The 55,873-nt window shown below is 36.2% G+C and carries 75 protein-coding genes and 3 other annotated features (2 of these 78 only partly in view); of the genes, 69 read left to right on the top strand and 6 right to left on the bottom strand.

All coding sequences use genetic code 11. The annotated features are described in order from the left end of the window. The 3 genes from FEZ33_RS01540 to rpsD form a co-directional block, all read left to right on the top strand. Positions 1 to 956, top strand: partial view of an ABC transporter permease subunit gene (locus FEZ33_RS01540; RefSeq protein ID WP_138403625.1) — the 3' portion only. 469 nt of this gene lie to the left of the window's left edge; 956 of the gene's 1,425 nt are visible here — the last part of the coding sequence; its start codon lies off the left edge, out of view; its stop codon occupies positions 954 to 956. An 11-nt stretch (positions 957 to 967) separates the two neighbouring features. Beyond that, complete coding sequence (locus tag FEZ33_RS01535) at positions 968 to 1,633, top strand: amino acid ABC transporter ATP-binding protein (protein ID WP_138403624.1); 666 nt, start codon at positions 968 to 970, stop codon at positions 1,631 to 1,633. A 215-nt stretch (positions 1,634 to 1,848) separates the two neighbouring features. Then, entirely contained in the window at positions 1,849 to 2,457 is a 609-nt protein-coding gene (gene rpsD, locus FEZ33_RS01530) for a 30S ribosomal protein S4 (RefSeq protein WP_138403623.1), read from the top strand. Between the two features lie 220 nt (positions 2,458 to 2,677). On the opposite strand, the gene FEZ33_RS01525 is transcribed toward rpsD, so the two are convergent. Then, positions 2,678 to 3,688, bottom strand: a complete 1,011-nt coding sequence (locus FEZ33_RS01525; RefSeq protein ID WP_138403622.1) for a BMP family lipoprotein — start codon at positions 3,686 to 3,688, stop codon at positions 2,678 to 2,680. Positions 3,689 to 4,123: 435 nt separating this feature from the next. Between FEZ33_RS01525 and FEZ33_RS01520 the strand changes: the two genes are divergently transcribed. From FEZ33_RS01520 to rpmA, 22 genes are all read left to right on the top strand, one after another. Beyond that, positions 4,124 to 5,848 carry a septation ring formation regulator EzrA gene (locus FEZ33_RS01520; RefSeq protein ID WP_138403621.1) on the top strand — a complete coding sequence of 575 codons (1,725 nt, stop codon included), beginning with the start codon at positions 4,124 to 4,126 and terminating at the stop codon, positions 5,846 to 5,848. Positions 5,849 to 6,016: 168 nt separating this feature from the next. Beyond that, positions 6,017 to 7,159 carry a cysteine desulfurase family protein gene (locus FEZ33_RS01515; RefSeq protein WP_138403620.1) on the top strand — a complete coding sequence of 381 codons (1,143 nt, stop codon included), beginning with the start codon at positions 6,017 to 6,019 and terminating at the stop codon, positions 7,157 to 7,159. 12 nt (positions 7,160 to 7,171) lie between these two features. Further along, positions 7,172 to 8,389: a tRNA uracil 4-sulfurtransferase ThiI gene (gene thiI / locus FEZ33_RS01510; protein ID WP_138403619.1), complete on the top strand. Its 1,218-nt coding sequence runs from the start codon at positions 7,172 to 7,174 to the stop codon at positions 8,387 to 8,389. A gap of 80 nt (positions 8,390 to 8,469) precedes the next feature. Beyond that, positions 8,470 to 8,964, top strand: coding sequence for a redoxin family protein (locus tag FEZ33_RS01505; protein WP_138403618.1), 495 nt, complete (start codon positions 8,470 to 8,472; stop codon positions 8,962 to 8,964). Between the two features lie 198 nt (positions 8,965 to 9,162). Further along, the gene (locus FEZ33_RS01500) at positions 9,163 to 11,085 is read left to right on the top strand and encodes a fructose-1,6-bisphosphatase (RefSeq protein WP_138403617.1); all 1,923 of its coding nucleotides are present in this window, start codon (positions 9,163 to 9,165) and stop codon (positions 11,083 to 11,085) included. A gap of 165 nt (positions 11,086 to 11,250) precedes the next feature. Next, positions 11,251 to 11,985, top strand: coding sequence for an NAD-dependent protein deacylase (locus FEZ33_RS01495; protein WP_171031239.1), 735 nt, complete (start codon positions 11,251 to 11,253; stop codon positions 11,983 to 11,985). 79 nt (positions 11,986 to 12,064) lie between these two features. Further along, positions 12,065 to 12,268, top strand: a binding site (T-box leader). A gap of 88 nt (positions 12,269 to 12,356) precedes the next feature. Next, complete coding sequence (locus FEZ33_RS01490) at positions 12,357 to 14,993, top strand: valine--tRNA ligase (protein WP_438942998.1); 2,637 nt, start codon at positions 12,357 to 12,359, stop codon at positions 14,991 to 14,993. Between the two features lie 107 nt (positions 14,994 to 15,100). Further along, positions 15,101 to 16,441: a bifunctional folylpolyglutamate synthase/dihydrofolate synthase gene (locus tag FEZ33_RS01485; RefSeq protein ID WP_138403614.1), complete on the top strand. Its 1,341-nt coding sequence runs from the start codon at positions 15,101 to 15,103 to the stop codon at positions 16,439 to 16,441. 56 nt (positions 16,442 to 16,497) lie between these two features. Continuing rightward, on the top strand, positions 16,498 to 17,193 hold the full coding sequence (gene radC, locus FEZ33_RS01480) for a RadC family protein (protein WP_138403613.1): 696 nt from the start codon (positions 16,498 to 16,500) through the stop codon (positions 17,191 to 17,193). Between the two features lie 158 nt (positions 17,194 to 17,351). After that, complete coding sequence (locus tag FEZ33_RS01475) at positions 17,352 to 17,552, top strand: cold-shock protein (protein ID WP_138403612.1); 201 nt, start codon at positions 17,352 to 17,354, stop codon at positions 17,550 to 17,552. A gap of 219 nt (positions 17,553 to 17,771) precedes the next feature. Beyond that, complete coding sequence (locus tag FEZ33_RS01470) at positions 17,772 to 19,175, top strand: aldehyde dehydrogenase family protein (RefSeq protein WP_138403611.1); 1,404 nt, start codon at positions 17,772 to 17,774, stop codon at positions 19,173 to 19,175. A 221-nt stretch (positions 19,176 to 19,396) separates the two neighbouring features. Next, positions 19,397 to 20,416: a rod shape-determining protein gene (locus FEZ33_RS01465; protein WP_138403610.1), complete on the top strand. Its 1,020-nt coding sequence runs from the start codon at positions 19,397 to 19,399 to the stop codon at positions 20,414 to 20,416. Positions 20,417 to 20,443: 27 nt separating this feature from the next. Further along, positions 20,444 to 21,283: a rod shape-determining protein MreC gene (gene mreC, locus FEZ33_RS01460; RefSeq protein WP_138403609.1), complete on the top strand. Its 840-nt coding sequence runs from the start codon at positions 20,444 to 20,446 to the stop codon at positions 21,281 to 21,283. After that, on the top strand, positions 21,284 to 21,826 hold the full coding sequence (mreD, locus tag FEZ33_RS01455; protein ID WP_138403608.1) for a rod shape-determining protein MreD: 543 nt from the start codon (positions 21,284 to 21,286) through the stop codon (positions 21,824 to 21,826). It abuts the gene before it with no gap. A 111-nt stretch (positions 21,827 to 21,937) separates the two neighbouring features. Further along, positions 21,938 to 22,159 (top strand) — a binding site (T-box leader). 104 nt (positions 22,160 to 22,263) lie between these two features. After that, a complete protein-coding gene (locus FEZ33_RS01450; RefSeq protein WP_138403607.1) occupies positions 22,264 to 23,079 on the top strand; it encodes a transporter substrate-binding domain-containing protein in 816 nt (271 codons plus the stop codon). Between the two features lie 43 nt (positions 23,080 to 23,122). After that, positions 23,123 to 23,926, top strand: a complete 804-nt coding sequence (locus FEZ33_RS01445) for a transporter substrate-binding domain-containing protein (RefSeq protein WP_138403606.1) — start codon at positions 23,123 to 23,125, stop codon at positions 23,924 to 23,926. Positions 23,927 to 24,067: 141 nt separating this feature from the next. Next, positions 24,068 to 25,435, top strand: a complete 1,368-nt coding sequence (locus FEZ33_RS01440; protein WP_138403605.1) for a Sapep family Mn(2+)-dependent dipeptidase — start codon at positions 24,068 to 24,070, stop codon at positions 25,433 to 25,435. A 16-nt stretch (positions 25,436 to 25,451) separates the two neighbouring features. Continuing rightward, a complete protein-coding gene (locus FEZ33_RS01435; RefSeq protein WP_138403604.1) occupies positions 25,452 to 26,429 on the top strand; it encodes a dipeptidase in 978 nt (325 codons plus the stop codon). A 9-nt stretch (positions 26,430 to 26,438) separates the two neighbouring features. Further along, positions 26,439 to 27,065, top strand: a complete 627-nt coding sequence (locus FEZ33_RS01430) for a DUF1054 family protein (RefSeq protein WP_171031238.1) — start codon at positions 26,439 to 26,441, stop codon at positions 27,063 to 27,065. 61 nt (positions 27,066 to 27,126) lie between these two features. Beyond that, positions 27,127 to 27,202 (top strand) — a sequence feature (ribosomal protein L21 leader region). Positions 27,203 to 27,244: 42 nt separating this feature from the next. Then, positions 27,245 to 27,553: a 50S ribosomal protein L21 gene (gene rplU / locus FEZ33_RS01425; RefSeq protein WP_138403602.1), complete on the top strand. Its 309-nt coding sequence runs from the start codon at positions 27,245 to 27,247 to the stop codon at positions 27,551 to 27,553. Positions 27,554 to 27,555: 2 nt separating this feature from the next. Beyond that, entirely contained in the window at positions 27,556 to 27,903 is a 348-nt protein-coding gene (locus tag FEZ33_RS01420) for a ribosomal-processing cysteine protease Prp (RefSeq protein WP_138403601.1), read from the top strand. Between the two features lie 13 nt (positions 27,904 to 27,916). Then, positions 27,917 to 28,204: a 50S ribosomal protein L27 gene (gene rpmA, locus FEZ33_RS01415; RefSeq protein ID WP_138403600.1), complete on the top strand. Its 288-nt coding sequence runs from the start codon at positions 27,917 to 27,919 to the stop codon at positions 28,202 to 28,204. A gap of 75 nt (positions 28,205 to 28,279) precedes the next feature. On the opposite strand, the gene FEZ33_RS01410 is transcribed toward rpmA, so the two are convergent. Beyond that, entirely contained in the window at positions 28,280 to 29,401 is a 1,122-nt protein-coding gene (locus FEZ33_RS01410; RefSeq protein WP_138403599.1) for a tyrosine-type recombinase/integrase, read from the bottom strand. Positions 29,402 to 29,573: 172 nt separating this feature from the next. Here FEZ33_RS01410 and FEZ33_RS01405 point away from each other — a divergent pair, with 172 nt between their 5' ends. Beyond that, positions 29,574 to 29,780: a hypothetical protein gene (locus FEZ33_RS01405; protein ID WP_438942997.1), complete on the top strand. Its 207-nt coding sequence runs from the start codon at positions 29,574 to 29,576 to the stop codon at positions 29,778 to 29,780. On the opposite strand, the gene FEZ33_RS01400 is transcribed toward FEZ33_RS01405, so the two are convergent. The 4 genes from FEZ33_RS01400 to FEZ33_RS01385 all read right to left on the bottom strand — a co-directional run bounded on the left by FEZ33_RS01400 (position 29,747) and on the right by FEZ33_RS01385 (position 32,032). After that, a complete protein-coding gene (locus tag FEZ33_RS01400) occupies positions 29,747 to 30,745 on the bottom strand; it encodes a hypothetical protein (protein ID WP_138403597.1) in 999 nt (332 codons plus the stop codon). The two genes, FEZ33_RS01405 and FEZ33_RS01400, sit on opposite strands and share 34 nt — an antisense overlap. Positions 30,746 to 30,818: 73 nt before the next feature. Beyond that, positions 30,819 to 31,118, bottom strand: coding sequence for a hypothetical protein (locus FEZ33_RS01395; protein WP_138403596.1), 300 nt, complete (start codon positions 31,116 to 31,118; stop codon positions 30,819 to 30,821). Positions 31,119 to 31,166: 48 nt separating this feature from the next. Beyond that, entirely contained in the window at positions 31,167 to 31,565 is a 399-nt protein-coding gene (locus FEZ33_RS01390; RefSeq protein ID WP_138403595.1) for an ImmA/IrrE family metallo-endopeptidase, read from the bottom strand. An 8-nt stretch (positions 31,566 to 31,573) separates the two neighbouring features. Continuing rightward, complete coding sequence (locus FEZ33_RS01385) at positions 31,574 to 32,032, bottom strand: helix-turn-helix domain-containing protein (RefSeq protein WP_138403594.1); 459 nt, start codon at positions 32,030 to 32,032, stop codon at positions 31,574 to 31,576. A gap of 223 nt (positions 32,033 to 32,255) precedes the next feature. Between FEZ33_RS01385 and FEZ33_RS01380 the strand changes: the two genes are divergently transcribed. From FEZ33_RS01380 to FEZ33_RS12370, 43 genes are all read left to right on the top strand, one after another. Beyond that, positions 32,256 to 32,447, top strand: a complete 192-nt coding sequence (locus tag FEZ33_RS01380) for an XRE family transcriptional regulator (protein ID WP_138403593.1) — start codon at positions 32,256 to 32,258, stop codon at positions 32,445 to 32,447. A 15-nt stretch (positions 32,448 to 32,462) separates the two neighbouring features. Continuing rightward, the gene (locus FEZ33_RS01375; protein WP_138403592.1) at positions 32,463 to 32,786 is read left to right on the top strand and encodes a hypothetical protein; all 324 of its coding nucleotides are present in this window, start codon (positions 32,463 to 32,465) and stop codon (positions 32,784 to 32,786) included. Beyond that, complete coding sequence (locus FEZ33_RS01370) at positions 32,783 to 32,992, top strand: helix-turn-helix domain-containing protein (protein ID WP_138403591.1); 210 nt, start codon at positions 32,783 to 32,785, stop codon at positions 32,990 to 32,992. Before FEZ33_RS01375 ends, FEZ33_RS01370 begins: the two co-directional genes overlap by 4 nt. Continuing rightward, complete coding sequence (locus FEZ33_RS01365) at positions 32,989 to 33,210, top strand: hypothetical protein (RefSeq protein WP_138403590.1); 222 nt, start codon at positions 32,989 to 32,991, stop codon at positions 33,208 to 33,210. The genes FEZ33_RS01370 and FEZ33_RS01365 overlap by 4 nt, the downstream gene beginning before the upstream one ends. A gap of 59 nt (positions 33,211 to 33,269) precedes the next feature. Beyond that, entirely contained in the window at positions 33,270 to 33,437 is a 168-nt protein-coding gene (locus FEZ33_RS12385; RefSeq protein ID WP_171031237.1) for a hypothetical protein, read from the top strand. 4 nt (positions 33,438 to 33,441) lie between these two features. Continuing rightward, a complete protein-coding gene (locus tag FEZ33_RS01360) occupies positions 33,442 to 33,672 on the top strand; it encodes a hypothetical protein (protein ID WP_138403589.1) in 231 nt (76 codons plus the stop codon). 97 nt (positions 33,673 to 33,769) lie between these two features. Then, entirely contained in the window at positions 33,770 to 34,930 is a 1,161-nt protein-coding gene (locus tag FEZ33_RS01355; protein WP_235888742.1) for an SNF2-related protein, read from the top strand. A 5-nt stretch (positions 34,931 to 34,935) separates the two neighbouring features. Continuing rightward, on the top strand, positions 34,936 to 35,175 hold the full coding sequence (locus FEZ33_RS01350; RefSeq protein ID WP_138403588.1) for a hypothetical protein: 240 nt from the start codon (positions 34,936 to 34,938) through the stop codon (positions 35,173 to 35,175). Between the two features lie 14 nt (positions 35,176 to 35,189). Next, positions 35,190 to 35,441: a hypothetical protein gene (locus tag FEZ33_RS01345; RefSeq protein WP_138403587.1), complete on the top strand. Its 252-nt coding sequence runs from the start codon at positions 35,190 to 35,192 to the stop codon at positions 35,439 to 35,441. Beyond that, positions 35,419 to 35,760 (top strand): hypothetical protein, encoded by a 342-nt coding sequence (locus FEZ33_RS01340; RefSeq protein WP_138403586.1) that lies wholly within the window; start codon positions 35,419 to 35,421, stop codon positions 35,758 to 35,760. The genes FEZ33_RS01345 and FEZ33_RS01340 overlap by 23 nt, the downstream gene beginning before the upstream one ends. Continuing rightward, positions 35,757 to 36,098, top strand: a complete 342-nt coding sequence (locus FEZ33_RS01335) for a VRR-NUC domain-containing protein (protein WP_138403585.1) — start codon at positions 35,757 to 35,759, stop codon at positions 36,096 to 36,098. The genes FEZ33_RS01340 and FEZ33_RS01335 overlap by 4 nt, the downstream gene beginning before the upstream one ends. Then, positions 36,091 to 36,258, top strand: a complete 168-nt coding sequence (locus FEZ33_RS12380; protein WP_171031236.1) for a hypothetical protein — start codon at positions 36,091 to 36,093, stop codon at positions 36,256 to 36,258. The genes FEZ33_RS01335 and FEZ33_RS12380 overlap by 8 nt, the downstream gene beginning before the upstream one ends. After that, on the top strand, positions 36,255 to 38,183 hold the full coding sequence (locus FEZ33_RS01330) for an AAA family ATPase (protein WP_138403584.1): 1,929 nt from the start codon (positions 36,255 to 36,257) through the stop codon (positions 38,181 to 38,183). The genes FEZ33_RS12380 and FEZ33_RS01330 overlap by 4 nt, the downstream gene beginning before the upstream one ends. Beyond that, positions 38,125 to 38,397, top strand: coding sequence for a hypothetical protein (locus FEZ33_RS01325; RefSeq protein ID WP_138403583.1), 273 nt, complete (start codon positions 38,125 to 38,127; stop codon positions 38,395 to 38,397). The genes FEZ33_RS01330 and FEZ33_RS01325 overlap by 59 nt, the downstream gene beginning before the upstream one ends. After that, positions 38,375 to 38,611 carry a hypothetical protein gene (locus FEZ33_RS01320; RefSeq protein WP_138403582.1) on the top strand — a complete coding sequence of 79 codons (237 nt, stop codon included), beginning with the start codon at positions 38,375 to 38,377 and terminating at the stop codon, positions 38,609 to 38,611. Before FEZ33_RS01325 ends, FEZ33_RS01320 begins: the two co-directional genes overlap by 23 nt. 2 nt (positions 38,612 to 38,613) lie before the next feature. Beyond that, the gene (locus FEZ33_RS01315) at positions 38,614 to 39,096 is read left to right on the top strand and encodes a DUF669 domain-containing protein (RefSeq protein WP_171031235.1); all 483 of its coding nucleotides are present in this window, start codon (positions 38,614 to 38,616) and stop codon (positions 39,094 to 39,096) included. Positions 39,097 to 39,158: 62 nt separating this feature from the next. Further along, a complete protein-coding gene (locus FEZ33_RS01310; RefSeq protein ID WP_138403580.1) occupies positions 39,159 to 39,635 on the top strand; it encodes a hypothetical protein in 477 nt (158 codons plus the stop codon). A 2-nt stretch (positions 39,636 to 39,637) separates the two neighbouring features. After that, positions 39,638 to 39,862 (top strand): glutaredoxin-like protein NrdH, encoded by a 225-nt coding sequence (nrdH, locus tag FEZ33_RS01305; protein ID WP_138403579.1) that lies wholly within the window; start codon positions 39,638 to 39,640, stop codon positions 39,860 to 39,862. Between the two features lie 2 nt (positions 39,863 to 39,864). After that, positions 39,865 to 40,392 (top strand): nucleotide modification associated domain-containing protein, encoded by a 528-nt coding sequence (locus FEZ33_RS12675; protein WP_235888741.1) that lies wholly within the window; start codon positions 39,865 to 39,867, stop codon positions 40,390 to 40,392. A gap of 159 nt (positions 40,393 to 40,551) precedes the next feature. Next, positions 40,552 to 40,710 carry a hypothetical protein gene (locus tag FEZ33_RS01295; protein WP_212746650.1) on the top strand — a complete coding sequence of 53 codons (159 nt, stop codon included), beginning with the start codon at positions 40,552 to 40,554 and terminating at the stop codon, positions 40,708 to 40,710. Continuing rightward, entirely contained in the window at positions 40,711 to 41,004 is a 294-nt protein-coding gene (locus FEZ33_RS01290; protein ID WP_138403577.1) for a hypothetical protein, read from the top strand. It begins immediately after the preceding gene. Then, positions 41,001 to 41,138 (top strand): hypothetical protein, encoded by a 138-nt coding sequence (locus FEZ33_RS12375; RefSeq protein ID WP_171031234.1) that lies wholly within the window; start codon positions 41,001 to 41,003, stop codon positions 41,136 to 41,138. The genes FEZ33_RS01290 and FEZ33_RS12375 overlap by 4 nt, the downstream gene beginning before the upstream one ends. Then, positions 41,135 to 41,416, top strand: a complete 282-nt coding sequence (locus FEZ33_RS01285) for a hypothetical protein (protein WP_138403576.1) — start codon at positions 41,135 to 41,137, stop codon at positions 41,414 to 41,416. Before FEZ33_RS12375 ends, FEZ33_RS01285 begins: the two co-directional genes overlap by 4 nt. After that, the gene (locus tag FEZ33_RS01280) at positions 41,404 to 41,703 is read left to right on the top strand and encodes a MazG-like family protein (protein ID WP_138403575.1); all 300 of its coding nucleotides are present in this window, start codon (positions 41,404 to 41,406) and stop codon (positions 41,701 to 41,703) included. The genes FEZ33_RS01285 and FEZ33_RS01280 overlap by 13 nt, the downstream gene beginning before the upstream one ends. Further along, positions 41,703 to 42,083, top strand: a complete 381-nt coding sequence (locus FEZ33_RS01275) for a hypothetical protein (protein ID WP_138403574.1) — start codon at positions 41,703 to 41,705, stop codon at positions 42,081 to 42,083. The genes FEZ33_RS01280 and FEZ33_RS01275 overlap by 1 nt, the downstream gene beginning before the upstream one ends. A 99-nt stretch (positions 42,084 to 42,182) precedes the next feature. Next, the gene (locus FEZ33_RS01270; RefSeq protein WP_138403573.1) at positions 42,183 to 42,452 is read left to right on the top strand and encodes a hypothetical protein; all 270 of its coding nucleotides are present in this window, start codon (positions 42,183 to 42,185) and stop codon (positions 42,450 to 42,452) included. A 6-nt stretch (positions 42,453 to 42,458) separates the two neighbouring features. After that, positions 42,459 to 44,174, top strand: a complete 1,716-nt coding sequence (locus tag FEZ33_RS01265) for a hypothetical protein (protein WP_138403572.1) — start codon at positions 42,459 to 42,461, stop codon at positions 44,172 to 44,174. Positions 44,175 to 44,200: 26 nt separating this feature from the next. Next, entirely contained in the window at positions 44,201 to 46,099 is a 1,899-nt protein-coding gene (locus FEZ33_RS01260; protein WP_212746649.1) for a DNA primase family protein, read from the top strand. Positions 46,100 to 46,623: 524 nt separating this feature from the next. After that, positions 46,624 to 47,058, top strand: coding sequence for a sigma-70 RNA polymerase sigma factor region 4 domain-containing protein (locus FEZ33_RS01255; RefSeq protein ID WP_138403571.1), 435 nt, complete (start codon positions 46,624 to 46,626; stop codon positions 47,056 to 47,058). 188 nt (positions 47,059 to 47,246) lie between these two features. After that, positions 47,247 to 47,564, top strand: coding sequence for an HNH endonuclease (locus tag FEZ33_RS01250; protein WP_138403659.1), 318 nt, complete (start codon positions 47,247 to 47,249; stop codon positions 47,562 to 47,564). 173 nt (positions 47,565 to 47,737) lie between these two features. Further along, positions 47,738 to 48,052 (top strand): hypothetical protein, encoded by a 315-nt coding sequence (locus tag FEZ33_RS01245; protein WP_138403570.1) that lies wholly within the window; start codon positions 47,738 to 47,740, stop codon positions 48,050 to 48,052. 1 nt (position 48,053) lies between these two features. Further along, complete coding sequence (locus FEZ33_RS01240) at positions 48,054 to 49,700, top strand: terminase TerL endonuclease subunit (RefSeq protein WP_138403569.1); 1,647 nt, start codon at positions 48,054 to 48,056, stop codon at positions 49,698 to 49,700. 227 nt (positions 49,701 to 49,927) lie between these two features. After that, positions 49,928 to 51,010: a phage portal protein gene (locus tag FEZ33_RS01235; protein WP_138403568.1), complete on the top strand. Its 1,083-nt coding sequence runs from the start codon at positions 49,928 to 49,930 to the stop codon at positions 51,008 to 51,010. After that, the gene (locus tag FEZ33_RS01230; RefSeq protein ID WP_138403567.1) at positions 50,997 to 51,266 is read left to right on the top strand and encodes a hypothetical protein; all 270 of its coding nucleotides are present in this window, start codon (positions 50,997 to 50,999) and stop codon (positions 51,264 to 51,266) included. Before FEZ33_RS01235 ends, FEZ33_RS01230 begins: the two co-directional genes overlap by 14 nt. A gap of 60 nt (positions 51,267 to 51,326) precedes the next feature. Continuing rightward, positions 51,327 to 52,067, top strand: coding sequence for a head maturation protease, ClpP-related (locus FEZ33_RS01225; RefSeq protein WP_138403658.1), 741 nt, complete (start codon positions 51,327 to 51,329; stop codon positions 52,065 to 52,067). Then, positions 52,067 to 53,245 (top strand): phage major capsid protein, encoded by a 1,179-nt coding sequence (locus tag FEZ33_RS01220; protein WP_138403566.1) that lies wholly within the window; start codon positions 52,067 to 52,069, stop codon positions 53,243 to 53,245. Before FEZ33_RS01225 ends, FEZ33_RS01220 begins: the two co-directional genes overlap by 1 nt. A 144-nt stretch (positions 53,246 to 53,389) precedes the next feature. Continuing rightward, complete coding sequence (locus FEZ33_RS01215; protein WP_138403565.1) at positions 53,390 to 53,695, top strand: hypothetical protein; 306 nt, start codon at positions 53,390 to 53,392, stop codon at positions 53,693 to 53,695. Further along, the gene (locus FEZ33_RS01210) at positions 53,679 to 54,032 is read left to right on the top strand and encodes a phage head closure protein (protein ID WP_171031233.1); all 354 of its coding nucleotides are present in this window, start codon (positions 53,679 to 53,681) and stop codon (positions 54,030 to 54,032) included. Before FEZ33_RS01215 ends, FEZ33_RS01210 begins: the two co-directional genes overlap by 17 nt. After that, positions 54,022 to 54,360 carry a hypothetical protein gene (locus FEZ33_RS01205; RefSeq protein WP_138403563.1) on the top strand — a complete coding sequence of 113 codons (339 nt, stop codon included), beginning with the start codon at positions 54,022 to 54,024 and terminating at the stop codon, positions 54,358 to 54,360. The genes FEZ33_RS01210 and FEZ33_RS01205 overlap by 11 nt, the downstream gene beginning before the upstream one ends. Next, a complete protein-coding gene (locus tag FEZ33_RS01200) occupies positions 54,357 to 54,713 on the top strand; it encodes a hypothetical protein (protein WP_138403562.1) in 357 nt (118 codons plus the stop codon). Before FEZ33_RS01205 ends, FEZ33_RS01200 begins: the two co-directional genes overlap by 4 nt. A gap of 6 nt (positions 54,714 to 54,719) precedes the next feature. Then, positions 54,720 to 55,370 (top strand): hypothetical protein, encoded by a 651-nt coding sequence (locus FEZ33_RS01195; protein ID WP_138403561.1) that lies wholly within the window; start codon positions 54,720 to 54,722, stop codon positions 55,368 to 55,370. Then, positions 55,371 to 55,715, top strand: coding sequence for a hypothetical protein (locus tag FEZ33_RS01190; protein WP_138403560.1), 345 nt, complete (start codon positions 55,371 to 55,373; stop codon positions 55,713 to 55,715). Between the two features lie 41 nt (positions 55,716 to 55,756). Beyond that, positions 55,757 to 55,873, top strand: the 5' portion of a protein-coding gene (locus FEZ33_RS12370) for a hypothetical protein (RefSeq protein ID WP_171031232.1). It continues 24 nt past the right edge of the window; only the first 117 of its 141 coding nucleotides appear in the window; it begins with the start codon at positions 55,757 to 55,759; the stop codon falls past the right edge of the window.

The following is a 55,873-nucleotide window of genomic DNA, read 5'->3' as shown; positions in this document are numbered from 1 at the left end:
GCTTAGAAGAATCATTAGATGGCGGTCGAGTGATTACTTTCTCTTCTTTTAATGAAGTCCTTCAAGAATTAGCTACAGGTCGGGTGGATGCGATTGTGGTTGCAGAATTAGTGACAAGATATTATTTCTCACAAAACGGTCAAGCAGGCGACTACCGCATGTTAGATGAAGACTTTGGAATAACTGAAACAGCCGTAGGTTTCAGACAAAATGAAACAGCCTTTGTTGAAGACTTTAATGTCGCTTTAAATGAGGTATTAATTAGTGAAGCTTATGAAGAAATAGAAAATCGTTGGTTCGCTGAATTAGGAGGCGATGAGTCTGCTGAAGAAGCAAATATGCTTGCACCATTATTGGATGCAGCCAAAACAACTTTACTCGTATTCTTTGTTGTTTTAATTGTCAGTATTCCACTTGGTTTGATTATCGCCTTATTAGAACAACGCGCACCAGCTTGGATAAAAGCAATCATCCAAGTATATGTATACGTCTTTAGAGGGTCGCCATTACTTCTTCAATTAATGGTTGTATATTTCGGCTTACCGTTTTTAGGTATTACACTAGACCGTGTGCCTGCAGCCTTAGCGACCATGATCATAAACTATGCTGCTTATCTAGTGGAGATTTTCCGAGGAGGCTTAAATGCCATTCCTCAAGGTCAGTACGAATCATTAAAAGTATTATCCATTAATAAACTAACGGGATATCGTCGAGTGATTCTTCCACAACTTTGGAAAGTGGTAATGCCTTCCGTAGGTAATGAAGTCATCAGTTTAGTAAAAGACACATCACTTATTTATATTCTTGGTTTAGACGAATTACTAAAAGTTGGGCGTTCATTATCTAATCAGTACGCAAGTATGATGCCGTACTTATATGTCGGTGTGATTTACTTAGCTTTAACAGGAATTGTCACAATTGTATTAAATCAAATTGAGAAGAGAATTGACTATTAGGAGGATTACAAATGAGTTTAATCGTAAAAGACGTTAGTAAACAGTTCGGGAATAATGTCGTAATAAGTAATTATAGTATGGAAGTTGCCCCAGGAGAAATTACAGTCATTCTAGGGGAGTCGGGAAGCGGGAAGACAACATTACTGCGTATGATCAATCACTTGGAAGAAGTTGATAAAGGTTCTATCTCGATTGATGATACTTACTTAGTTAAAGACGGAGAATATCAAGATAATCAATCCATTAAAGATTATCAATACAAGATCGGACTTGTGTTCCAAGATTATCAATTATTCCCAAACTTAAGTGTGACTGAGAATTTATTATTAGCCCCACTTTCGAATAAATTTGCTGACAAAGCTGTTTTAGAAGAAAGAGCGGCTTCATTGTTGGAACAAATGGGTGTCGGAGACAAAGGGGATTCTAAACCGAGCCAGTTATCAGGTGGGCAAAAGCAACGTGTTGCGATTGCGCGAGCGATGATGATGAATCCAAGTTTACTTTGCTTTGATGAACCAACCTCTGCCTTAGATGAGAAAACCGTCGGTAAAATTGCGGAATTAATTACACAATTATCCAATCAAGGAATTATGATTTTGATTATTACTCATGATAATGAATTAGTAAAATTATTAGGGGATGCAAGAGTTATTCGAACGACAGAATTTATCAAATAATGCTTGCTTTTGATACACCTGTTTGGTACACTAGCTCTTGTGTAAAATAATGCAGCGTTAAAACAGAAAGCGCGTCAACATTCTAAAACCTAATGAAATAAGTAGGGCATCGAGTAACCGCGGCTGCTAATGGTGAAAGTGAAAAGCAGAATGCACGCATTCGAGTTTTAAACAGAATTATTTTACTCCAAAAAACTTATTGGAGGAATTAAATTATGTCAAGATATACAGGACCATCATGGAAATTATCACGTCGTTTAGGAATCTCTTTAACTGAAACAGGGAAAGAAATCGCAAAACGTAACTATGCACCAGGACAACACGGGAACAACTCTCGTAGAAAAATCTCTGAGTACGGATCTCAATTACAAGAGAAACAAAAATTACGTTTCATGTACGGATTAAACGAACGTCAATTCGCTACATTATACCTACGTGCAGGTAAAATGGAAGGAAAACACGGTGAAAACTTCATGGTGTTATTAGAAACTCGTTTAGATAACTTAGTATACCGTTTAGGATTCGCTAATACACGTCGTCAAGCACGTCAATTAGTTAACCACGGTCACGTTACTGTAGATGGTAAGCGTGTTGATATTCCATCATACTTAGTATCACCAGACCAAGTTATTGGTTTACGTGAAAAATCTCAAGAATTAGCGTTAATCAAAGAGAACTTAGAAAACGTTGTTTCTCGTTTAGACTTCATCTCTTATGACGAAAACTCTAAAGAAGGTACTTTAACTCGTTTACCAGAACGTAGCGAATTAAATGCTGAAATTGATGAGTCATTAGTTGTTGAGTACTACAACAAATTAGGCTAATCTTTAGTAAAGATTTAATCACACATAGCAATTTACATAACGGGTGTCAGTTTAGAACGTATTCTAAACGGCACTCGTTATTTTCTGTCATAGGGTATAATAATAGGCTTACTTATTGCTTAAAATGAATGGATTATTAAAAAAGACAATCGAATATTAAAAAAGACAAAAAATATCAGGACCACAAAAGTGATCCTGATATTTAAATTATTAGTATATATTATTCTGGAGCATCTGGAACTTCAATGTCTCCGTCTATAATTTGTTGTTTGTAATCTTCGATGACTTCTAATGATTCATCGGTTAATCTTCCTTCTGCGATACCTACACCATCGTTAGCAAGGTTAAACCATTGGATGCCAGGTTCAAAGCCTTCTTCCATCATAGTATTACTGAAAGAGTGAATGGCATTCCCAGTGTTCTTTAAAGTAGAAGTTAAGTTGATATTGCGAGTTTCACCATCAATATCTACTTCACCTTCAGCACTTTGGTCTAAATCAACACCGATGACCCATAAATCTCGGTCAGGTTCAATACTTACTAAGTCTTTAGCTTCTGAGAATACACCGTTACCAGTAGGGCCTGAAGCATGGAAGATGACGTCAATATCATTCGAATACATCGTCGCAGCAATTGTACGACCAATTGATGGATCGGTAAAACTTCCTGCATATTGAATTTCGATATCAATAGAATCGTCGACGGCTTGAACACCCGCAACGAAGCCGGCTTCAAACTTATCAATAACAACGCCCTCAACACCGCCAACGAATCCAACTTTATTCGTTTGAGTCGTAGTCGCTGCAGCTACACCAGCAAGAAAAGCAGCTTCTTCATCGGCGAAGTTTAAAGAAGCAACGTTTGGTAAGTCAACGACTGAATCGACCATACCGAAGTATTGATCAGGATATTGTTCTGCAGTTTCCTGAACAGCTGGCTGTAATTTGTAGCCAATGGCAAAGATAATATCGATATTGTTTTGAGCAGCTAGATTTAGGTTTGTAATGTAATCAGCTTCAGTATCTGATTGGAAATAAGAAAAGCCATTCAAACCTTGTTCTTTGCTGTGTTCTTCACCCCAACGTTGCATGCCTTCCCAGGCACCTTGGTTGAAGGATTTATCATCAATACCTCCAACGTCCGTGACCATCCCGATACTAAAATCATCCTGGGCTTGAACACTTATAGTGGAGAGCATAAGTAAACTTGAGAAAAGTAATAAAGATTTCATTTATTTACCCAACCTTTCGAATATAATAAATATAGTATAGCATGTTTCTATAATAGAATTAGTATTTTTAATATAATAAATCGAATTTCAGTAATTTATTGAATTATTTACATATATAGTGATAATTTATAATCATTTCTGTTATTATAGTAAGTGTATGGGTGTACTATAGAACAATTTGACAGGTTTGGAATGATTTATATATACAAGTAGTATGATGACAAGTAAATATCTTGTCTATATTAGTACAGAAATAAAGTTGATTTAGATAAAAAGATGGAACATCGAGAACATAAACGATGTCATTAACGCTAATGCCTTTATTTATCTAGATAAATACTTTAATTAATGACTTGTAAATGCTATAATCTAGATTGACAATTTATGTAGTAAATTTAAAACACATATATATACTGATTGATGAGGAGCGAGACAATGAATTTAACCTTTACTGATATTTTATTTATCATCGTTATCCTCTTTCTTGTTGCATCGGGGGTTATTTTTTATCTAAGAACGCAGCGTGCGAAAGAGATTCGAGAACTAGAGAATCGTAAAGACGAGATGATGAGCATTTCAATTGCTGATCAGTTGTTTACGTTAAAGAATATGGACTTAGCGGGCCAAACGAAACGTAAATATGAAAGCCTTGTAGCAACTTGGCAAACTCTAACAAACTTCCAATTTACTGAAATTGAAGCGATGTTAGTTGGTGCTGAGCAATACAGCGAACAAATGAACTTAATGAAGGCTAAGACAGCTTTAGACGAAGCACGTGACTTACTTGATGAAACAGAAGTCCAAGTACACGATTTACATGATGAGTTAACGGCTTTACTAAAGATTAGTGAAGATAATCATGAACGTAATGAAGCGCTACTTGAACGATACAACACTGCTCGTAAAAGTATTATGAATCATTCATTTGACTATGGACCAGCCATTGAAACGTTAGAGAAAAACTTACAATATTTAGAGTTAAACTTTACTCGTTACAATGAATTAACAACAGCGGGCGATCATATTGAAGCGGATGATATGTTAGATACAATAGAAGCAGACTTAGGTAGCTTAGAAGACATTCTTGAGAAACTACCTTCAATGTATAACAAGATTAAGAAAGATTACGAAGATGCTTTAGAAGATATTCTTGATGGACACCAAAAAATGCTTGAAAGTCACTTTAACTTCGAAGGCGTGGACGTTCCTGAGAAAGCAGAAGAAATTCAAGAAAAACTGAACGAAGCGAAAAATCACATTAAAAATGCCGACTTAGTTGACGCGCAAACATTAATGGATAAAGCAGACCGTGAAATTAATTCATTATATGACTTTATGGAAGCTGAAATTGAAGCGAAGAATTATGTGAATACACATATTAATCAATTGCGCACGCGTTTCGAAGAAGTAAGAGAAAATAATCGTTATGCAGGGATTGAAGTAGACCGCATCGCGCAAAGTTATATCTTACACGAGAACGAAGTTGATCAAATCGGTGAATTAACTGAACAAATTAACGCAGAGTATGGACGTTTTACTGACACTGCCGGAACGATTGAATCCGATGGTGCAGTCTTTACTCAAGTTGCAGAACAATTAAGTCGTATTGAAAAGAATTTAAATGAATACGATAGCAAGCAACAAAAAATCGTTAAAGATTTAGGACAACTTAATGCACGCGAGCGTGAAGCGAAAACAAACTTAGATTCATATGAACTTGATTTACGTAACATGAAGCGACGCTTAGAGAAGCAACATTTACCAGGTTTAAGTTCTAATTACTATGAGATATTCTACAAAGTGACAGACGAGATTGAATATTTATCTAAACAACTAAATCGTGTTCGCATTGATATGGTTGAAATTGAAGGCTTAGAGAAACAATTAGCTGAAAACTTAAATAAATTAGATGAATTAACTGAGTCTACTGTCGATAGTGCAACACTAACTGAATATATGATTCAACATAGTAACCGATTCCGCTTTGACTATCCTGAGATGGATCAAGCCATTCATGAAGCAGAATACTTATTCTATGATGAATTCCGCTACGACGAAGCTTTAAATGTTATTGAAAAAGCTTTATACCGTGTTGACCGTGAAGGTCCGACTCAAGTTAGACGTATGTATCAACAAGAAAAACAAAATCGCGTATTCTAAACAATACAATAACCTTTGAATTTTGACTTTTAGTCGATTCAAAGGTTTTTTTTTATGTTTAGGAAATATTATATATACACTGACATCTAATCAAAGCTATGTTATAATGTTTGGTGCTGTTTTTAGAATAATTTTATAGATAAGAAAAATTGTAGAAGGAGAAATGCCATGTATTATTTCGATAATAGTGCAACAACAAAGCCGACAACTGAGATTCTGGATATTTATCAGAAAGTGTCATTAAATTACTTTGGGAATCCCTCAAGTGCACATAAACTTGGAGAAGAAGCTAAAGCTTTAATGACATCTGCACGCAGACAAATTGCTACAATATTAGGCTTTGAAAGCAATGAAATTTACTTTGCTTCAAGCGGGACCGAAGTGAATAACTGGGTCATGCAACCGATCTTAAAAGCAATTAAACAAATTCATCCTAATAGAAACAAAGTATTAATTTCTTCGATTGAGCATCCAGCTACAATGAAACAAATTCCACTATTAGAATCATTGGGTTACCAAGTGGAGCTGATAAACGTTGATGGCAACGGACAGATTGACTTGGCTCACTTTGAATCTTTACTAGATAATGAAGTTCTACTAGTGTCAGTCATGGGCGTAAACAATGAAGTTGGAGCGATTCAACCTGTTAAAGAAATCGCAACTTTATTGCAGAAATTCCCACAAGTGATTTGGCATATGGACGGCGTTCAGACCATCACTTCACAGATCGAATTACTGCGTGAACCACGCATTGACATGATTACTTTATCAAGTCATAAATTCCACTCAGTGCGCGGGGTAGGCATACTAGCCCATCGTCAACGTGTTCCTAACATGCCTTTACTTCATGGTGGTGGACAAGAGACAGGTAGACGTAGTAGTACTGAGAATTTAGCGGGAATAGTGGCGACAAGTCGAGCGCTAAGAAAAATGAATGAAATCCAAGTAGATACAAAAGAAAGATTAGCAGACTACCGCAGTAGAATTATTGATACGTTAACAAATCTTGATTGGCAGGTATTTGCTGAGGCAACTGGTAGTGAGCATATTGTCTGTGCAGCCTTAGCACCCGTTCCGGGCGAAGTATTATTACATGCCTTAGAAGAGCATGTTGTTTTTGTATCAACGACAAGTGCATGTGCAAGTCGCTCACACCAAGAACACGCGACGTTAAAAGCCATGAATATACCTGATGAGATTAGTAAATCAGCGATCAGACTGAGTATGGCACATACAACAACAGATAAAGACGTTGATTATTTACTTACAACCTTAGAACAAGTAACCGAACAATTTAAGAATTACGCCTAAAGGGGAGTTATAATGGAAGAAAAACAAATTAAAATTCATTACGGAGAATTATCGACAAAAGGTAAAAACCGTAAAATGTTCCAACAGAAGATGGCGGAACAAATTAGACATAAGACAAAACATATTGAACGTATTAAAATTTATCCAAACCGTGATTTTATGTTTATTAAATGCGAACAAGCAAGTTACGAAGAGCTCATTGAAGTATTAAAAGATATCCCAGGAATTTCACGTTTTGAACCAGTTTATCCTGTCGCAAAAGACATGGATGCAATTAAAAAAAGAGCTTTAGAATTATTTAGTGAATTGAATATTCAAGACGGTGAATCCTTTAAAGTAGTGGCTAAACGATCAGATAAAGAATTTGAACTTGATACGTACGCAATTCAACGTGAAGTCGGAGATGTTATCGGGGAAGCCTATCAAAACTTAGCTGTTAAGATGACACGACCAACCTATAAACTGACAGTGAGTATCCACCTTAAAGATGAAGCTTACTTAAGTTTATTATCCTACCCAGGACTACAAGGGATGCCATACGGTTCAAGTGGGCGCGGTATGTTAATGTTATCGGGTGGCTTTGATTCACCCATTGCAGGGTATTTAATGATGCGCCGTGGGATGGAGATTGAAGCCGTTCACTTCAGTAGTCCACCGTATACAAGTCCACAAGCTTTAGAAAAAGCGAAAAAATTAACCGCTAAATTAGCACACTTTGGAATGCCAATTAAGTTCCACAACGTCCCATTTGCTAAAATCCAAGAAGAAATCAAAGCGCATGTACCGGACAGCGAATCCATGACTGTAATGAGACGCTTTATGTTGCGAATCATGGATCAACTCATTGAACAAAATAATGCGGACGCAATTGTTAACGGGGAATCTTTAGGACAAGTCGCTTCTCAAACAATTAAGAGTATGCGTGTTATCAATGAAGTGACATCAACCCCGATCTTCAGACCATTAATTGCGACAGATAAAAACGAAATCATCGCCTTAGCTGAGAAGATCGATACCTTTGATATTTCAAATGAACCTTATGAAGATTGCTGTACAGTATTTGCACCAACAGCGCCTCATACGAAACCAAAACAAGAAAAAATTGAAGACTATGAACTTGCTCTAGATGTCGAAGCCTTAGTAAAAGATGCCGTTGAGAATACACACATCGAAAAAATCGATGAAGATTATATAAAAAACCAAGAAGCTAATTTTGCAAACTTACTGTAATAGGCAATCAGAATCTTTGAAGTATTCACTTGCAAGCGATATAATAACTATAGTATTAAAATATGAAAGGGAGTTATATCATGCAAGTAACATTTAAAGGCGATCCAATCGAAGTTAAGGGTACTCAACCTTCAGTAGGGGACAAAGCACCTAACGCAACAGTTACTAACAACAAAGGTGACAAAGTAGAATTAGCAGATGTCATTAAAGGCAATGTAACAATTCTAAGTGTTGTACCTGATGTATTAACTCGTACATGTGAATTACAAACTAAGAACTTTGCTGAGAAAACAGCTGACAAAGGTTATAAATACATTACACTAGGTCGTAATACAGTGGATGAATTTAATGAGTGGAATAAAGAAAACGAACTTAATGTTGATACTTATACGGATGCTGATGGAGAATTCGGTAAAGCGTATGGTTTAGATATTGAATTAGGTGGAGACGTTCGTACAACGCGTTCTGTATTTGTTGTAGATAAAGATGGAGTCATCCAATACAAACAAATCGTCGACGAGGTTGCTGACGAACCTGATTATGACTCAGCTTTAGAAGCTGCAGATAAACTATAATATAAGTTATATCCCAAAATACAATGACTAATTAACCGCCCAAATATTATTTTGGGCGGTTATTTTTGCTTTTAGCTATATTTTTGGCATGTAGAAGTAATATTAGACAAACATTTAGAAGGAATAAAATAAAATTATAATAAATATAAAGTCTTTTTGTAGAAAATGTACTATTATATATTAAAGGGGTGATTAGGAATGAATAATAAATACTATGCACTTTTAAAGGAGAAATTTCCGACTAAGGAAAGTGTACTAACAGAAATTATTAATTTAGAAGCAATTATGCAATTACCTAAAGGGACTGAGCACTTTGTGAGTGACTTGCACGGTGAGTATGTCGCTTTTAACCACGTTATGCGTAACGGTTCAGGGAGTATTAAGGAAAAGGTAGCAAGCTGCTTTAAAGACCGTGATAATGTAGATATTGACGATTTAAGCGTATTAATCTATTACCCAACAGGCAAGATAACATTGGAAGAGAATCGTTTAAATAGCGAAGAGATTATTCATTGGTATCGTAAACAAATTCATTTATTAATTGAAGTAACTTTATTCTCAAGTACAAAATATACTCGTTCGAAAGTGAGAAAGACGTTAGACTCACAGTACCGTTATATTATTGATGAATTACTTTCAGAATCGAATCCAGTTTCAAATAAAGAAGATTACTTTGATACAATTATTGATAAAGTCATTGAATTAGGGCAAGCGAAACCATTAATCCGTTCTTTATGTATTGCGATCCAACATTTAGTCGTTGATCATTTACACGTTGTTGGAGACATTTATGATCGAGGACCCGCACCAGATAAGATTATTGACCGTTTAATGGCCGTGCCAAGTATTGATATCCAATGGGGGAACCATGATATTATTTGGATGGCAGCGATGGCAGGTTCACTTGTTTCAATTATGAATGTGATTCGTATCTCATCTCGTTACAATAATTTAGATGTCATTGAAGAGTCATATGGAATTAACATTAGACCATTAATTGAGTATGCAGATAAATACTATGAGCCTATCGATAAATTCAATCCTAGACTGAGCGATATCAATGAAGTTTCTGAATTAGAATATCGAATTTTAAATATTATCCAACAAGCAACAAGTATTCTTCAATTGAAACTAGAGGGACAACTGTATACTAGACGTCCTGATTTTATGATGGAAAATCGTGACATGTTGAGTGCCATTAATCCAGAAAAAGAAACAATTAAGATTGAAGGAAAAGAGTATGCTTTAAGTAACTTCCATGCACCAACAGTAAACTGGGATAATCCTAATGAGCTAACAGAGGAAGAAGAAGCATTACTTGAGAAGCTAAAAGATTCATTCTTAGGAAGTGAAAAACTTAGACGCCACATTAACTTCTTATTGGATAATGGAGGAATGTATTTAGTTTACAATAACAACCTACTTATTCATGGTGGAATTCCAATGCATGAAAATGGCGACTTTAAATCATTACGTATTGATAATATGTCTTATGCTGGAAAAGAGTTACTCGATTTCTTTGAAACTCATGTTTACAAAGCTTTCATTAATAGAGAAGTTTCAGATGATTTCTCAACGGATATTATGTGGTATTTATGGTGTGGAGATTCGTCTTCCCTATTTGGAAAAGGTGCGATGAAGACATTTGAACGTTATTACGTCGAAGATAAGGAAACGCATAAAGAACCTAAGAACCCGTACTACCAATTAAGAAATAATGAGATTAATTGTTTAGATATTTTACATGAATTTGGGCTGGATAAGACAGCACATATTATTAATGGTCATACACCCGTCAAAGCAAAAGACGGCGAGAGCCCAATTAAAGGAAATGGTCGCTTGATTGTAATTGATGGAGGTTTCTCAAAACCATATCATTCACAAACTGGAATTGCCGGCTATACTTTATTATCAAACAGTTGGGGAATGCAGTTAGTAGCTCACCAACCATTTGATTCGATTGATGATGCGGTGATGAATAAGAAAGATATCGTATCAGTTAAACGTTTGGTTGATCGTGTAGAAGACCGAACAAGAGTTAAAGAGACAACCGTTGGCGAAAGACTTCAAAAAGAGATTGCTGATTTAGAGGAACTCTTTAAAAATTACGAGCGTTATTAATTAGAACTCTTTATTTTTCAGCAAAGTCATTTGTATGAAAAATAAAGAGTTTTTTAGTAATATGAATATTAACAATGACATCTTATTTTTCAGCAAAGTCATTTGTATGAAAAATAAAGAGTTTTTTAGTAATATGAATATTAACAATGACATCAGGAGGCTATTATGAATAATATTGAAAAGTTACAACAACAAATAAAAGATTCAAAGCGTATCGTCTTCTTTGGTGGGGCAGGTGTATCGACTGAAAGTGGGATTCCAGATTTTCGTTCGGCAGAAGGAATCTTTGTTCAAGAGACCGGTTACCAATATTCACCCGAAGAAATTATTTCGCACTCATTCTTTCAACAGCATCCTAAAGTTTTCTTTGATTTTTACTTTGATAAATTAATTTATCCTGATGCAAAACCAAATTCAACGCATCAATTTATTGCTGATCTAGAAAAGGTAAATAAAGACGTCACAGTCATTACACAAAACATTGACGGCTTGCATCAAGATGCGGGAAGTACGACAGTCTATGAACTGCATGGAACGGTGAGAGAAAATTATTGTCTAAAATGTCATCGAGAATTTACAATTTCAGAGTTAGAAAGAGATGCTGATGGCATTCCAAGATGCCCGGATGATCAAGGAATCGTTCGACCGAATATTGTCTTGTACCAAGAAGGTTTAGATCAAGATATTCTCAATCATGCGATTAAAGCTATTCAAGAAGCAGACATGCTAATCATTGGAGGAACTTCTTTAGTCGTATATCCTGCTGCTGGTTTAGTAAATTATTTTGGTGGCGAATATTTAGTGGTTATTAATAAAACAATCATTCTAGCGGGTCAACAAGGGGCTTTAACTTTCGAAGACAGTTTATCAAATGTATTTAACCAAATTGAGTTAAACTAAGTTGAATAAACTGTGTAAAATGAGCCGTCGGCTACTTGTAGAATGTAGTAAGATTTGATACACTATGTCTATATTTTAATACATTGCTAAGAAGAGAAGAGTAATCGACAGCACACTACAGAGAGGGAACAATCGGTGAAAGTTCCTAATGTTGATGAAGGTAGCTTGGAGCAATAAAGTGCGAAGATATTTTTGAGTGCTTTACGGAGATGACACTTCGATACGAACAAAGAGAATGAGTAATCATTAAATTAGGTGGTACCACGATAACGTCGTCCTATGTTCAGACATAGGACTTTTTTTGTGAGAAAAATAAAGTGATACGATTTAATAATGCATACTAAAAATAATTATACTTAGAAAGGATTGACATAATGAGTAAAAAAGTATTATCAACTAAGTACCAACCGCAAGAAGTTGAAGCGGGCAAATATGAACAATGGCTAGAAAAGGGTGTTTTTAAACCGAGTGAGAATCCGAATGCAGAACCTTATTCAATCGTTATTCCACCTCCTAACGTGACAGGTAAACTTCATTTAGGACATGCTTGGGACGTTACTTTACAAGATATGATTATCCGTCAAAAACGTATGCAAGGTTACGATACGTTATGGTTACCAGGAATGGACCACGCCGGAATCGCAACTCAAGCAAAAGTTGAAGCAAGATTACGTGAACAAGGTGTTTCAAGACATGACTTAGGTCGTGAGAAATTCTTAGAAAAAACATGGGAATGGAAAGAAGAGTATGCTTCACACATTCGTGAACAATGGGGAAAAATGGGGGTATCTGTTGATTACTCTCGTGAAAGATTCACCCTAGATGATGGCTTAAACAAAGCGGTTAATAAAGTATTTGTTAAATTATACGAGAAAGATTTAATTTATCGCGGTGAATACATCATTAACTGGGATCCAGTAGCACAAACAGCTTTATCTGATATTGAAGTTATCCATAAAGATGTTCAAGGAGCATTCTACCATGTTGAATATCCAGTTGTTGGTTCAGATGAGCGTGTAGAAATTGCGACCACTCGTCCTGAGACGATGTTAGGAGATACTGCAATTGCAGTTCATCCTGAAGATGAACGTTACCAACACTTAATCGGTAAGACTGTTCTATTACCTCTAATGAACCGTGAAATACCAGTTGTAGCCGATGAATACGTGGAACGTGAGTTCGGAACAGGTGTGGTTAAGATTACACCAGCGCATGATCCTAATGACTTTGAAGTAGGAAATCGTCATGACTTAGAACGTCTAAATGTGATGCATAAAGATGGATCAATTAATGCTAACGGTGGAAAATACGAAGGCATGGACCGTTTCCAAGCACGTAAAGAAGTAGTTAAAGACTTAAAAGAACAAGGTTACTTAATTAAAGTTGAAGAACACCTACACTCTGTAGGACACTCTGAAAGAAGTGGGGCTGTTGTAGAACCATATCTTTCAACTCAATGGTTCGTAAGAATGGAACCTTTAGCTAAACAAGCGATCGATAATCAAAAGACTGATGATGCGGTAGAATTCTTCCCACCAAGATTTAATGATACATTTATTACTTGGATGGAGAATGTTCATGACTGGGTTATCTCACGTCAATTATGGTGGGGACATCAAATTCCAGCTTGGTACCATAAAGAAACAAATGAAGTATATGTTGGTGAAGAAGCACCATCAGATATCGAAAACTGGGAACGTGATGAAGACGTATTAGATACTTGGTTCTCATCTGCATTATGGCCATTTTCAACGATGGGTTGGCCAGAAGAAACTGACGATCTTAAACGTTACTTCCCAACAAATACGCTAGTAACTGGATATGATATCATCTTCTTCTGGGTAAGTCGTATGATCTTCCAATCATTAGAATTTACTGGTGAAAGACCGTTTAAGAATGTTTTAATGCATGGTTTAATTCGTGACCCTGAAGGACGTAAGATGAGTAAATCTTTAGGTAACGGAATTGATCCAATGGACGTAATTGAAGAGTATGGTGTGGATGCATTACGTTGGTTCTTAGCGAATGGTTCAGCGCCAGGGCAAGATGTTCGTTATATTCCAGAAAAACTATCATCAGCATGGAACTTTATTAATAAGATATGGAACGCAAGTCGTTATGTATTAATGAATGTGGATGATATGACGCTTGATGAAGTTCAGATTGGTGATGATATGACCTTAGCGGATCGTTGGATCTTATCACGTTTACAAACCGTAACAGAAAATGTTACTCGCTTATTCGATAAGTTTGAGTTTGGTGAAGCGGGTCGTGTGTTATACCACTTTATTTGGGATGATTACTGCGATTGGTATATCGAAATGACAAAAGAAAACTTACAAGATGATAGTACAGACAATACAACAACGAAAAGTATTTTAGTATATGTTCTAGACCAATTCTTACGTCTATTACATCCAATTATGCCATTCGTGACTGAAGAAATTTGGCAACAAATTGCTCCCGCAGACGAGTCAATTGTTGTATCAAACTATCCAACTGTACAAGATAAGTTCATTGACAAAGATAGTGAAGAAGCAATGACGAAATTAATTGATATTATTCGCTCAGTTCGTCAAATTCGTAATGAGATGAATACACCACTTTCAAAAGCGGTTGATTTATACATCAAAGTAACAGACGAATCAGATCGTAACGTATTAGAAGATAACATTGCTTATATTCACCGATTCTGTAACCCAGAGCATTTAGAAATTGGTAGCGAAGTTGAAACACCAAGTGAGGTTGTAACACAAACTTTACCATTCGCGCAAATCTTAATGCCATTAGAGGGCTTAATTAAGATTGAAGACGAAATCAAACGTCTTGAACAAGAGAAAGCTAAACTAGAAAAAGAAGTTGAACGTTTAGTTAAAAAATTAGGTAACGAAAACTTTGTTAAAAAAGCTCCTGAAGCCGTTGTAAATGAAGAACGTGCTAAAGAAGCAGACTATAACAAACAATTAACTGCAGTTACCGAAAGAATTGCAGAATTAAAAGCACTATAAAAAAAAACGAGTATTCCCTAAAAGAAACAATTGGGCAATGAACAAGAAGTATTATTTTCAGGGGAGTTAATATTCGAATTATATTAACGGGGAGTCTTGATTATAAAATGAAATTTACTACTGTCGAACAAGCAACGGCTTGGCTAGATGCACAAAAAAATCCTAAACAAAGAATTGGACTTAAGAAAATTGAAACAGCAATGAACTATGTTAATAATCCACACCTAGGACTTCCAGTTATTCATATAACTGGAACGAATGGTAAAGGATCAACAACCACTTTTCTTAAAGAATTGTTATTAAGCCAAGGACTAGCTGTTGGAACATTTACATCACCACACATTATGCGATTTAACGAAAGAATCAGTTACAATGGCGAAAATATTAGTGATGATGATTTAATTCGAATTATCGAACAAATGGTTGAAGTCAATGAATATATGGAAACAACTGAATATGGACGTTTAATTTTCTTTGAACTATATACTGTCATGATGGCTTTGTACTTCCAGGAAAAACAACCAGATGTTTGTTTAATTGAAGTAGGTATTGGTGGGGAAAATGATTGTACCAATGTATTTAAAGCTGATTTAGCGATATTAACTACAATTGGATTAGATCATGAAGATTTATTGGGAGATACTGTTGAAGCAGTAGCTACTGAAAAGTCAGGGATTATTAAAGAAAAATCGATTGTAGTCACTGGTCCCATCCAAGCCTCTCCCTTAAATGTCGTAAGTGAGCGTGCAAAATTAATGAACGGTTCGCATGTGAAATTTGATGTCGATTATGGTTTTGACAATATCCAAAACTTAAAAGAAAATGGATCATCATTTGACTTTTGGCAAGTCGTTGACGGTCAAAAACATGTTCGAAATTGGCAAATTACAATGCTAGGACGTTATCAAATAGATAATGCTACAATTGCCTTAAAAGCATTTATTGCTTGGATGTCACATCACGGTCAGTACATTAATTTTGAAGATGCTGCTTATGCGTTAAAACATACAAAATGGATGGCCCGAATGGAGAAAATTTCGGAAAACCCAATTATTTATATCGATGGTGCTCATAATGCGCATGGTTTAACTGCTCTAAAATCATTGGTCGATGAATATTTCTATGATAAAGAAATCACTATTTTGTATGCAGGCTTATCAACAAAAAATCAAGATGAGCAATTGCCGATATTACAATCCTTTGAAGCTGATAATCTTTATTTAACTCAATTCGATCATCGAAAAGCGATGTCGATTGATGATTTTGAAGAGTTAGCAGATGAGTTACTTGATACTTCTTTTGAGATGGTTGAGGACTGGCAAAGTTTTCTTTTAGAATTTGTTGAGAAAGCTGATGAGACCAAGGAAAAAATCCTATTAGTTACAGGTTCATTGTACTTTGTTTCAGATGTGAGACAATTATTTTTGAAAAAAGTGAAAATAAAATAATGGAAATGCCTCTTTTTTGCGTATTTATATATATACACAAAAAGGAGGTATTTTTTATGAACATTTCAAAATCATTTATTCGAGAAGTTCCAAAAGATTTGCAACCGAGGGAAAGATTACTGACCTATGGTGAAAAAGCTTTGTCAGATCAGGAATTATTAGCAATATTGTTTAGGACAGGGACGCGGGAAGAGAATGTACTCAATCTTGCCTTGCGATTTATCGATCACTTTCAAAATTTAAATGAATTAAAACATTCCAGCATTGAAGAGTTTCAACAAGTCAAAGGTGTCGGACCGGTGAAGGCTATTGAGCTTAAAGCCGCGATAGAATTAGGTTACCGGATTGCGACGAGTGCAGTACCAAAGTATGGACATATTGTGTCTACCAAGTCTGCTGGGGAATGGCTCATTACAGAAATGGCTGATTTACATCAAGAACATCTTGTTGTGTTATTTCTTAATACCAAAAATGAAATTATTAAGAAACAGACTATATTTATTGGCTCCGTAAATAGTTCTGTCGCGCATCCTAGAGAGATTTTCAAAGAAGCGGTAAAGTATCCAACGGCTCGAATTATCATCGCTCATAATCATCCAAGTGGGGATACACAACCAAGCCCAGCAGACTTACACTTTACTAGGCGAATGATTGCGTGTGGTGAGTTAATGGGGATTAATGTTTTGGATCATTTGATTATAGGGCAGCATGAATATTTAAGTATTCATGAAACCACGAACTTATTTGATTAAAATTTTAAATAAAAATGTAAAAATATTGCATTTTTTATCCATTGTGATAACATTAACATATGTTTTTGTCAGAGGTAAGAAAGTTTTTTAAATAATTCAATTCGTACCATCAGCAAGAATATAATACAAGTGCTAGGCACGAAGAGGAGGCTATGAAAATGGCAGAAGGAAAAGTAAAATGGTTTGACGCTGGTAAAGGTTTTGGATTCATCGAACGTGATGGAGAAGCGGACGTATTTGTACATTTCTCAGCAATCCAAGGTGACGGATTCAAGTCTTTAGAAGAAGGTCAAGAAGTATCTTTCGATATTGAAGAAGGAGCTCGCGGACCTCAAGCAGCTAACGTTAATAAACTATAATTTTGTTAACAATGACTAATTAAAATCTCTTTAAAGAGTAAGGCTCAGGACATTTGTCTTGAGCTTTTTTATATGCATATAAATTGAATGAAAGCGCTTCCGATGATAGACTGAATTGTGAACAGAGTAAATATTAAACCATTATATTGATAGTGACTCATGTATTTATTGAATGAATTTAAACATATGATGCTTATAATCATGAAAGGGGAAATATTAGTGAAATCTTACCAAATGTATATCGATGGTGCTTGGACAAATAGTCAAAGCCCAGAGACAAAAGATGTTATTAACCCTACAACCGAGGAAGTCATTGCGAAAGTTCCCATTGGAAATAAAGAGGACGCGAATAAAGCTATTGCAGCTGCAAAAAGAGCATTCCCAAGTTGGAACACGTTATCACCTGAAGAACGCGCGGAATATGTCTTAAAAATTGGAAAAGGCATTCGTGAAAGAGCAGAGGAAATTACAGACTCAGTCGTAGCAGAACTAGGATCTGCTCGTAGTTTTAGTGAATATTCTCAAGTTGTTCGTTCAGCTGAAGAACTAGAGGCTTCTGTTGAAGCATTAAAACAATTTGATTTTATAGAAGAAATTGAGAATGCGACCATTATGAAAGAGGGCGTTGGTGTTGTTGCAGCTGTTACACCATGGAACTATCCTTTAAACCAAATTCAACGTAAAATTACACCCGCACTCTTAGCAGGTAATACAGTCGTTGTTAAACCTGCTTCGGATACACCGATAACCGCAATGATACTAGCTGAAATCATTGATGAAGCTGGGTTACCTAAAGGTGTTTTCAACTTAATTACAGGTAGCGGAAGTGATTTAGGGGACTACTTAGCAGGACATTCTGATGTCGGCTTAATTTCCTTCACAGGTTCGACGGATGTCGGTCGTAATTTATTCGACAGAGCTAAAGGTGGCATTAAAAAGCTTGTACTTGAACTAGGTGGTAAATCTGCCTTAGTTTATTTAAAAAATGGTGATTTACAAACAGCAGTGAAATCTTCAATGGATACGGTATTAAATAATACAGGACAATCGTGTTCTGCGTTAACTCGCTTACTTGTGCCAGAAGATGAACTTGACGCCGTGAAAAAGGCTCTTGTTGAATATGTCGAAGAGGCTAAAGTCGGCGACCCAAATGATAAAGAGGTTGTTGTTGGTCCCCTAGTTTCAAAAGGACAAAAAGAAACAGTTCTTGAATACATTGAAAAAGGAAAACAAGAAGGAGCGGAAGTTCTTATTGGTGGGAATGAAATTGACCGTAAAGGGTACTTTGTTGAACCAACTGTATTTGTGAATGTTTCTAACGATATGACTATCGCACAAGAAGAAATCTTTGGCCCAGTGCTTTCAGTTATTACTTATAAAGATGTCGCTGAAGCCATTGAAATCGCGAACGACTCAGAATACGGTCTAAGCGGCGCTGTTGTGGGTGACGAAGAAGAAGCTTTAGAAGTAGCTCGTCAACTTAGAACAGGAAATGTTATTGTTAACGGAGCGACAGTTAACAATGCGGCACCTTTCGGAGGTTATAAACAATCGGGTGTTGGCCGGGAGAAAGGCCACTACGGAATTGAAGATTACTTAGAAATTAAAGCGATATTTAAATAAATTTTACCAGGGGCTAGCAAGACAGCCCTTTTTTTATGGAAAAAATTAGAAGAATAATAAGTCTTACTTAAGAAGTTCGAGTAAATCCTAGTTATTTAGTTTACAAAATGAAAAAAACTTATATAATTTTATTAAGAGTGTGAAGTTTGGTAGCTTTTTGACTGATTGGTTTGCTATAATGTTTTGGTATGATTATATTCTTGTCAAAAGGAGGAGAAGCAATGTTTTGGAATAAGCAAAGACTAGGCATTGACCTCGGTACTGCTAACACCATCATTTATATTGAGAAAAAAGGCATTGCGCTGAGAGAACCTTCCATTGTTGCCAAGCAAATAGAAACTGGTGAAATTGTTGCCTTTGGAAAAGAAGCTGAGCAGTTAGTTGGAAGAACCTCTGACAAATATGAAATTATTCGGCCAATGCGTGATGGGGTTATTGCAAATTTCGGATTAACAAAACAGATGTTATCGCACTATATAAAACAAGCTGTTCATCGGTCCATTTCACGGCCAGAAGTAGTTATCTGTGTGCCAAGTAATATTTCAAAAGTTGAAAGACGAGCAATGATTGACGCCATTAAAGACTTAGGAATTTCACGTGCTATGATCATTGAGGAGCCGTTTGCAGCAGCTTTAGGTGCTGACTTATCGATATCCGAACCCCGCGGAAAGATGGTGGTCGATATTGGTGGTGGAACAACAGATGTAGCGACAATTTCCTACGGAGAAGTAGTAGATGATATTACAACCCGTGCAGGTGGGAATCGCATGAATGAAGCGATTCAAGCATTTGTTCGAGAAAATTATCAATTAGCCATTGGCTATGGTGAAGCAGAAGCATTGAAGATAGAAATTGGGAATGCGAAATTTACTGAATATGATAAAAATGATAAGATGGTCGTTAAAGGTCGTAATATCGCAACTGGTGTTCCAGATGAGCGAATTATATATGCTAAGGTTGTTTCTGAAGCCTTAGATGAAGTCATCTCGATGATCGTAACGTCAATTAAACAAGTATTAGAAGTGACGAAACCTGAGCTTTCTGTTGATATAATGGAATCTGGCATTGTCCTATCGGGCGGTGGCGCCTTATTGAAGCGTCTACCTGAAAGATTGTATGACGAAATTGGTATCCCTGTGCACTTATCTAAGATACCTCTCGATAGTGTCGCAATTGGTGCAGGAAAGATGCTGAAAGAACTAAATAAACAAGGTAAAGAACACGAGCGTCGCTCACGCTAGGGTTTTTTAGGTAAGGAAGAGGAATGAATGTTAAATAATAAGAAATTAATCGGATTACTTATCTCAGGTATAGCCGTAATTTCATTGGTATTCTTTTCACTGAATAATAGGACTACTAATGTTGTCAGTAGTGCAGTCAATGAAACCGGTGCGTGGGTAGGAAGAGTCTTCTCTGCTCCCGTGAATATCGTAGTGAATTTTGTTGATTCAGTTGATGAATTAATAAATACCTTTGAAGAAAATCAAAGTTTAAAATCTAAAATCGATGAAATCGATGAGATGCAAGTAAGAATTGCAGATTTAGAAACAGAAAATGAAAAAATGCGTCAAGAATTAGATTTATCAGAAACATTAAGTGACTTTACTCGTGTTAATGCCACGGTCATTTCTAGAAACCCTGACCAATGGATGGAAACTCTAACAATTAATGTTGGTGCCAATGAAGGTATCAAAAAAGACATGTCTGTCATGGCTGGGAATGGTTTAATTGGACGTATTGTCGAAGTAAACCCAACAAGTTCTAAAGTGATGTTATTAACAACACAACAACAAAACGAAAGCATGGTCTCTGCAAGAATCCAAACGCAAGGTGATTCATCTGCCAATGGTATTGTGAGTTCATATGATCCAAGAACCGGACATTATATTATGACTCAAGTCGATCCAGCTGCAGAAGTGGCAAGTGGTGATATGGTTATTACATCAGGTCTTGGTGGAATCACTCCAGCTACTTTGTTAATTGGGGAAGTAGCTGAATCTTATATGGATGATTATGGCTTATTCCAAGTTGTTGAAATTGAACCTGCGGGAGAGATGACCGATATTCGTTTTGTAACAGTGATTATCGGTGAAGGGCAGAGTGAGTAGATGAGAATCAATCGTTGGCAAAGATTAAAGTGGACAATTCCTGTAATTTTATTCCTAACAACAATTATTGATGCAGCCTTACCAGCCATATTTCCAGCTGCATTTTTAGGGAATGGCCAAGTGATCGTATCACATATCACTTTGTACTATATTGTGACATTTGCTTTTTATTTTCGTGAAAGTAATATTTTAATTTATAGTTTTATCTTTGGTTTATTCTATGATTCGTATAACACGACAGTCTTAGGTGTTTATGCTACTTTATATTTTATTATTGCTTATTTAATTATTAAAGTTAAAAAGTATTTACCAAAGAAGATGCCAGTTCATGCGATGTTATTCTTTGTAGGGATTGTAATTCTCGATGCCTTAGTTTACGTCTTTTATAATGAATTAGGCACATCAATGATCTCAATGACAGGCTTTTTAGTTTCAAGATTAAGTCCGACATTGATCTTTAATATTGTCATGGCGATCATTCTTTATTTCCCAACACGAAGCTTATTAAATTGGTTAGGTTACGAAGATTACATTATCTTTTAAACATTAGAAGAAAATGATAAAGTGACGACATTATGAAACTTATTTTAATAAAATGATGGAAAACAGTTGACTTATGTCATAAGAATTGCTAAACTCATTTCAAGTTAATAAATTAAGTCTGAGATTAAGAGAGTAAACAATAAAGCTCATCAAAGCGAGGTAAGGTAGAGTGGAAGCTTACCGATGAATTATTGTTGAACCGCACTTATGAGACAGGCAAGTGAATAAGTAGCTTGCTTCGCTGTCTGAGCGTTAACAATTTTGAGGGAATTCTTCTAGTTTATTTAGAGGAGTTAACTAGAGTGGTACCGCGGTCTCAAACCCGTCTCTATGTTCGAAGGAACTAGAGACGGGTGTTTTTGTATACATTTGTATACAAGACTTGAATACTTAACAGTCGCGTTGAATTACATATAAAACAAAAAGGAGAAATAAAAATGAAAAAAATGATGAAAGTATTATTATCTGTCGTTGTCGTATTAGGTTTATTCGCATCAGTGAAACCTGCAGAAGCACAAAAAACATTAGCTGATATTCAAGAAGCAGGTGAATTAGTCGTAGGTACAAGTGCTGATTTCCCACCATTTGAATGGGTAGTCCTAGATGGAGGCGAAGCACAAGTCGTTGGGATTGATGCTGATCTAGCACAATTAATTGCCGATGAAATTGGTGTTGAGTTAGTTATTGAAGATACATCTTTTGATGGTTTAATTCCTTCAGTTAGCTCAGGTCGTGTAGATATGGTTCTTGCAGGTATGACTTATTCTGAAGAACGTGCTGGGCAAGTAGACTTTTCAGAAGTTTATTATGAAACAAATAGTAAATTCGTTGTCCCTGTTGGAGAAGAAGGAAACTTTGAGTCAATTGAAGATTTCGCTAATTTAAAGATTGGTGTTCAAAAAGGTACAATTCAAGAAAGTTTACTAAATGATGTTCTTCCTGATGCTGAATTAGTATCAATGAACAAAAATGGCGATCTTATCGAAGCTCTAAAATCAAAACGAGTGGATGCAGTTTTAATGGACGGTATCGTCGTTGGTGAATTCGTTAACTTAAACAGTGACGCAATTGTCTTACTAGACGACATCCAAGTTGAAGAAGAAAACGAAGGTTTCGCTGCTGTAACGGCTAAAGGTAACACTGACTTAATGGAAGCCATCAATAAAGTTATCGCTGATGTGACTGAATCAGGACAAATGGAAGAAATCGTAACTAAGAATACAGAATTAAACGCTGAACAAACGGAAGAGTAGGCAATATAGAAAGCATCAGCGGACAATATCAGGAGGCGTAACAATGAAAAAAATAATGAAAGTTATCACAGCTGTGATATTATTAGCATCACTTGTCTTACCATTATCAAACGCAAAAGCACAAACAACGCTAGAGAGCATTAAAGAAAAAGGGCAACTTGTTGTTGGAACATCGGCTGATTATCCGCCTTTCGAATGGATTTCTATCGAAGATGGACAAGAAGAAATTATTGGAGCAGATATTGATTTAGCACAAAAGATTGCCGACGAAATTGGGGTAGAGCTCGTTATTGAAAATATGGGCTTTGATGGTTTAATCCCTTCATTGAAGACAAATCGTGTGGATATCTTAATTGCTGGAATGGGTTATACTGAAGATCGTGCTGAGCAAGTGGATTTTTCAACACCTTATTATGAAACAACGGATTACTTCGTTGTTCATGCCGAAGACGCAGAACAGTTTGAAGATGCCTCAGCTTTTGCTGAGAAACGCTTAGGTGCTCAAAAAGCTTCAATTCAAGAAGGAATCATTCTAAGTGAATTCCCTGATGCAAATTTAACTTCTCTAGGGAAAAATAATGATTTAATTCAATCGCTATTAACGAACCGTTTAGATGCTGTTTTATTAGACGAAGTCGCAGCAGCTCAATTTATAAAGCAAAATGATGGTAAACTAGTTCTTTTAGAAGAATTCCCATTCATTGACGAAGAAGCTCAGACAGGTCAATCAGTTATTTTGAATAAAGATAACGAAGATTTGTTAGAAGTCATTAATGGCGTTGTTGAAGAAATGGTTGAAAATGGCGAGTATGATGAATTAATTGAAAAATATATAGAGTTAATCTAAAGAAAAATCAAAGGAGCCGTTTGTAATACTACTGACGGTTCTTTTTTAAAATGAATATAAATATGTTAAACTTATTAAGAAACACAGCCTTTTTATCATATCTATAGTTAAAGATAAGTTTTTACGGGAGGATTTGGTTGAATGAATTTAGCGGAACGAATTAAACAATGGACAGAACAACACAATGACATGATCGTTGAAGGAATGGTTGACTTATTACAGATTCCCACAATATACGAAGAAGAGACTGTGTCTGAAGAAGCACCTTACGGTGAAGGTATCGCGAACGGACTTGCTTGGATGAAGGAAAGAGCTGATCAAGATGGCTTTAACACTTTTAACGATAAAGGCCAATATTTAGTTATCGAACTACCTGCATCTGAAAAGACCGACAAACGTATTGACGTTGTTGGACACATGGATGTTGTTTCAGTTGGAGACGGTTGGAATTACGATCCTTTCGGAGCAGAAATAGTAGGAGATAACCTCTATGCACGTGGTGCTCAAGATATGAAAGTTGCCGTTTGGTTGTCATATGTATCTTTACTATTGATTAAAGAAATGGATTTAACTTTAACCCATAATTTACGTCTCGTAGTAGGTACGGATGAAGAGAGCTCATTCGAAGACATTGTATACTATGTTGAACAAAATGGCTTACCGAACTTTATGTTTACACCAGATTCATCATTCCAAATAACACTTGGTGAAAAAGGGGATGCAGCCTTTTCATTAGACGGGCAAATTCAATCAACGATAGTTGACACAGTCGAAACATTTAATTCTGAAAATGCGATTAATGATCGTGTAGATGTCATTCTTAAAGAAGAAGCGATTGATAAAGTCACTGAAGCACTAGAGGAATTAACTTTCAAACATGGGTTAGTTGGCAATAGTTTAACTATTTATGGGAAATCTGCACACAGTTCAAAGCCCGAATTAGGAGAAAATGCACTCGCACACTTATTCAAATTGCTGGCGGAGAAATTAGATGAAGAATGGGCAGTGCCATTTAATGCAGCATTTAATGACTATAACGGTGCTGGTTTAGACTTAAAATCACACTATGAACCTATGGGTTCACCGACTGTGAATCCGTCACAATGCCATTTAACAGATGGTGAACTCAGACTTGTGGTAGATATTCGTTTCCCTAACCCGGTTACTAAAGACCAATTACAAGCAACTTTAGAAAGTAAGTTTCCAAACTTTACTATTGGGAATCATTTTCACTTCCCACCTACTGAAATTTCAATGGATAATCCCTATGTAAATCAACTTATGGGTGTTTATGATGATTGGATTGCAGAGAATCAGCCTGCATTTTATAGTGGGGGCATTACTTATGCCAAATTATTCCAGGGAGTTGGTGTCGCATTCGGAATCACATACTTAAATGATGGTATGGAAAACCGCGCACATCAGGCAGATGAATACTTTAATTTATCCGCTATGCCGACTGTTCTTGGAGCTTTAACTGATGCAATGGTTCGTTTAGTTCAATTATAGAAAGTAGGGTTTATGTATGAAGTTCATCGATTTACATGCAGACACACTCATGCATACGTCGTTTACGGGTGTCGATTCCTTAATGCACAATTCTCAAACTCACCTCGATATTCAACGATTAAGTCAAGGTGGAGCGATGGCACAATTTTTGGCAGTCTTTATGTTAAATGAAGCCATCTTTAAAAAGAAAAATAGACCAATAATTAGCGATAAAGAATACATCGATCAACTATACAATCATTTACAAGAAAGTATTGATAAGTATAGTAACAGTATCCAACTCGCAACGAATTATGAGACACTTGAAAGCAATCAAATGGCCAATAATATCTCGATATTCTTAACTTTAGAAGACGGTAGACCGATTGGGGAAGATCTCACTCGCTTAGAAGATCTATACGAGATGAGCTTTAGATTAGTCACACTTACTTGGAATAAAGAAAATTCTATTGGATACCCGAATAGTTTCGACAAGAACGACATGCGAAAAGGCTTAAAGAAATTCGGCTTTGAAGCCATCGAATTAATGAATAGCCTAGGCATGGTAATTGATGTCTCGCATCTATCTGATGGTGGGTTCTATGATGTGATTGAAACTTCAACGAAACCAATCATTGCGAGCCACTCAAATGCAAGAGCTCTTTCACCGCATCCAAGAAACCTATCAGACGATATGATCAAGAAAATCGCTGAGTCTGGTGGAGTCATTGGTCTGAATTTCTTTGGCAAATTCTTAAATAAAGATATAACGCAAAATCAATCGACCATTAAAGTTATGATTGAACACTTGGACCACATTCGTAACATTGGTGGTGCAGAAGTCCTCGCTTTAGGAACAGACTTTGACGGCATGAGCGGTGAGTTAGACATTGATGGCCCAGATAAGATGAATCTGTTATTTGATGCCTTATGGCATTCAGGCTGGGATTACGGAACTATTGAAAAATTTGGTTTCCAAAATGCCATGCGTGTAATTAAAGATGTAATGAAATAGGGGAATATGATGGAATATATTTTTACTGAAGAGGAATTCAATCTCTTCAATGTTAAAGGTTTAGATACACAAATGCCTATGATTCGCTCAAAAATTCAACCATTATTTAGATATTATGGTCGGTTTGTTTCAGAGCATATTCAAACAAAGTTGAATTTAGCTGAGCCATTGCCAGTCCATGTTGCCAAGCATATCCAACGCTCAGTTCACGAGCTAGAATCAACTTGGTGTGCCATTGGCGGAGACAACCGTGGTTATAAGAAATATCCTCATTTTCAAATTGGTATTAATGGAGAGTATCTTTTTATTATGTTGTCTTTTATTGATAATATCTTATATCAAAAAGATATCGCAAAACTCTTTCAATCCGATATTGAAGCGTTTCAATCTTTACCTGAGGATATAACAATCATACCCGATCACACAAAACTGGCTTATGAATCTATTCTTGAAGCCGATTTAGAAAAGTTATTTGAGCGTCTTGAAAAAGTTAAAAGTGCAGAATTTATGATTGGGAGAATTGAACCTAAGATAAACCACCAATTACAATCTGAAGAAGACTATAAAGTTTGGCTAGCAAAGACAGTTGATGAGTTTTTACCCATGTATCAAAAAGCAATGAAATTTTATGAATAATTAATAAAAATAGTTGACGCTCATCTATTATTTTGCTATGATACTACTGTTGTATTTGTGCACCCATCTGCAACCGCACATCTTAAGTATATAAGTGATGGAAACATCCACTTAAAATGGCGAGTCTCGGTGTAGGAGTAAGTGATTACTCTGACAATAAAAATATAGGAGGTGCTTGAATGTACGCAATTATTAAAACTGGCGGAAAACAAGTAAAAGTTGAAGAAGGACAAACAATCTTCATTGAGAAGTTAGACGTTAACGAAGGTGACACAGTCACTTTTGATGAAGTTGTATTAGTAGGTGGAGAAGACACTAAAATTGGTGCTCCATTTGTAGAAGGTGCTACTGTTGAAGCGACTGTTGAAAAACAAGGACGCGGTAAAAAAGTAACAATCTTCAAATACAGACGTCGTAAAGACTCTCATACTAAACAGGGTCACCGTCAACCGTATACAAAAGTTACAATTAACTCAATTAACGCATAATAATGATTAACATATCATTTTATCGCGATACTCATAAGCACATTAAACAAGTCTTAATGACGGGTCACGCAGGTTATGCAGATCCAGGTTATGATATTGTTTGTGCGGCAGTATCGAGTCAAGTTATTTCAGTTGAGAATTCATTAGTTCAATTACTGAACATTGAAGTTGAAACGGAAGTAAACGAAATTGAGGGAGGTTACTTAAAAGTAACGCTACCTTCAAATTTAAGTAAATCAGTGACTCATGATGCGCAGTTATTACTTCAACATTTGCATTTTGCATTTGAAGTGCTGGCAGAGAGTTATCCTGAATTTATAAATATCTACGAAAAAGAATTTATATCATAGGAGGTGCATTGGAATGTTAAAACTTAATTTACAAATGTTCGCTACGAAAAAAGGTGGAGGTTCGACACAAAACGGTCGTGACTCAATCGCTAAACGTTTAGGTGCGAAAGCATCTGACGGACAAACTGTTACAGGTGGATCAATCATTTTCCGCCAACGTGGAACTAAAATCCACCCAGGTAACAACGTAGGTCGTGGTGGGGATGATACATTATTCGCACTAGTTGACGGTGTTGTTAAATTTGAGCGCAAGGGACACAGCAAGAAACAAGTTTCTGTATACCCTGCAGTTCAAGGTTAAGAACTTTATTATATAGCGGTTCCTAAGGGTTGTTTGTAAGTGAATAATACCTTAAGGGGCATCAAAGGGGCAAAGTTAGATGATTTTAAAATCTAGCATTGCCTCTTTTTGTTGTTCTTCCATTTCTTTTGTAAAGTGGGCATAGACTTTATCAATCATATTTGTGTCTGAGTGGCCAACTTGCTGGGCGATTAAATCTTTGCTTATATTATTTTGGACAGCCATAGTAATGAATGTATGTCTAAATATATGCGTGGTCACTTTTTTGTTCGGTATTTCAATGCGAGATAATACCAAGTTCAAACTTTGCGTTCGAAACGGAGTGCCATGAACCGTCTTAAATAGTAATTTATTACTTCTGTCATGACCATTCGCAACGGTCTGCAATTTTGTTGTATGTATTTGTTCTTTCAATACCTTCTCAATCGTTTCATTAAAATAAATCGTTCGATCTTTGCCTGTCTTGGTAGTTGTGACTATTCGGTTGTCGGAATCATATGTCTTGTTAACGGTAATTGATTTATTTTCAAAGTTGATGTCTGTTTCATAATCTAAGACAGTCAGTTCTCCAAAACGCATACCAGTACTGACTTGCAAAATGACCATGCGTTTATGTTGATATAACTCATTTACTTCAAGATAATTTAAAACTTTTTGCAGCTCTTCTTTTTCTAAATATTTTAAATCATCTTTAATGGTGACATTGATTTTAGGTACTTCCAGAAGTGGAATGATTGACGTCATATCTATGCCTTTATATTTCAAAGCGTAATGTATAATTCGTCTTACAACTGATCTGGTTTGGCGCATCGAATTATATTTATATCGCTTGGACTGTAAGTTCTCAAGAAAAAAAGAGTTAAAATGCGAAGCAGTTAGTTTATCAAATAGTATATCTCCAACGCGTTCATTCAATGCTTTTACATTTGATATTGTTCTGACATAAGTAGATTTCTTTACAGTTGGCTCAAAATATTTTAACCAATCATCAGCTACTTCTCTAAAACTAATTGCTTGAGAGTTTACATTCGGCTCTACTCTTTTATTTATCTTCTCGTTTAAAAATAACATCGCTTCTTGTTGTGTCTTTTTCTTCTTATCATTTAAAGTGATTGATACCTTTTTGTCTTTGCCTGTCACAGGGTCTGTATATCTTTCCACGTACTTAAATTTTCCATTTACTTCTTCTATCCACATGCTGAATTCCTCCTATTAATTATGCTATAATAGGGTATAGCAAATACGCCTACTATAGGTTATTTGTGTCTCATATCTCACACTCAAACTTTGGTCGGGGAGAGTGTGGGGTATTTTTCAAAGTAAGATTTAAAATAAAAATTAGATTCTAAAATATTGAGAGGTGATTAAATTGGAAATTACACAATCCGATTTAGAAATATTCAATGAACTTGTTGAAGAGTTCTACTACCAACACCCACAACTTAATAATGTCGAATATGATGAATCAGGCATACCATTTGAATACAAAGATGGAACAATTACTTATGAATCATATGGGGCAAAAAAAACGTACCAAATACATCAATTATCATCTAAATTAAAATCTTTAATGTAGTAGTTATTAAAGAAGTCTCTGATGCCATTCATTAGCGTTTGGCATTGATCTTTAGAAGTAAACCCTTGATTAAAATGTGACACCGAATTCCTTATTAGGAAAAGACTTCTCAAATGCGTTTTTTCTCTCTTTTTCATTTTTATTGGTTTACGACTTAAATGTTCAATGTAAATTTTAGCGGTTGCATCATCTGGAAAATTACTATCAATTAAATTATTTTTCTCCAGAGTTAAATAGATAAGATGTTCTAGAATCCCACCTAAACCTGCAGCACATACAAACCATTTTTGATTATTATACGCAAATAGACATTCATCAAATTCGATAGTGAATTGGTCATTATTAATTACAGCTAACATTTCTTCAAAGTTATATCGTTTTGCTCTAATAATTGATTTATTGAAATCAATTATTTCTGCAGGGCTTTTGATTAAACTATCAATATTATTCGCTTCTTTTTCTACCCATACTTCAGCCCAGGAACCCATATAAGGAATTCGATTTAGAGAGGAATATATTATATTGTTAGATATATCTGGAATGATATTTTTTTCTATTAAAAAACTTATTTTTTGTAATATATTCATTTTGTAAAATTTTGTTGAAGTGGTAATCTGAACAGCATCTATCATCTCGATTGCATCTTCTTCATTTTTTGTGGCAAAATTTAATATACTTCTTTCTCCTATATAGCTATCATTAATACCTATACACCATATTTTTACCGGTTTTCTATACCAAAAGAAAATATCAGAAGTTGATTCATCGGGTTCTAATAGCTTAAGTTCATATAGATAGTTAGCTTTAGCATATTCCAATAAATCATTTTTTAATGTCGAAAATGAATCAAACTCTATATCTTCACGAATAAATTTTCCTGTTTCCCTTAAGATGTTTGGATTCTTTAATTTTATATATTCTTCTAATTGTTCAAAACTGCTATTGCTATTTATATTATAAGACATAATTACCTCTTTCTTTAAAAACTTCTAATCCACTCCTCCGACCGCCAAGTTAGAGGGAGTGGGGTGTTTTTGATTATAGTAATAGTGCAAGTACAATGATTATAAATATTGTAATTAATGTTAATGTACAACCACAACTTTGCATCGAATTACCTACTTCTGCCATAGCATTTCCTGCTTTGCCCATCTTTTCTCCAGCTTGGTAAAACTTACTATTCATCACTTGTGATTCATAATTATGAAATAACGACTTCACTTGTTCAGGGTCAAAGGGTTGACCACACTTGGGGCAACGTTCCGTATGATAAGTTAACACGATTTTGTTTTCGCAATGCGAACAGTTGATTCTTATTCGTTCTTTTTTAATATCCATAAAGAACCTCCCCTACAAATATTTTCTTCATTTTATTCTCCAATTCATTTATAAATGACCAGTAACTCGATACATTTCAATGGCTTCAACAACATATTTATCTGGTACCGAAAAGTGTTCAGCGATTTCATGGCGATCTAAACTGCCGCGCTCATCAATTAATCTTTTTAACTCTGAGTAAGGTATCAACTTACGATAACCCCAACGACGTGCTTTAATTTCTTGTTTCATATTATTGCTATCTTTATAATTTGTGATGTCACCAACGCTCGTTTCATAATGCCCTAATTCTTCCGCAAGGATAGCCAGTGACTTCTCGAAAGGCATATTAGCATTAATTGATACGTGTCTACCTTTAATATAACCCGGAATACCTTTTGGCATATCCACAAACTCAAACGTGAGTTCATTGTCGTATTCTGACATTAATTTTTCGAGTAAATTCATACCAACACCTACTTATTTTTGTGCTTACTTCTAATAAATTCTAAATACTGAATCACATCTTCCATTTCTTCAGGCGTTAAATCATCATCAATATGAGCAGCGAATAACTCCATCGCTTCACTAGCTTCATCAGTTTTATTTCTAATGGAAGCTAATTTTTCTTCGCCTAAATTCTTATCATAGTCTCTCCAATATTCATCTCTGTCCGCCAAACGGTCAATAGAGATACCAAAATAATCAGCTATCTTCTTAACTTTATCCAGTGAAGGGCTACTCGTCTTCCATGCATAAATAGCTTTTTCTGACCATCCCATTTTCACTGAAAGCTCTGAAATTGATATTCCACGCTCATCTGCGACTTCTTTTATACGGTCAAACAACATTGATAAATCAACCTTTCTGACCTTACTTAAAATAAAAGTATAAAATATTATACAAAACACTTGCTTAAAAGTATAAAATATCATACAATTATATTCGTAAGGGAAATTGTTAGTTAAAACGTCCTTAAAAACAACTGAAAATTAATCATTTAATCGTTGGGGAACGGAAAAATAATGATGAATCAGTCTTTGAGAAGGCTTATTTAACTACGTCTATATAGTACGATATTTTATACTTGTTGTCAAATGAAAGTACGATATTTCTAACGATTTATCTTACATAATTTTAAATTAAGGAGGGGAAAATATGCCAGAAACTATTGGGGCACGACAAAGAATACTAGATTACATGAAAGAAAATGATGTGAGTTATTCTCAATTAGCTGTTATGACGGGTTATCGAAAACCTGATATTCACACGGCTTTAACTGGTAAACGCAAAACACCACAAGCGAATGAGATTATTTTAAAACTTATCCAGATGTTTGGATTGGCTTAATGAGGAGGTTAGAGAATGAATATAATCAAAGCAACTTTCACACCCCAGTATTGGGCACTACCCAAAGACATCGCACTAATCTTTGGATATAAAAGTCCGACCAAGTTATTAACATCTTTTAGAGCATTCTGCGACAGCAGACCTAATTACTTCAATCCTACTAAACCTTACCGTGAATTAGAGGGTACGGACACTATTTATAACGTCTACGCATTTGCACACTACTTTGAGAATAGGCAGTTACTGGATGCAGGTACAAGATCGTTAAAGTTTGAGAATGATTTACCACGACTAGTCGAAGCGTATAGCTTACATCTTTTGAAAGAGGAGAGTTTATGACAGATTTCATTGGAGAAAACTTAAAAGCATTGAGACAACAAGCTGGGCTAACTACACGTGATGTAGCGAATTACTTAGATGTTGGACATGCAATTGTTGCTAAGTGGGAAAAAAGCAAGGCAAACATTACAGACGAACGGCTGGAAGAGTTAGCTAAATATTATGGTGTGACGATAGAAGACTTGGAATTTGGAGTGATTAGATGAATATGAAAGAGTTCCACCGAAGAAAAATGAGAGAAGCACAAGACTTAGGTATTGAAGAACTAATTAAGTACCACGAACGGAAATTTGCTTTAGCAAAGGATGAAGAAAACAGTGAGATGGCTACGCGCAAGCTTGGCAAGTTTGTTGTTGCGATGACAGTGTTCACTTGTGTATCACCGTTCATTGCATATGGATTGTTTTTGTTCGTATGGAATTAAAAATAGCCCACTACGACGAATAGTGAGCTGAGTAAATAATTATTCAAGGAGATTATAACATGACGAACGTAATTAAACTAGTAAACGGTGTGAGAGTGATGGAAATACCGTTCCAAACTAGAGAGGATGCTATCAGTTTTCTGACAAGCAACAACTCATACTATTTACTTCAGCAATTCGGTATTAAATACATATTGGAATCTGAGTTGATTAAGAAAGGCGTGTAACTAAATGCAAATACAAGATTTATTATTGATCGTTACTTCTATAGAAGAAGATTTATCTGCAGTCGATGACTTAATCGACAGAAAATTTAATCGAAGTGCAACACTAGTGGTGGACCAATGTAGTTATCGATTGCTAAACCATGAAGACGAATTCTTGCAAGCGATAGAGATTGCTGAAGCTATCACACGTATCAAGAAATGGGTTAAAGAACATGGAGGTTTAGATAGGGAGTGATAAGTAAATGAGTAATGTGAAACTTTATAAACACCAAGAAGATGTCCTAAATGAAACATATGAGTTTAATAGAGTGGCGTATTACTTAGATTAGGGCATGGGTCTAGGTAAGACCTTTGTAGGCAGCGAAAAATTATGGGAACTGAATACACCATATAACTTAGTGGTATGTCAGAAATCGCAAATAAACGACTGGTACAAGCACTTTAAACAACACTATGACTATCAGGTCATTAAGTATGACGACCGTGTAAAAATACCGCCAGAATCAGTTATTATCATCAACTATGACAAGTTATGGAGACGTCCAGAATTAGGACGGTTAAAAGATTTCACGTTGATGTTAGATGAAAGTTCTATCATTCAAAACGAAAAATCTAAACGAACTAAATTTATCTTAGGACTGAAACCAGACAACGTCATCCTATTATCTGGTACACCGACAGGTGGTAAATACGAAAAGCTTTGGAGCCAGTTAAAGTTACTTGGCTGGAACATAACCAAGACTGAGTTTATGAAAAAGTATGTTGAGTTTAAACCCAACAAGTATTGGGGTGGAATTACAGTCACTGGATATAAAGATGTAGAAGGTCTGAAAAGTAAGTTAAGAGAATATGGCTCGGTGTTTATGAAAACCGATGAAGTGTTTGATTTACCAAAGCAGAATTACGTGCCACTTGAATGTAAGACCACACCAGAATATAAGAAGTTTGAATCAAGTCGGATTGTAAAGATTGGTGACGAGAAGTTAATCGGAGATACGAGCGCCACGCACCGAATGTATTTAAGACAGTTAGCAGGTGTGAGAAACAAAAACAAATTGGATCGTGTCGAAGAATTACTTGAATCAACGGAAGATAGACTACTAATATTTTATAACTTTAACGTTGAGCTGGACGAGTTGTTAAGACTGTGCAAGAAACACAAGAAACCTATCAGTGCCATACGTGGTGGAACAGTGGACAAGAAAGCTTATGAAACTAAAGAAAACAGTGTCACTTTAATTCAATATCAAGCAGGGAGTAAAGGGCACAACTTACAGAAAGCAAATAAAATAATCTATTTCAGCCCGCCAGATAGCGTTGAGAACTGGATGCAGTCACTGAAACGAGTACACCGAATAGGACAGGAACAACCAGTGTTTTATTATCAGATGATAACCAAAGATAGTATTGATGAAAAAATTTACAGCGCTCTGAGAAGTGGCGTTAACTACACGGATGAATTATTTAAGAAAGATTTTAAATGGGAGGAATAAATAATATGAACGCAATTGAGGCAAGAAGATTGTCGATGGAAAATACAGGGATAAATGAACAAATTTTAGAATTGCATTCAGCAATTGAAGAAGCGGCCAAAGAAGGGTTGTTCGAAGTTAGGTTAAATTTTACCGGAGGGAGAAGCGTCCGCAGAGTGATAGAAATGGAGCTACGTAATGATGGATATGATTATTCGATGTTTCGTGGAGACGAAGAAATATTTACCATTCTTGTTAAGTGGTAAGGGAGGACTAACACATGGCCAAAAAATGGAACGCATTCACACGAATATATGAACCATACGAATTACCAGACGGAGCAGTAATGTATTCAAATAACTTAGACCGTTTGATTATGTGTGCACAGTGCAGTGATGTACTCAAATACGGTAAAAGTTATACATCAAAACAAATACACAACAACAATGGACTTGGATATTGCGTATGCGAGAAATGTTACGAACAAGAATGGAAAGAGGAGAGAGAATATGTCGAACTTAGAAGAAATTAAAGATTTGAAACAACGACTTGGAAATGAAATTGTTATTGCTGCTGAAGATGAATTAATTTTAAATGAATTTCAGGATATTGGAGTGAAGATCAAATCACTACAAGACGAACAGAATTTATTAAAACAAGATGTAATCGATATTTTGGAAGATTACGAGTTAGCACGTTATGAGAACAACAAAGGTTTAATTAGTTACTCAAAAGCATCAACACGTAACAGCATTGACAGTGCAAAATTACGAAAAGAATTACCAGATGTGGCTGAGAAATATACTAAGACTTCAAATGTTAAAGCATCAGTAAGGTTTAAAGCCAAATGAGGGATGTTTATAAAAAGGAAGGTGACTTCCAAAGAGATCTTATTAAATTTATCGAAGCGAATGGCGGATATGTGGTCAATCACTTTGCAAACCAATTTACTAAGACAGGTGTACCAGACCTGCTAGTGAGTATAGACGGTACATTTCATGGCATAGAACTTAAAACAGATACTGGTACAGAAACTGAATTACAAGCCCATCACATGCAGTTAATTAACCACAGCGGTGGCTTAGGTTATGTAATGCGACCTAGCAAGCATAAAAAATTAAAGTTTACTGCTGAGTACGAATACTGGCAGGTAACATTCGAGGAATGGAGGGAGTTATATTTTGACTGAGTTATTAAACCAATTAGGTGATATCATGTGGGACTTTGAAAAGTTAGTTGATGACATTGAGGACGATAAAATCAACATCGCAGAACGTCGAGCTAAAGAAATTAAAAATCAGTTGTATGATTTCAGGCGTGAGTTAGAAAAAGAAGGTGATGCTATGTGACTGAGGTAAAACCACAATACAGTTACAGTCGAGTTGATCTTTATGACAGATGTCCTTATCACTTTAAATTACGGTATATAGACAAGCTAACCGAACTTACTAATTACACGGGAGACAATCCGTTGCTACTTGGTACAGCAATGCATGAGGGAATCGAGCACGGTGTGGAGTATGCGATAGATAAATATTTAAGCAGCTATCCCATAGTCAATGATAATCATATTAATGAAACGGTAAAGCTAGAGATACTTATCCCTAAAGTCCAAGAGTGGCTAAGTCAGTTTGATGGCTTAGACGTTATTCACGAGTATGAAATAAGTACTGAGGACTATAGAGGGTATGTGGACTTGATTGTCCGTGATAAAGCATCAGGCGAGTGTATGGTCGTTGATTTTAAATACAGTAACAGCATTGATGCATACAGAGAATCAAATCAGTTACATGTGTACAAGCACCAGCTAGCCCAACTAGGGTTCAATATTACAAGACTTGGATATTTATTCATAGAAAAAGTAAAGATCAAGTATAAGAAAAATGAAAGTGTGTATCACTTCAGAAAACGAATTGCTGACGTAACACGTAACGCAAAACTAACATTTTTACCAATCGAGTATGACGAGCATAAAAGTTTAGCGTTCGATTGGAGTATCAAAGCGATTGAGAATGAAACAGAATGGGCGAAGAACCCAACAGGCGACTGCTTTGCATGTAACGCCATCGAAGCGAAGAAAGAAGGTCGCTGGACAACAATAACCCCCCCTGACTATTTAGAAACAATACAAAACGAACAAGGAGAGATAATTATGGCATTGCCTAAAAATGTAAGAAGAGATATTCAAAAAGTAACAAAACGAATTGTGTGGTTATATGGACCACCATTCAGTGGTAAGACCTGGTTCGCAAACAGTTTCCCTGATGTATTGATGTTAAATACAGACGGAAATATTAAGTTTGTGGATGCACCTTACGTGAACATTGCAGACCAAGTTATTAAACAAGGTCGAGTAACAGATTACAAATTAGCATGGGATGTGTTGGATGAAACATTATTAGATTTAGAAAAGGGCGACCATGATTTTAAGACGGTAGTGTTCGACTTACTAGAAGATTTATATACGGCAGCAAGATTTAAAGTGTATGAAGATTTAGATATTGATCACGAGTCAGATAACAGCTTTAAAGCTTGGGATATTGTAACGACAAAATTCTTATCAATGGTTAAACGTATCATCAACTTAGACGTTGAAAACATTATTTTTATCAGTCATGAAGATACAACTAAAGATTTTACAAAACGTTCAGGAGATAAAATCAGTGCTATCCAACCGAACTTGCGTGAGAAGGTAGCCCTTAAAGTAGCGGGTATGGTCGATATTGTTGGTCGAGTGGTAGCAAATGATGATGACCGACGTCTGGTATTTAAAAGTAAGAGTTATGTGTTCTCTGGTGGACGTATTCCAAACATGTCAGTCGATGAAATTGACTTAGATTATGACGAATTTATTAACGTGTATGCACAGTCTAATAAAGGGTTAGCTAAACCAGTGAAGCAAGAGCCAACTGACTTATCAAATATTAGTGATGTTGAAGCTGTTGAAGAAGTCAAGGAGGCAGTTGAAGAAAAACCAACACGAACTAGACGTAAGAAAGCTGAGCCGAAAGAGGTGGAAGTTGAACCAGAAGTTAAACCAGAAAACGATGCAGGCATTGAGCCAGAGGTTGAGCCAGAAACTGAGCCAGAAGTGGAAGAGCCAAAACCTAGACGAGCTAGACGAAGTAGAAAATCAGCCGAAGTGGTTGATGACCAGTCAACGGATACAAATGATAAAGAAGATGCTAATGATGACAACAGACAGGAGGATACTGATGAATCAGGAGAAGATACTGAAAGACCAAGAAGACGTCGCAGAAGAAGCAGAAGTTAATGTTTTAATTGGAAAGGATATCGTTGACGCATATCACCGTTCACTATTTCATATGGACCAGGCAAAGAGTGACGCTGAACATTTTCAAAAGAGTTTAGATAACGCTAAGAAACGATATGACCTTTGGCAAAGTAACTTAGAAGAACTTAAACAAGTCGCACCAGAATTAATTAAAGGATTGGAGAAAAATTATGAAAAAACAATTAAACACTAAAGAGCAATGGTTTGCAAACACTGAAGAAGAAGCAAACCAAATTGTCGAAGATGCACGTGACGAGTTTGGCGAAGAAGTTATCGGACATGCTATTGATCTAAAATCAAACAAAAACGGCGAGTATTACTTAGTTAAGTTAAACATGAAATATAACACCGCAGCAGGAATCATGGAAACTCAAGCGGAAGACACATACACAGAAGGAGACGAATAATTATGAGTATTGATTGGACTAAATTTGACAAACAAGTAGATTTTGAAGGTATTGAGGACAAGATTGCACAGGCAACTGAGAATGGCGACTTCCCAGATATTCCAAATGGTAAGTATGAGGTTGGAGTGGCGTCAATGGAGCTAGGTCAAAGTAAGAAAAGAGATGACGGTTCAGGTGGAGACCCAATGCTTAAAATTCAATTTGAGATTTTAGACGGCGAGTACAAATCATATAAATTATTCTACAACGGTGTGATGCAACCAGGCAATGAGAAGGCGATTGGATACCAAATCCATAATAACAATGAGATGTTACGTAATTTATGGGATAGCGATGATGTTGAGTTTAAAAACTTTGGAGATTATAACGAACTGATCTTAGACATCGCAGATGAAATTATCGGAGACAACTGGAACTATATTATTGAAAAAGGTAAAAACAGAGGCGGATATGACACATTTAAAATCTTGGAAGTCTTAGAGTAAATTACTTGGGAGTGGGTTTAAACACTCACTCCAATTTTTTATAGATTTAGGAGGAATATTAAATGAAAAAGAGATTTAAAGCATTAACAGCGGTGGCACTATTATCACTAGGGGGCGTAGTTGGGTACGCGTCAACAAACGTATTTGATAGTCTAAACCAGATTAGAAGCGATTACGATTTTACGTTTAATTTTGCAATGAATCAAAAGCAAAAGGCGGAGCAATTACAAGCGCAACTGGACAGCGAAGCAGGCAACAAAGAGCAGTTACAAAATGAAGTTGATCAGTTAAAAAGTGACATTGAGCAAATCAAAAACAATCATTCGGTTGAGCTGACGAATAAAAACCATGAAATTAGTCGTAAACAAGAAGAATTAGAAGTAAAACAACAGGAAGTAAACGCTAAGCAAGAGCATATCAATCAACTGAATAACGAACTAGGCAATTTAAACGGGCAAATGGCGCAAGTAGAAGCGCAAGTGAATGATTTACTTAACTACACGAATAACCGCGTGAATGAGCTTACAGGAGGGGAATAAATATGATAAAAATATACACAAAACCGAATTGTATGGCGTGCGACGCTACTAAAAGATATTTAACAGACAAAGGAATTGAATTTAATGTTGTTGATGTTATGGCAGATGAGCAAGCGTTACAACACGTAAAGGACTTAGGAGCGCAAGGAATGCCAGTAATCACAGCGGACGGACACGAACCAATTTTTGGCTTTAGACCAGACTTACTAGCAAAGCTAGGTGAATAATTATGGGGAACATCTTAGATTTTATCGGAGAGCAAGTCACACTTAATGGGGTGACAGGAAGTATTATCGGAGTAAAAGACAAAGAAACATTGCTTCTATTTGATTCAGTTGCTAATCAAAATATTAATGCAAAAATGCCAACAGGTTTGTTTTATCATTGCACAAGTTGCGACAAAGTAAAACCAATCGAAGAATTCGGCAAGGGGGAAATTTGCGCAAGTTGCCGAGTTGAAAGCTATCAACTTAAAGAGGGCGAAACACCGCTAACATTTAAACATATTACTGATTTAATGAATAATTTGTATGAAAGAAAAAATGCAGATTATGGGAATAGCTTTGATAGATCACTGGATGCTGATGGTTTGCTGGTGGCCAAGATTAGATTAGGCGATAAGTATAACCGCTTTTCACAACTGATAAGTAAACAAGCGCAGATCAAAAGTGAATCCATTGAAGATACATTAATCGATTTAGCGAATTATGCGGTCATGACATTGATATGGCTAAGCAAGGAGGATAAAAATGTTTGATAAATTGAAACAGGTATTATGCTTTCATGATTGGAACAGCGTATTAAATTCAGACGGATCTAAGTATAAATACAAGTGGTGTCATAAATGTAAGAAGCGGGTGGATTTATGAAGAAAGCAAAAACGATAACTGATCTAAACAGCGCATTTCACAAACGAGTGGTTAAGCTAACGCAGGAATACGATTATAAACAGTTACAAGCTCAAACTTTCGCTGACTACATGGTCGCGCTAGTGATTGCGTATGAGCAGGAAAATGCACGTTTGAGTAGCTATGAAGTTGGTGGAGATTATTTAGTTAATCGAGGTGGCGATTAGATGAAGAAACTTAGACATCAGTTACGGAATAAGCCAGTTGAGTTAACACCCAAGCAGATTGAGAAGCTGAAAGCAGAAGCGGCATCAAAGGCTGCCGAAGTAGTTAACTTGATACCGCTGTTGGTATTAAAGGATAAGTTTGGGTTCGGTAAGGTTAGGTTAGAGAGATACCTAAAACATTATCAGGAAGCTATTGAAGCTTTTAATCAAGGGTATTTAGATTTAAATGACGTGAAAGAAGTTTTGTTAACTGAAGTTAAGATTGCGTTTTATGAGGAGGGTGTATCGGAATGAGTGAGGAAGAAACGTTATTAATAAGAATAAAGTTTGCTATTGACATGTATAGCTCAGGGGTAACTTCAGCAGGATGCGCATTAGAGCAGATTTTCGATTTAATAGATAAGCGTGATTTGGAGGAACAAGAATGATGCAATCAAAAGTAAGACGCCCGATGGATTCGGAAGTAGAACGAATAGTGGACGAAATATATGCGGATGTTTCCGAACTCATCCTCGAATGGAAGATAAACCATGCGATAAAGAGAAATGGATCGACACTGATAGATTACAGGAATCACGGATTGGGTACGATGAAATTCAGTGAGAAACTCATAGATGCGATTACTGATGAGTTATTAAGTAGAATTATTGATGACGGCGAGCTTAATGAAACTGTGTATTTGGAGGAGCAAGAATGGAACAATTAATCAAAAAAGTAGAACAATGGTTTGTTGATCGTAACTTACATAGCCTAGATGGTGTTGGTCAACTTGAGAAACTACAAGAAGAAGTTGAGGAACTTATCCTAGCGTACAATGAAGATGACAGAGCCGAAGAAATAGATGCAGTTGGAGATATTTTGGTTGTGCTGATTGGCTACTGCATGCAACGTGATTTAGATATTATGGATTGTCTGAATAGTGCGTATGAGGAAATTAAAGACCGAAAGGGTAAGGTAATTGATGGAGTGTTTGTTAAGGAGGCGGATTTATAGTGGAACAAGAATTAACCAACATGTTAGAACTACTAAGACAAGGTCTGTCCGAATTACCAGCTATCGGTTCGGATGTGTTCAACACTTATGCGAGAGGTATTCAGGTAGAGGGTGGGGTAACGATAGCTATTTATCTTATCATCATACTGTCTCTAGTATTTATCATTAGATATCTAAAATATAAATCAGACGAGCTTGATACGGGTAGTTGGGCAACAAATAGATGGTCGGAAAATTTAAGAGTATTTACACTGGTGCTGTCAACCATATTAATCGTTATCAGTATACTAGCGAGCTTCGGTGTTTATAGAGGTGTGATGAAGTTATTATCACCTGAATATATGCTAATCAAGGAAGTCATTGGCATATTAACTATCTAAGGATTTACAACATAATCATTCTAACAGGAGGTAAAAGAATGAAAACAACAAAAACAATCACAGACTTAAACGCAGATTTTGTTAAGGCGGTGCAAGGTAATGGATAAAAACAAACTATTGACCATTGGGCAAATATTGATTGGTCTATCTATAATTATCCAAATTGCCTATGCGATATATTTAATTTCAAATCACTTATCCCAACCCAGCGAACCAACACACGATCCAATCTATAACCAACTTATCCAAGGCGACCAGCCAATGTTAGTCAGCCAACATAAAGTAGGCGATGATGCGGTGCCAGAAATACACATGGAGTATTACAATCCAGTTAGCAAGACTTATTACACAGTAGTTTACAAGGAGTGACACTCAATGATAATTTACAAGTTTTCAGTGTTTAAGCAGGACTGGTTAGTCAGCCTGCTAGACACAGAAACAAAACAAGAATCATTAATTATTAATAATGTTAAAGCACTCACTAAATTTTACAACGAGTTTAAACGCACCGTCTGGGTCGGTTATAACAGTACCAGTTATGACAAGTATATTTTAGCTAGTATCTTAGGTGGTTATAACCCGTATGACATGTCAGATTTTATTATCCGACAACAAAAACAAGGGTGGGAGTTTAGTGACAAGTTGAAAGATTTCAGTATTAATAATTACGATACAAAGATTAATAATCACTCACTCAAAACAATAGTTGGTTTCATGGGACATGACATACGCGAGTCGTCTGTCCCTTTTAATTTGAAACGCAAACTGACTGATCAAGAACTTTTAGACGTAGCAAAACATTTGCGATATGACGTCCAACAAATCTTTTTGGTATTCATGGAAACGTTAGACACATTCAATGCGAAGTTGGCGCTAGTTAACCAATTTAAGTTACATCTCAAACATATCAGTAAGTCTATGGCGCAATTGGGTGCAGAGATATTAAAGGCACGTAAAATTAATAAAGATGATGAATACGACATTTGGGCGCCGTTCGACGCTGAGTTAGGTAAGTATGACGAGGTGTTAACATTCTTTAACCGCAGACGTGTGTTAGATGCAGATTTAACCATCGATATAGCTGGTGTAGAGAACAAACTTGGTAAAGGTGGCATACATGGTGCGCTGAAGAATTATCACACACAAGCGAAGTCGGATGAATATATTATTTTGTTAGATGTTAATCAACTTTATCCAACGTTACTTTTAAACTATGACTTATTAAGTCGTGGTGCAAGGTTTAAATCAAAATATGAATGGAGTTTAGATGAATCCTTAAGATTGAAAGAGTTAGGACCTCATGCTGCAAGACTGCCTTATAAAGAGTTTTGTAACATCGTGTACGGCGCGAGCGGAGATAGGTTTAATAAGTTATATGACCCACGCAACAGGTTACTTACATGTATCTTTGGCCAATGTTTTATTGTTGATTTAATCGATAAGTTAGAACCAATCATCGAACTTATTCAATCCAACACAGATGGTATCTTGGTTAAGATTAAACGTAAAGATTTTGACCAACTGGATGATATTGTTTTTGAGTGGGAAGAGCGAACAGGATTAACGATGAGTTTTGAATATTATGATCGTGTCCATCAAAAAGATGTGAACAATTACATATTGATAGGTGATAGAGTCACAGCAGTTGGTCAGTACACTAAAGATTTATCAATCATAGACAATGACTTGCCTATTGTAAATCAAGCCGTTAAGAATTATTTTATCCATGGAATAAGCGTAGAAGACACAATAAATCACGCTGAAAACCTTATAGACTTCCAGCGAGTGGTACGTATCACAGATAAGTTTGATGGCGCTAAATATGGTCGTGAAGTTCGCAATGAAAAAACATTTAGAGTATTTTCTAACACTAATGGCTTAAACTTATCCTATCTAAAAAATGGTAAGACAAGCAAGATACCACACACACCCGATGCAGTCACACTCGTTAATGAAGATGTGACAGAGCTATCCATACCAGATTGGTTAGATAAGACTTGGTACATTGATTTAGCAAATAAACGTGTGGATGATTTTATTGGGAACGAGAAACAGAAAGAGTTATATGTTGAGAACATCAGTCTGTTCTAATCTATATATTTAATAACAGAAAGCAGGTGATTAGAATAAGCAAGTTTGATATCTACAAAGGATACTTAAAATCAAAAGGTAAACGAGCAGTAGAATCGTTTAAAGACACTCCAGAGAATTTAGTGAAGTATGACACTGCCAGACGATACGACAGCTTTGTCGGTGTGTTAAATGAAGATTATGTCATGATTGATATCGATAGTATTGAAGAGTCTGATTTGATGCTAGATATCATTGAAGATTTAAATTTAAAATGTTCGGTCATTGAAACCGAGAATGGTATACACGTTTACTTTAAAGGATATGACCTACCAACAAACAAAATAGATTGGTGGAGTCCCATAGGTGTGCAGGTCACACTGAAGTTAGGTGATAAGAACACAGCTGATCCGTTAAAGTTAGACGGAGAGTTCCGGCCTTGGATAATTGAATCAGACGAACACGAACCATTACCACGTTGGTTATATCCAATGGTTAAGATAGACAAAGAGCGTACGAACAATCCAGTGGATGACATCGTTAAACGTAACCAAGAATTGTTTAATTACATTTTAAAATTACAATCCGTTGGAATGAGTACGGAGGAAATAAGAGAAACCATTCGCATCATTAATCAGTACATATTGGATGAGCCACTAGACAATGATGAGATTACTGTAATACTAAGAGATGATGCATTTAAGAAACAATCATTTTTTAAAGGTAATACATTTTTACATGACAAGTTTGCTGAGTATCTAATCAAGGAGTATCACATCATTAAGATAGATGATAACTTACACATCTATGAAGACGGAGTATACAAAGCAGGTGAAGATCAGATAGAGCGGTTCATGATTAATGAGATACCAACACTCAAACAAAATCAACGACGTGAAGTGCTGGCTTACATAAACTTACGCGCACCCAACAAACAGTTTAGTAGTACGCGATACATTGTATGCGAGAATGGAATTTATGATGCGGATACTGAGAAGTTATTACCGCACTCACCAAACATCATCGTCACAAATAAAATACCAGTCAGGTATGATGAGTCCGCTTATAGTGAGTCGGTGGATAAGATATTAAATAACATCAGTGTCCATGACAGAGATACGCGCTTACTGATTGAAGAAATGTTTGGCTTCACATTACTGCGACGTAATGAAATTGGTGCGTTCTTTATATTAAAAGGTAAAGGCTCAAATGGTAAATCAACGTTACTAACTATGTTGAGAAATATGTTAGGTAAAGATAATATTAGTTCACTCGATATTAAAGAAGTAAACGAACGGTTCAAGACAGCAGAGTTGTTCGGTAAGCTGGCCAACATTGGCGATGACATATCTAAAGCTTACATTAAAGATACATCTGTACTTAAGAAACTTGTAACAGGTGAACCTGTACCTGCAGAGTACAAAGGCAAAGACCCTTTTACTTTATATAACTACAGCAAGTTAATCTTTAGTGCGAATGACATTCCAAGGTTCAACGATACCTCTGACGGATTTAGGCGACGAATTAATATTGTGCCGTTACGTGCAAAGTTCAGTAGCAAAGATAAGGACTACGATCCGACAATCATTGATAAGTTATCTCAACCAGATGCTTTGGAGTATATGCTGCAGTTAGCAATTGATGGAATGTTTAGAGTGATTGACAACAAATCATTTACAGAAGTTGAATTCGTTAAACAAGAACTTCAGAAGTTTGACGAAGAAAACAACCCACTCATAGTGTTCATCCAAGATACGGATGCACTGGTCGGTAGACCGACAAAAGAAGTATACGCTGAGTATTCAAGTTGGTGTGAAGAGAATGGATTCACCGCACTCGGTCATATTGTATTTACACGAGAGATAAATAAACTCACTGGACTAGAAACGAAACAAAAAAGGTTAGAAAATAATAAACGTGGTCGAGTATTTGTTGAGGAAGAATAGTAACTCACAACATTCAAATGAACGTTTGATGACAGAAAAAACGCTAAAATCTGTCATAATCCGTGCCACGTGACAAAAACAAATGCTGTTACATCAACGTTTTAAAATTAGTTTGTCACGAAGTGATGACAACTTTTCTCGAATTTATACACGTAGTACGTGTATAATTTGGTCTTAAATGAGAAAAAAACTCGTTTGTCACAGATGAAAAGGGCATCTGTGACACTATCTGTGACACGTTTTAACGTTGGTATGACAGCCTTTCTAAGGGGTGTCACAGATGTCACAGATGATTTCACTTTCTTTACATTATTAGAGAGGTAAAAACTATAATACTATATAAATATATATAAGATATTTAGGGGTTTATCTGTGACAAACCGGTTAGTGACATGCTACAAACCTATATGTACCAAGGGGTTAGAGGTGTCACAGATACATTAAATCATCTGTGACAGAGTGAGACAACACACTCACACCACACTCACACCATAGTGTTACCAACAACAAGGAGGTAAAGTTGATTGAGCAACAAGAAACTATTAAACATTTACGAATGGTTGACTGACTATCAAGATTTACAGAAGCGCATCGCATACTTAGAACATAAGATTAAACGATCTAAACAAGAACTCAGTAGGTGGGAGTCAGGAGATTTAAGTAACCAACCACTCACTAAGGATTCGATTGCTGCTGATTTAATTAACGGAACATATATTAAGCGAGATGAAACTGAACTCGCCCACCTAATAAATTTACGTTTTGATTTGGTGAAGTTTGTAAATCAGTTCGATGACTTAGACTCAAAGATACTAAAGCTTAAATACATTGACGGTTTAAGTTTGTATGAGATAGCCGAGCGAACAGGATATAGTTACATGCATATCCGAAGATGTCACAGTAGTTTGGCTAGAGCTATCCAAGCATACGATAAGTTTTTATTAGATTACTTACCATAGTGTTTCAAACGTTGTTACTAAAACGTATCATCATTGATGATACAATCCTGAGGCAGACACAGTACGTATCATCAGTTATGATGGTAGTGTAAGAAAGTATAAGTCGACACATATTTTTATGTGCCGGCTTTTTATTTTGAGTTAAGGAGTGATGAGCAGTGTCAGATACTAACTTAGATAATCAGTCAATGTTAGATGCACTGAAGATACTCGCACGGGTTGACCTGCAGAGTCAACTCACATCGGAAGAGCGTGATCAGTTCTATTGGTCTAGCCCGTGGAGAAAAATCAAACCAATAATTTTACAGCGTGACAATCACGAGTGTCAAGTTTGCAAAGACTCTGGTCGAGTAACATTGACAAAGCTTATCGTTCATCACATCAAACCATTGGAGTACTATCCTGACCTAGGACTGGATGAGGACAACCTACTTACTGTGTGTCACTCATGTCACAACAGCATTCACTTCGATACGAAGGACGATGGCTTCGTTGATTGGTGGTAGAAGTTAACGTTACACGTGATGTTTCACAGAGGAATGGCGTACCTATGCGTTTTCAGAGGTTTGCATTCGTGACCCCCTGTGAAACATTTTGGGTTTTTGTAAACCGTCGTCAGCGGGCGGGAACCTTGCGTATGAAATTTTAAGTAAAAATAATTGATTAAGGGGGTGTTTTAGTGAGAGCAGTGACTTATAAACAAATTGAAAATTATTGGTTGGATCTAATTGGTGAAGATGATATTTATGCACGAACATTGTTACATCGCTATTTAGTCCATTTGAAAAATCAACGACGATTGCAAACGGAGATTAATAAGATGGGTGTTATCGATACGGTAAAAAATAAGCATCAACAATATACCAATCCTAATAAATTGTTAAAGGAAATAAGAGATATCGATAAAGAGTTGCGCACGATTGAGACCTCGCTAGAAAAATTAGTGATATCTGAAACCCCTGAGGAAACTACTGAACGGAAGCCATTAATTTAAAATGTTGAAGCAGAAACATGTTGAATATTTTTTTGATTTATATGAACGGAAGAAGATCATACTCAATCGTGATCGAATTAAACTTATTGATTGGTTAAAGCGCGTAGTCTTAGTTAGAGACGATTTTTATTTTGATGAAGAACAAATCGAAAACTGCATCACTTTTATTGAGAAGTTTTATTTCAAGTTAGAGCCGTGGCAAAAATTCCTAATTGCCTTTGTATTTTTAATGGATGAGTCGACGAATGACTTAGTCTTTGATGAATATTTTTGGACGATGGCACGTGGTGCTGGAAAGAACGGAATTATCTCTGGGTTAAGTAATTATTTTTTAAGTCACTACCATGGTGTCGAAGAATATAACGGAGCGATAACAGCAAATAATTTAGATCAGGCCGAGAAATCATTCTTGGAAATAAAAGATACGATAAAACGAAAACGACCTGAACTCCAAGATTATTTCAAACCATTGAGCAATGAAATCAAAGGCATTGATACAAATAGCGTGTTAACAATCCGTTCTGGTTCGGGTGACGGTAAAGACTCGTTTGCGGATGGGTTCTTAATATTTGACGAGGTCCATGAATCAGAATCTGGTGATGATGATAAATACGAAAACCAAACATCAGGTCTTGGGAAGACAAAATATTCACGAACGTTTTATATTAGTACGAATGGATTTAAACGTGAAGGTAAATATGACGAGTTGGTAAAACGTGCAAACAACATACTGGACTCTGACAATTTAAACGATCCTATGTTCCCTTGGGTGTGCACATTAGACCATCCAAGTGAAGTAGAAGATAGTGAGATGTGGCAAAAAGCGAATCCGATGTTTCACCCACCTATGAGTGACTATGCAAAAACCTTATTTAATATGGTTAACAAACAGTGGAAGAGACTTGAGTTAGGGATTGGTAACAAAGCAAAATGGTTAACCAAGCGCATGAACTTACTGGGAGTGAAATTGAGTAGCCAGATTGCAACGCAGTCGGAACTTGAAGCAGCAACCCGTGATTTTGGTGATTTGGATAACATTCCAGTGATAGGAAGTGTCGACTTCTCAAGCGTGAAAGACTTCACAGCGATGGGCCTGTTATTTAAACGGGGTGATGAGTATATTTGGAAGTCGCACAGTTTGGTTTTGCGGAAGTTTTTAGAAACGGAAGCCATACCTGCGCCCATCGACGAATGGGAAGAGCAAGGTTTACTAACAAAAATTGACGGTAATTCCATAACGGAACAACAAGTGTTGGATTGGTTTTTGGAACAAAGGAAACATTACTATTTCACAAAAATTGTCATAGATAATTACCGTGATACAACCCTGAAACCTTTTTTGGAAAAAGAAGGGTTTGAAGTGGAAGTTATACGGCGGTCACCGTCCGTGCAAGCAAAAATTGGAACAACACTCGAATCGTTATTTGCACAAAATAACATCGTGTTTGGAAATCCAACCATGATGAGGTGGTATACGTGGAACGTGAAACTCGAACGTGATAAAGACGGTAACTTCTTATTCAATAAATGGGAAGATATCAAACGTAAGACGGATGGGTTCATGGCTTTTATCCATGCACTGTACGTAAGTTTTGAAGATTTTGACGAAGGACCAAGTGACTTTATGCTGAATGGATTTTTTGATTAAGTTAAATTGACCTAGTGCAAGTCATAAAACTGACTGTATAACCCGAACGAGGAGGTGTGGTGAGTTGCTATTTATTTTCGGCCTAAAAAGAAGAAAGGAGCAGTGATCCAACATCTCCCATGCAGGGTTAAGCAAAAATACAATAGGAGGTGAGCAATATTGGATTGCTAAATTATATAAAAAATATTTTTACTCGTGACACTTACATTTCTGACTGGAGCGAGCTGGTGGATGATTATAACACGACTCACTTAAAGCAAACCGCTTTGGATACAGTTATGGGGAAAATCATTAACGCATCGTCGTTGGTAGAATTTAACACGTCGGACGAAAGATTAAACCGAAAGTTAAATGTGCAACCGAACCAAAACGAGAATGCGAATGAGTTCCGAACAAAAATTGTAAAACGATTATTACTAGAAGGCGAAGTCTTAATTATCAAACATGATGAGATGTTCATTGTCGCTGATAGCTGGACTGTTGATAAAAAAGTCACACGTGAGAATCTGTACGAAAATATTGTCATTGATGATTTAGTTTGGCATAAAACATATTCGGCTCACGAAGTGTATCACATTAAATATCACAACAATAAATTGAAACGATACCTAGACGACTTGGATAAATCGTACGGAAAATTATTCGAACGGTTACTACAAGTACAAATGCGCGAAGGTCAAATACGTGTGTGGGCAAAATTTAAAATGTTAACTCCTATTAAAGGAGAAGAACATGCAGATACTGCTGAACGAAGTCGGAAGACTCTGAAAGATTATCTGTTTGACATCAAAGACCAGATAGAAAATGAGTCGGTGCCTGTACTGCCTTACCAAAATGATTACACGCCTGAAGAGCGGTCAAGTAACCATGTTGGTCGGTCAGTGGACGAGTTAGGTAAAATTGAAAACTTGTACGTGAAACAAGTCGCAGATATATTACAAGTGCCACCGCTTATTTTTAGTGGGGAATTAGCTGATGTGAGTGAGCATAATAACAACTTTGTGCGTTGGTGTATTAGACCGTTGATGAAACTTATCGCAGATGAGTTTAATGCTAAATATTTCACGGACGTTGATTATTACCAAGGTAAGAAAGTTACAGTAAACACTATTTGGGTAATTTATAATAGTGAGTTTGAAATGGCTAAAGACGTGAGAACAATGATTGAAAGTAGTCATTGGTCGAATGATGATATTTATGAGCTACAAGGTAAACCAAAACTGAATACTAAGATATCCACTCAAAGATATCTGACTAAAAACATGGCACCCTTAAATGAAGATGGGAGTGTGAATGATGGCAAAAAATAAAACAACTGTTTATCTAATTCGTGATACTTATACACGAGAGGTTTTAGAAGTGACTGGTGACTTCCAGTCTGCTATAGAGGTTGTTAAAGAAAATAGATCACACTATTTTCGGTGCATTATTGAACCGAAAATAATTAAAGTTAATAATCGAGATGTTATTGGATACATGGCTGATGATATATTTGTGTCAATCGGAGAATTAGAAGAGTATCTAAAACACAATGATGTTGAGAATTTAGAAGTTGTAAAGTCGTAGCGATACGGCTATTTTTATTGAAAAAAGGAGGCTGAATATGTGAATGACAAATTAAAAACATTGGCAAAGGTCATCAAACCAAACATCACGAACGAAGTCGTAGGCGACAAATTAATCATCACGTTGTCAGGGACTGTTGGTGAGCCTTATTGGTATGACGATGATCCAAATGATTTTATTAATGAAAAGCAATTTAAAAGTCTAATCGGTGATAGCGAACAAGATATTATTATCAAACTAAATTCACCAGGCGGTGATGTGTTCGAGGGGATTGCTCTGTATAACTACATTAAGAGTCTAAGCAACCATATCACCATTGAAGTTACATCTTTAGCAGCAAGTGCTGCATCGATTATTGCAATGGCTGGCGATGAAGTTGTAATGTGCACTGGTAGTCAAATGATGATTCATGAAGCTAGTACATTTACTTTTGGTAATAAATCAGATATTAAAAAAACACTCAATGCCTTAGAAGCAGTGGATGGATCGTTAGTTGATATTTATGCAGACCGTACTGGTCAATCTGCAGATGTTATCAATGACTGGTTAGCTGGTGAGAAGTGGTTTAAAGCTGATGAAGCGGTAGAAAATGGATTGGCTGATAGTGTTAAAGAAAAAACTGAAACAACTACTAAAGAATTTTATGTAAATAATGAATTAGTAGCAAGAGAAATTAATGTAATAGACCTTGAAGCAGATGCAATAGTCGCTAAAGTTCTTGAGAAAATAGAAAACAACAAAGTAATAGCAACGAACAAAACAGCATTTGAAAAATACATAAAAAAGGGAGTTAATAAATAATGACAGTTAAATTAAAAGCATCAAAAGAGGAATTAAAAAATAAATTAGACACAGTAATGAATAGTGAGACAGCAACTCAAGAGGATGTTATTTCAGCGCAAGAAGCGTACTTTATGGCAATTGCAGAAGATGCAGCTAAACAAGTAAAAGCCGAATACGAAGAATTATCAAATGTTAAAGATGACTCTATCTTACAAGCACGTGGTATCCATGTTTTAACAGCACAAGAAACTAAATTCTATAATGAAGTGGCTAAAACGGGTGGGTTTGATGACACGCAAGTATGGCCAGAAACCATTTTCGAACGTGTGTTTGAAGATTTACAAGAAGAACACCCAATCTTACAATTGGTAAACTTCACACCAACAGTTGGACGTGTTAAGGTTATTCGTTCTCGCCGTAAAGGTAAAGCGGTATGGGGACCATTACACAAAGATTTAGAAGGTCAATTAGATGCAGAATTCGGACAAACAGAATACACGCAATTAGCGTTAACTGCATTCTTCTTAATTTCTAATGATACGCTTGACTTAGGACCACGTTGGATTAATCGTTATATCCAATTATCATTAAAAGAAGCTATCTCAGACTCATGGGAAGAAGTGATCGTTAGCGGTACAGGTAACAACCAACCAATTGGGTTACTTAAAGACTTAGACGGCTCTGTAACAAAAGGTGCATATCCTGATAAAGCATCTGCAGGAACACTAACATTTAAAGACCCTGCAACGATGGTTACAGAATTTGCAGGCGTATTAAGCACAATGTCTAAATACAAACATAAGATTGGCGACGGAGATGAAGGTGTAGATAAATTCCGTAAAGTCGGCGGTAAATTACGCATGATTATTAACCCAGTAAATTACTACGAAGTAGTAGCACGCACAACATCAATCAATGCATCTGGAGATTATGTAACTAAAATTCCATTTGTTGGTGCGGAAAATATTATCGAATCTGTACATGTACCTGCTGATAAATTAATCATATTTGTTGAAGGTCAATATGATGCGACTCAATCACGTCCAGAGAAAACATATGAGTACAAAGAAACATTTGCAATGCAACGCGCAACGTTATATGCAGTGGATATGTTAGGTAACGGACAACCACGCGATAACTATGCAGCACAAGTTTATGACATTGCAATCCCAGTTGAAGGTGCAACGGGGGAATAACAGGGCGAGCAATAGCGCCAGAAATACCAGAATATAACAGCATTACTATTGCGGAAATTAAAGAACAATTAGACGAATTGAATGTCGATTATGAATCAGGTCAAGTGAAACAATACTACTACGATCTGTTGGTAGGTGAGTTAAATGGTTGAGATTATCGATATTGAGTACGACAAACATTATGATGCACTGAAAAATTATCTAAAATCAACTGATGATGATAAAGACAATATCTTAAATTTACTAAAACGAGGACACCACGTGATAATGAGTCATTGTGGTGTCTTTGATTTAGAGAATGAAGTTGGTCGTGATTTGGTGTTTGATTACGTTCGGTTTGCTTATAACGGATATCGAGAACATTTTTTCTCAAGTTTTGAGTATGAGTTGAATGGTTTTAGGTGGCAGATTTACACGGATGCAGGTGATGCTGATGTTGAAGAAACCTGAGGTTATCCAGCAAGTTTACAACGATGGCACGGTCGTATTCAACGAACGAAAACAAGCGTATGACAAATACGGCACACCCATTAGAAACAAATATAGTTTGGAAGAAGTCAGTCGTGCATGGTTTAGGTATCTAGGTATAACATCTCAAGATACCTATCATGCTCACGCTGATGGGAAAGAATTGACTGAGAAGATAGCAATTAAGGGTAAAACGGTTATTGATGTCAAATGGACACTTCAAATTAACAGCAACACCTATGAGGTCTATCGTTCCTATTACAATTCTAAAAATAATGAAACTGAGTTAAGTTTGGTTGGTGTGAAGAATGACAATTAAAGATCGAATTTACGAAGCGCTGAAATCAGTTGAAGATAAGAGTTTTTATGCTGACACTGACTACACTGGATTTCCACGAGTTTTGTTTTACTTAATTAGTAACGTACCTGTTAGATACTCAAACAAAAGACACTCAAACCGAATTAAATATCAAGTGAGTTATTACAGTGATCATTCGTTAGATGTTGAAACAGATGAGAGCTTGATGGGTATTATCGATGCTTTGGAAGATAAAGGCCTGCTAACAACCAATTGGTTGGAAGTTGTTTCTATAGATGAAAAAGAAAATTCATCTACGTATCATTACATGCTAGAGGTGAGTGGATGAGTAGCACATTCGGATTTGAAGAAGCCATCCAAGATACTGAGAAGTTATTATATGGTGCAGAGACCGTTCATTTGGTTTATGAAGATTCAGCGGATAAGTTGCAAGCTAGAACAGTTGAGATTGCATCATCCAAAGGATTGGAAGTAACCGGTAAAGGTGTGGCAGGTATAGAAACAATCGTTGACTCAAACGGATTTAAGCTGGGTTGGGGTCCACGACCTAATTTACATTTATATTTCCATGAAATTGGAACGTATAAAGACCCACCGAGAACGCACGTTCGTCCGGCTGTCGATGAATTAGAAACTGAAATACAAGATGATATTCAAAATAAATTAACAGAAGGAGTTTAATAAAATATGGCAACAACAACATTTGAAAAACAAGGATTGGTTAACGGTATTGGAAACTTATTCTTAGAAATGATGGAAACTGAGGATTCAAGCGTAAACGAACCATCGTATAGTGGAAAAGTTTATGAAACAGTTTCAATCGATACAGCTCAAATTACATTCGAAATTAACGAGAAACAAGTATTCTTATCAGATTTAGAACACTCAGATTTAACTAAAGTTACAGCGGTTAATGTACCAATCAATGCGGGTTATTTCCCGGCTGGATTTGCTGAAGAAGCACAAGGAATGTTAGAAGACGGTGTTGGCGGATGGTTTATGCCAGACACACCAAAGAAAAAACCTTTCAGAATGTCATTCCCAGCTAAAACGGAGAACGATGATGAGATTATCTATTCATTCCCTAAATGTACATTATCGCCAGTTGAAGGAAATTTCCAAACACGTAACACAGATACTACTGAGCAAATTCCAACATTTAACGTACGATCAGTTCCGTTGTTATACAAAACAACTGGTGAAGCGCGTCGTGTTTACAATAAACAATCATTAGTTACGCCAGAGGAGCAATCAGTTTGGGACCGTAACAAGTTATTGACACAAGGTTGGTATAACGCAGCAACAAAAGAATTATGCAAAGTGGAGGAGGGAGTATAATTGTCAATTTTTAAAAAGTCACTTAAAACATTTACGTCTAATATCTTAGGAGAACCAGCAGAGTTTAAAATTAATAACGCTATTTGGTTATTGATGGAAACTAAGTTTGGTTTAACCCAAAAAGAATATGTAGAAGGCGTACAAGATAACGAGAATATATATGGCGCTAAATTTGTTACAGCTACTTTAATGGCTAATGGTCATAAAGTTACTGAACAGGAAGTATTAGACAATACTGACCCTGCTGATATTACAGCATTCGCAATGGCGTATAACGAAGTCATGAGTGAAAAATATGCTGACATCGTAGGTACGGGTACTGAGGGTAAGACTCAGAAGAAGTAGACTGGGATAACCTCTACTTCTTATGCAAAAAATTCTTTCATATGACAAAAGACGAGTTCATGTTCGACCACGATCTGGATTTAATCATCGATTTAATAAACCGAGAGATTGAACTTAGAAACAGTGACGAACCGGCAAATGATAATAATAACGAAGTG

The sequence above is a fragment of the Ruoffia tabacinasalis genome, from assembly GCF_005864045.1.
Classification (GTDB): Bacteria; Bacillota; Bacilli; order Lactobacillales; family Aerococcaceae; genus Ruoffia; species Ruoffia tabacinasalis.
This window is presented reverse-complemented; position numbering and strand designations above follow the sequence as displayed.

What these genes read in the sequence shown, in the direction of transcription:
- FEZ33_RS01445 (WP_138403606.1), top strand. Translation starts at nt 23,123, where the DNA reads ATGAAAAAAATAATGAAAGTTATCACAGCTGTGATATTATTAGCATCA.
- FEZ33_RS01485 (WP_138403614.1), top strand. Translation starts at nt 15,101, where the DNA reads ATGAAATTTACTACTGTCGAACAAGCAACGGCTTGGCTAGATGCACAA.
- FEZ33_RS01395 (WP_138403596.1), bottom strand. Translation starts at nt 31,118, where the DNA reads ATGGATATTAAAAAAGAACGAATAAGAATCAACTGTTCGCATTGCGAA.
- FEZ33_RS01240 (WP_138403569.1), top strand. Translation starts at nt 48,054, where the DNA reads ATGTTGAAGCAGAAACATGTTGAATATTTTTTTGATTTATATGAACGG.
- FEZ33_RS01200 (WP_138403562.1), top strand. Translation starts at nt 54,357, where the DNA reads ATGAGTAGCACATTCGGATTTGAAGAAGCCATCCAAGATACTGAGAAG.
- FEZ33_RS01495 (WP_171031239.1), top strand. Translation starts at nt 11,251, where the DNA reads ATGAATAATATTGAAAAGTTACAACAACAAATAAAAGATTCAAAGCGT.
- FEZ33_RS01520 (WP_138403621.1), top strand. Translation starts at nt 4,124, where the DNA reads ATGAATTTAACCTTTACTGATATTTTATTTATCATCGTTATCCTCTTT.
- rplU (WP_138403602.1), top strand. Translation starts at nt 27,245, where the DNA reads ATGTACGCAATTATTAAAACTGGCGGAAAACAAGTAAAAGTTGAAGAA.
- FEZ33_RS01335 (WP_138403585.1), top strand. Translation starts at nt 35,757, where the DNA reads ATGAGGGATGTTTATAAAAAGGAAGGTGACTTCCAAAGAGATCTTATT.
- FEZ33_RS01230 (WP_138403567.1), top strand. Translation starts at nt 50,997, where the DNA reads ATGGCAAAAAATAAAACAACTGTTTATCTAATTCGTGATACTTATACA.
- FEZ33_RS01435 (WP_138403604.1), top strand. Translation starts at nt 25,452, where the DNA reads ATGAAGTTCATCGATTTACATGCAGACACACTCATGCATACGTCGTTT.
- FEZ33_RS01410 (WP_138403599.1), bottom strand. Translation starts at nt 29,401, where the DNA reads ATGTGGATAGAAGAAGTAAATGGAAAATTTAAGTACGTGGAAAGATAT.
- rpsD (WP_138403623.1), top strand. Translation starts at nt 1,849, where the DNA reads ATGTCAAGATATACAGGACCATCATGGAAATTATCACGTCGTTTAGGA.
- FEZ33_RS01465 (WP_138403610.1), top strand. Translation starts at nt 19,397, where the DNA reads ATGTTTTGGAATAAGCAAAGACTAGGCATTGACCTCGGTACTGCTAAC.
- mreD (WP_138403608.1), top strand. Translation starts at nt 21,284, where the DNA reads ATGAGAATCAATCGTTGGCAAAGATTAAAGTGGACAATTCCTGTAATT.
- FEZ33_RS01450 (WP_138403607.1), top strand. Translation starts at nt 22,264, where the DNA reads ATGAAAAAAATGATGAAAGTATTATTATCTGTCGTTGTCGTATTAGGT.
- FEZ33_RS01310 (WP_138403580.1), top strand. Translation starts at nt 39,159, where the DNA reads ATGAAAAAGAGATTTAAAGCATTAACAGCGGTGGCACTATTATCACTA.
- FEZ33_RS01280 (WP_138403575.1), top strand. Translation starts at nt 41,404, where the DNA reads ATGGAACAATTAATCAAAAAAGTAGAACAATGGTTTGTTGATCGTAAC.
- FEZ33_RS01325 (WP_138403583.1), top strand. Translation starts at nt 38,125, where the DNA reads ATGAATCAGGAGAAGATACTGAAAGACCAAGAAGACGTCGCAGAAGAA.
- FEZ33_RS01525 (WP_138403622.1), bottom strand. Translation starts at nt 3,688, where the DNA reads ATGAAATCTTTATTACTTTTCTCAAGTTTACTTATGCTCTCCACTATA.
- FEZ33_RS01205 (WP_138403563.1), top strand. Translation starts at nt 54,022, where the DNA reads ATGACAATTAAAGATCGAATTTACGAAGCGCTGAAATCAGTTGAAGAT.
- FEZ33_RS01430 (WP_171031238.1), top strand. Translation starts at nt 26,439, where the DNA reads ATGGAATATATTTTTACTGAAGAGGAATTCAATCTCTTCAATGTTAAA.
- FEZ33_RS01320 (WP_138403582.1), top strand. Translation starts at nt 38,375, where the DNA reads ATGAAAAAACAATTAAACACTAAAGAGCAATGGTTTGCAAACACTGAA.
- FEZ33_RS12675 (WP_235888741.1), top strand. Translation starts at nt 39,865, where the DNA reads ATGGGGAACATCTTAGATTTTATCGGAGAGCAAGTCACACTTAATGGG.
- FEZ33_RS01375 (WP_138403592.1), top strand. Translation starts at nt 32,463, where the DNA reads ATGAATATAATCAAAGCAACTTTCACACCCCAGTATTGGGCACTACCC.
- FEZ33_RS01475 (WP_138403612.1), top strand. Translation starts at nt 17,352, where the DNA reads ATGGCAGAAGGAAAAGTAAAATGGTTTGACGCTGGTAAAGGTTTTGGA.
- FEZ33_RS01220 (WP_138403566.1), top strand. Translation starts at nt 52,067, where the DNA reads ATGACAGTTAAATTAAAAGCATCAAAAGAGGAATTAAAAAATAAATTA.
- FEZ33_RS01345 (WP_138403587.1), top strand. Translation starts at nt 35,190, where the DNA reads ATGGCCAAAAAATGGAACGCATTCACACGAATATATGAACCATACGAA.
- FEZ33_RS01365 (WP_138403590.1), top strand. Translation starts at nt 32,989, where the DNA reads ATGAATATGAAAGAGTTCCACCGAAGAAAAATGAGAGAAGCACAAGAC.
- FEZ33_RS12385 (WP_171031237.1), top strand. Translation starts at nt 33,270, where the DNA reads ATGACGAACGTAATTAAACTAGTAAACGGTGTGAGAGTGATGGAAATA.
- FEZ33_RS01515 (WP_138403620.1), top strand. Translation starts at nt 6,017, where the DNA reads ATGTATTATTTCGATAATAGTGCAACAACAAAGCCGACAACTGAGATT.
- FEZ33_RS01355 (WP_235888742.1), top strand. Translation starts at nt 33,770, where the DNA reads ATGGGTCTAGGTAAGACCTTTGTAGGCAGCGAAAAATTATGGGAACTG.
- nrdH (WP_138403579.1), top strand. Translation starts at nt 39,638, where the DNA reads ATGATAAAAATATACACAAAACCGAATTGTATGGCGTGCGACGCTACT.
- FEZ33_RS01195 (WP_138403561.1), top strand. Translation starts at nt 54,720, where the DNA reads ATGGCAACAACAACATTTGAAAAACAAGGATTGGTTAACGGTATTGGA.
- FEZ33_RS01285 (WP_138403576.1), top strand. Translation starts at nt 41,135, where the DNA reads ATGATGCAATCAAAAGTAAGACGCCCGATGGATTCGGAAGTAGAACGA.
- FEZ33_RS01315 (WP_171031235.1), top strand. Translation starts at nt 38,614, where the DNA reads ATGAGTATTGATTGGACTAAATTTGACAAACAAGTAGATTTTGAAGGT.
- FEZ33_RS01400 (WP_138403597.1), bottom strand. Translation starts at nt 30,745, where the DNA reads ATGTCTTATAATATAAATAGCAATAGCAGTTTTGAACAATTAGAAGAA.
- rpmA (WP_138403600.1), top strand. Translation starts at nt 27,917, where the DNA reads ATGTTAAAACTTAATTTACAAATGTTCGCTACGAAAAAAGGTGGAGGT.
- FEZ33_RS01250 (WP_138403659.1), top strand. Translation starts at nt 47,247, where the DNA reads ATGTTAGATGCACTGAAGATACTCGCACGGGTTGACCTGCAGAGTCAA.
- FEZ33_RS01500 (WP_138403617.1), top strand. Translation starts at nt 9,163, where the DNA reads ATGAATAATAAATACTATGCACTTTTAAAGGAGAAATTTCCGACTAAG.
- radC (WP_138403613.1), top strand. Translation starts at nt 16,498, where the DNA reads ATGAACATTTCAAAATCATTTATTCGAGAAGTTCCAAAAGATTTGCAA.
- FEZ33_RS01340 (WP_138403586.1), top strand. Translation starts at nt 35,419, where the DNA reads ATGTCGAACTTAGAAGAAATTAAAGATTTGAAACAACGACTTGGAAAT.
- FEZ33_RS01440 (WP_138403605.1), top strand. Translation starts at nt 24,068, where the DNA reads ATGAATTTAGCGGAACGAATTAAACAATGGACAGAACAACACAATGAC.
- FEZ33_RS01210 (WP_171031233.1), top strand. Translation starts at nt 53,679, where the DNA reads ATGTTGAAGAAACCTGAGGTTATCCAGCAAGTTTACAACGATGGCACG.
- FEZ33_RS01535 (WP_138403624.1), top strand. Translation starts at nt 968, where the DNA reads ATGAGTTTAATCGTAAAAGACGTTAGTAAACAGTTCGGGAATAATGTC.
- FEZ33_RS01215 (WP_138403565.1), top strand. Translation starts at nt 53,390, where the DNA reads ATGGTTGAGATTATCGATATTGAGTACGACAAACATTATGATGCACTG.
- mreC (WP_138403609.1), top strand. Translation starts at nt 20,444, where the DNA reads ATGTTAAATAATAAGAAATTAATCGGATTACTTATCTCAGGTATAGCC.
- FEZ33_RS01370 (WP_138403591.1), top strand. Translation starts at nt 32,783, where the DNA reads ATGACAGATTTCATTGGAGAAAACTTAAAAGCATTGAGACAACAAGCT.
- FEZ33_RS01290 (WP_138403577.1), top strand. Translation starts at nt 40,711, where the DNA reads ATGAAGAAACTTAGACATCAGTTACGGAATAAGCCAGTTGAGTTAACA.
- FEZ33_RS01360 (WP_138403589.1), top strand. Translation starts at nt 33,442, where the DNA reads ATGCAAATACAAGATTTATTATTGATCGTTACTTCTATAGAAGAAGAT.
- FEZ33_RS01270 (WP_138403573.1), top strand. Translation starts at nt 42,183, where the DNA reads ATGGATAAAAACAAACTATTGACCATTGGGCAAATATTGATTGGTCTA.
- FEZ33_RS12375 (WP_171031234.1), top strand. Translation starts at nt 41,001, where the DNA reads ATGAGTGAGGAAGAAACGTTATTAATAAGAATAAAGTTTGCTATTGAC.
- FEZ33_RS01265 (WP_138403572.1), top strand. Translation starts at nt 42,459, where the DNA reads ATGATAATTTACAAGTTTTCAGTGTTTAAGCAGGACTGGTTAGTCAGC.
- thiI (WP_138403619.1), top strand. Translation starts at nt 7,172, where the DNA reads ATGGAAGAAAAACAAATTAAAATTCATTACGGAGAATTATCGACAAAA.
- FEZ33_RS01420 (WP_138403601.1), top strand. Translation starts at nt 27,556, where the DNA reads ATGATTAACATATCATTTTATCGCGATACTCATAAGCACATTAAACAA.
- FEZ33_RS01350 (WP_138403588.1), top strand. Translation starts at nt 34,936, where the DNA reads ATGAACGCAATTGAGGCAAGAAGATTGTCGATGGAAAATACAGGGATA.
- FEZ33_RS01385 (WP_138403594.1), bottom strand. Translation starts at nt 32,032, where the DNA reads ATGATATTTTATACTTTTAAGCAAGTGTTTTGTATAATATTTTATACT.
- FEZ33_RS01390 (WP_138403595.1), bottom strand. Translation starts at nt 31,565, where the DNA reads ATGAATTTACTCGAAAAATTAATGTCAGAATACGACAATGAACTCACG.
- FEZ33_RS01380 (WP_138403593.1), top strand. Translation starts at nt 32,256, where the DNA reads ATGCCAGAAACTATTGGGGCACGACAAAGAATACTAGATTACATGAAA.
- FEZ33_RS01505 (WP_138403618.1), top strand. Translation starts at nt 8,470, where the DNA reads ATGCAAGTAACATTTAAAGGCGATCCAATCGAAGTTAAGGGTACTCAA.